Annotated in this window: 58 protein-coding genes and 1 tRNA gene (2 of these 59 cut by a window edge); 38 read left to right on the top strand and 21 right to left on the bottom strand. The window is 51.6% G+C overall.

What is annotated here, in order from left to right:
- On the bottom strand, positions 1-500 hold the 5' portion of the coding sequence (locus tag THEAM_RS05955) for a Rad52/Rad22 family DNA repair protein (RefSeq protein ID WP_013537937.1). Its footprint begins 82 nt before the window's first position; the window shows 500 of its 582 coding nt (coding positions 1-500); its start codon is at positions 498-500; its stop codon lies beyond the left edge, outside the window.
- Positions 501-651: 151 nt separating this feature from the next.
- Here THEAM_RS05955 and THEAM_RS05950 point away from each other — a divergent pair, with 151 nt between their 5' ends.
- On the top strand, positions 652-2430 hold the full coding sequence (locus THEAM_RS05950; protein ID WP_013537936.1) for an ABC transporter substrate-binding protein: 1779 nt from the start codon (positions 652-654) through the stop codon (positions 2428-2430).
- On the opposite strand, the gene THEAM_RS05945 is transcribed toward THEAM_RS05950, so the two are convergent.
- Positions 2408-2998 carry a LolA family protein gene (locus THEAM_RS05945; RefSeq protein ID WP_013537935.1) on the bottom strand — a complete coding sequence of 197 codons (591 nt, stop codon included), beginning with the start codon at positions 2996-2998 and terminating at the stop codon, positions 2408-2410. The genes THEAM_RS05950 and THEAM_RS05945 overlap by 23 nt on opposite strands.
- Positions 2999-3065: 67 nt before the next feature.
- On the opposite strand from THEAM_RS05945, the gene rsmD reads away from it, so the two are divergent.
- Genes rsmD through THEAM_RS05925 form a run of 4 tightly spaced genes read left to right on the top strand, consistent with a single transcriptional unit; the run spans position 3066 to position 7166 of the window.
- The gene (gene rsmD, locus THEAM_RS05940; protein ID WP_013537934.1) at positions 3066-3641 is read left to right on the top strand and encodes a 16S rRNA (guanine(966)-N(2))-methyltransferase RsmD; all 576 of its coding nucleotides are present in this window, start codon (positions 3066-3068) and stop codon (positions 3639-3641) included.
- The gene (locus THEAM_RS05935; RefSeq protein WP_013537933.1) at positions 3641-4291 is read left to right on the top strand and encodes a 6-carboxytetrahydropterin synthase; all 651 of its coding nucleotides are present in this window, start codon (positions 3641-3643) and stop codon (positions 4289-4291) included. Before rsmD ends, THEAM_RS05935 begins: the two co-directional genes overlap by 1 nt.
- Positions 4288-6048: an excinuclease ABC subunit UvrC gene (locus tag THEAM_RS05930; protein WP_013537932.1), complete on the top strand. Its 1761-nt coding sequence runs from the start codon at positions 4288-4290 to the stop codon at positions 6046-6048. Before THEAM_RS05935 ends, THEAM_RS05930 begins: the two co-directional genes overlap by 4 nt.
- A 2-nt stretch (positions 6049-6050) precedes the next feature.
- Positions 6051-7166, top strand: coding sequence for an aminopeptidase (locus THEAM_RS05925; protein ID WP_013537931.1), 1116 nt, complete (start codon positions 6051-6053; stop codon positions 7164-7166).
- 21 nt (positions 7167-7187) lie between these two features.
- On the opposite strand, the gene rplT is transcribed toward THEAM_RS05925, so the two are convergent.
- The 6 genes from rplT to THEAM_RS05895 form a co-directional block, all read right to left on the bottom strand.
- The gene (rplT, locus tag THEAM_RS05920) at positions 7188-7541 is read right to left on the bottom strand and encodes a 50S ribosomal protein L20 (protein WP_013537930.1); all 354 of its coding nucleotides are present in this window, start codon (positions 7539-7541) and stop codon (positions 7188-7190) included.
- 66 nt (positions 7542-7607) lie between these two features.
- The gene (gene rpmI, locus THEAM_RS05915) at positions 7608-7805 is read right to left on the bottom strand and encodes a 50S ribosomal protein L35 (protein ID WP_013537929.1); all 198 of its coding nucleotides are present in this window, start codon (positions 7803-7805) and stop codon (positions 7608-7610) included.
- A 43-nt stretch (positions 7806-7848) separates the two neighbouring features.
- On the bottom strand, positions 7849-8358 hold the full coding sequence (infC, locus tag THEAM_RS05910; RefSeq protein ID WP_041439488.1) for a translation initiation factor IF-3: 510 nt from the start codon (positions 8356-8358) through the stop codon (positions 7849-7851).
- Positions 8359-8394: 36 nt separating this feature from the next.
- Positions 8395-10371, bottom strand: coding sequence for a threonine--tRNA ligase (thrS, locus tag THEAM_RS05905; RefSeq protein WP_013537927.1), 1977 nt, complete (start codon positions 10369-10371; stop codon positions 8395-8397).
- 39 nt (positions 10372-10410) lie between these two features.
- Positions 10411-12435 (bottom strand): peptidoglycan D,D-transpeptidase FtsI family protein, encoded by a 2025-nt coding sequence (locus tag THEAM_RS05900; RefSeq protein ID WP_013537926.1) that lies wholly within the window; start codon positions 12433-12435, stop codon positions 10411-10413.
- Positions 12432-12707 carry a hypothetical protein gene (locus THEAM_RS05895; RefSeq protein WP_013537925.1) on the bottom strand — a complete coding sequence of 92 codons (276 nt, stop codon included), beginning with the start codon at positions 12705-12707 and terminating at the stop codon, positions 12432-12434. The genes THEAM_RS05900 and THEAM_RS05895 overlap by 4 nt, the downstream gene beginning before the upstream one ends.
- Before the next feature lie 31 nt (positions 12708-12738).
- Between THEAM_RS05895 and THEAM_RS05890 the strand changes: the two genes are divergently transcribed.
- Positions 12739-12815 (top strand) — tRNA-Arg (locus THEAM_RS05890).
- Here THEAM_RS05890 and purF read toward each other — a convergent pair.
- On the bottom strand, positions 12816-14204 hold the full coding sequence (gene purF / locus THEAM_RS05885; RefSeq protein WP_013537924.1) for an amidophosphoribosyltransferase: 1389 nt from the start codon (positions 14202-14204) through the stop codon (positions 12816-12818). It lies immediately after the preceding tRNA gene.
- Between the two features lie 92 nt (positions 14205-14296).
- Here purF and purC point away from each other — a divergent pair, with 92 nt between their 5' ends.
- Positions 14297-15022 (top strand): phosphoribosylaminoimidazolesuccinocarboxamide synthase, encoded by a 726-nt coding sequence (gene purC / locus THEAM_RS05880; protein ID WP_013537923.1) that lies wholly within the window; start codon positions 14297-14299, stop codon positions 15020-15022.
- 5 nt (positions 15023-15027) lie between these two features.
- Here purC and THEAM_RS05875 read toward each other — a convergent pair whose 3' ends face one another.
- From THEAM_RS05875 to THEAM_RS05860, 4 genes are read right to left on the bottom strand one after another with little or no spacing between them, the layout of a single operon-like run.
- Positions 15028-16221 (bottom strand): CsgG/HfaB family protein, encoded by a 1194-nt coding sequence (locus THEAM_RS05875; RefSeq protein WP_013537922.1) that lies wholly within the window; start codon positions 16219-16221, stop codon positions 15028-15030.
- A gap of 17 nt (positions 16222-16238) precedes the next feature.
- The gene (locus THEAM_RS05870; protein ID WP_013537921.1) at positions 16239-17579 is read right to left on the bottom strand and encodes a DUF6844 domain-containing protein; all 1341 of its coding nucleotides are present in this window, start codon (positions 17577-17579) and stop codon (positions 16239-16241) included.
- A gap of 13 nt (positions 17580-17592) precedes the next feature.
- Positions 17593-18195: a penicillin-binding protein activator LpoB gene (gene lpoB, locus THEAM_RS05865; RefSeq protein WP_013537920.1), complete on the bottom strand. Its 603-nt coding sequence runs from the start codon at positions 18193-18195 to the stop codon at positions 17593-17595.
- On the bottom strand, positions 18152-19549 hold the full coding sequence (locus tag THEAM_RS05860; protein WP_013537919.1) for a COG3014 family protein: 1398 nt from the start codon (positions 19547-19549) through the stop codon (positions 18152-18154). Before THEAM_RS05860 ends, lpoB begins: the two co-directional genes overlap by 44 nt.
- Positions 19550-19713: 164 nt before the next feature.
- Between THEAM_RS05860 and trpS the strand changes: the two genes are divergently transcribed.
- From trpS to THEAM_RS05735, 25 genes are all read left to right on the top strand, one after another.
- Positions 19714-20742: a tryptophan--tRNA ligase gene (gene trpS, locus THEAM_RS05855; RefSeq protein WP_425478108.1), complete on the top strand. Its 1029-nt coding sequence runs from the start codon at positions 19714-19716 to the stop codon at positions 20740-20742.
- A 90-nt stretch (positions 20743-20832) separates the two neighbouring features.
- On the top strand, positions 20833-21948 hold the full coding sequence (gene ribD, locus THEAM_RS05850; RefSeq protein WP_013537916.1) for a bifunctional diaminohydroxyphosphoribosylaminopyrimidine deaminase/5-amino-6-(5-phosphoribosylamino)uracil reductase RibD: 1116 nt from the start codon (positions 20833-20835) through the stop codon (positions 21946-21948).
- Between the two features lie 48 nt (positions 21949-21996).
- Positions 21997-23244, top strand: coding sequence for a glycosyltransferase family 2 protein (locus THEAM_RS05845; protein ID WP_013537915.1), 1248 nt, complete (start codon positions 21997-21999; stop codon positions 23242-23244).
- A gap of 1 nt (position 23245) precedes the next feature.
- On the top strand, positions 23246-24100 hold the full coding sequence (locus THEAM_RS05840; protein ID WP_013537914.1) for a hypothetical protein: 855 nt from the start codon (positions 23246-23248) through the stop codon (positions 24098-24100).
- Positions 24091-25365, top strand: a complete 1275-nt coding sequence (locus THEAM_RS05835; protein ID WP_013537913.1) for a glycosyltransferase family 2 protein — start codon at positions 24091-24093, stop codon at positions 25363-25365. The genes THEAM_RS05840 and THEAM_RS05835 overlap by 10 nt, the downstream gene beginning before the upstream one ends.
- Positions 25349-26206, top strand: a complete 858-nt coding sequence (locus THEAM_RS05830) for a flagellin (RefSeq protein ID WP_013537912.1) — start codon at positions 25349-25351, stop codon at positions 26204-26206. The genes THEAM_RS05835 and THEAM_RS05830 overlap by 17 nt, the downstream gene beginning before the upstream one ends.
- 52 nt (positions 26207-26258) lie before the next feature.
- Positions 26259-26609, top strand: coding sequence for a flagellar protein FlaG (locus THEAM_RS05825; RefSeq protein WP_013537911.1), 351 nt, complete (start codon positions 26259-26261; stop codon positions 26607-26609).
- A gap of 22 nt (positions 26610-26631) precedes the next feature.
- Positions 26632-27981, top strand: a complete 1350-nt coding sequence (gene fliD, locus THEAM_RS05820; RefSeq protein WP_013537910.1) for a flagellar filament capping protein FliD — start codon at positions 26632-26634, stop codon at positions 27979-27981.
- 9 nt (positions 27982-27990) lie between these two features.
- Positions 27991-28341, top strand: coding sequence for a flagellar export chaperone FliS (fliS, locus tag THEAM_RS05815; RefSeq protein ID WP_013537909.1), 351 nt, complete (start codon positions 27991-27993; stop codon positions 28339-28341).
- The gene (locus THEAM_RS05810) at positions 28323-28577 is read left to right on the top strand and encodes a hypothetical protein (RefSeq protein ID WP_013537908.1); all 255 of its coding nucleotides are present in this window, start codon (positions 28323-28325) and stop codon (positions 28575-28577) included. The genes fliS and THEAM_RS05810 overlap by 19 nt, the downstream gene beginning before the upstream one ends.
- Positions 28565-29182, top strand: coding sequence for a dethiobiotin synthase (bioD, locus tag THEAM_RS05805; RefSeq protein WP_013537907.1), 618 nt, complete (start codon positions 28565-28567; stop codon positions 29180-29182). Before THEAM_RS05810 ends, bioD begins: the two co-directional genes overlap by 13 nt.
- 68 nt (positions 29183-29250) lie before the next feature.
- Positions 29251-30495, top strand: coding sequence for a cytochrome-c peroxidase (locus THEAM_RS05800; protein WP_013537906.1), 1245 nt, complete (start codon positions 29251-29253; stop codon positions 30493-30495).
- A gap of 44 nt (positions 30496-30539) precedes the next feature.
- Complete coding sequence (locus THEAM_RS05795) at positions 30540-31091, top strand: metallophosphoesterase (RefSeq protein WP_013537905.1); 552 nt, start codon at positions 30540-30542, stop codon at positions 31089-31091.
- Positions 31088-31561, top strand: coding sequence for a KdsC family phosphatase (locus THEAM_RS05790; RefSeq protein WP_013537904.1), 474 nt, complete (start codon positions 31088-31090; stop codon positions 31559-31561). Before THEAM_RS05795 ends, THEAM_RS05790 begins: the two co-directional genes overlap by 4 nt.
- The gene (gene lptC / locus THEAM_RS05785; protein ID WP_013537903.1) at positions 31551-32081 is read left to right on the top strand and encodes an LPS export ABC transporter periplasmic protein LptC; all 531 of its coding nucleotides are present in this window, start codon (positions 31551-31553) and stop codon (positions 32079-32081) included. The genes THEAM_RS05790 and lptC overlap by 11 nt, the downstream gene beginning before the upstream one ends.
- Positions 32078-32599: a lipopolysaccharide transport periplasmic protein LptA gene (lptA, locus tag THEAM_RS05780; RefSeq protein WP_013537902.1), complete on the top strand. Its 522-nt coding sequence runs from the start codon at positions 32078-32080 to the stop codon at positions 32597-32599. The genes lptC and lptA overlap by 4 nt, the downstream gene beginning before the upstream one ends.
- Positions 32571-33317 (top strand): LPS export ABC transporter ATP-binding protein, encoded by a 747-nt coding sequence (gene lptB, locus THEAM_RS05775; protein WP_013537901.1) that lies wholly within the window; start codon positions 32571-32573, stop codon positions 33315-33317. Before lptA ends, lptB begins: the two co-directional genes overlap by 29 nt.
- 6 nt (positions 33318-33323) lie before the next feature.
- The gene (locus tag THEAM_RS05770; RefSeq protein WP_013537900.1) at positions 33324-33968 is read left to right on the top strand and encodes a response regulator transcription factor; all 645 of its coding nucleotides are present in this window, start codon (positions 33324-33326) and stop codon (positions 33966-33968) included.
- Positions 33965-34930 (top strand): sensor histidine kinase, encoded by a 966-nt coding sequence (locus tag THEAM_RS05765; protein WP_013537899.1) that lies wholly within the window; start codon positions 33965-33967, stop codon positions 34928-34930. The genes THEAM_RS05770 and THEAM_RS05765 overlap by 4 nt, the downstream gene beginning before the upstream one ends.
- A gap of 177 nt (positions 34931-35107) precedes the next feature.
- Positions 35108-35323: a hypothetical protein gene (locus tag THEAM_RS05760; RefSeq protein WP_041439483.1), complete on the top strand. Its 216-nt coding sequence runs from the start codon at positions 35108-35110 to the stop codon at positions 35321-35323.
- Positions 35320-38997: a pilus assembly protein gene (locus THEAM_RS05755; RefSeq protein WP_013537897.1), complete on the top strand. Its 3678-nt coding sequence runs from the start codon at positions 35320-35322 to the stop codon at positions 38995-38997. The genes THEAM_RS05760 and THEAM_RS05755 overlap by 4 nt, the downstream gene beginning before the upstream one ends.
- Positions 38998-39000: 3 nt before the next feature.
- A complete protein-coding gene (locus THEAM_RS05750) occupies positions 39001-39447 on the top strand; it encodes a pilus assembly FimT family protein (protein WP_013537896.1) in 447 nt (148 codons plus the stop codon).
- Positions 39438-39881, top strand: coding sequence for a PilV family protein (locus THEAM_RS05745; protein WP_013537895.1), 444 nt, complete (start codon positions 39438-39440; stop codon positions 39879-39881). The genes THEAM_RS05750 and THEAM_RS05745 overlap by 10 nt, the downstream gene beginning before the upstream one ends.
- Positions 39878-40837 (top strand): hypothetical protein, encoded by a 960-nt coding sequence (locus tag THEAM_RS05740; RefSeq protein WP_013537894.1) that lies wholly within the window; start codon positions 39878-39880, stop codon positions 40835-40837. The genes THEAM_RS05745 and THEAM_RS05740 overlap by 4 nt, the downstream gene beginning before the upstream one ends.
- An 18-nt stretch (positions 40838-40855) precedes the next feature.
- The gene (locus THEAM_RS05735; protein WP_013537893.1) at positions 40856-41260 is read left to right on the top strand and encodes a hypothetical protein; all 405 of its coding nucleotides are present in this window, start codon (positions 40856-40858) and stop codon (positions 41258-41260) included.
- A gap of 15 nt (positions 41261-41275) precedes the next feature.
- Here THEAM_RS05735 and serS read toward each other — a convergent pair whose 3' ends face one another.
- From serS to THEAM_RS05720, 3 genes are read right to left on the bottom strand one after another with little or no spacing between them, the layout of a single operon-like run.
- Positions 41276-42559 (bottom strand): serine--tRNA ligase, encoded by a 1284-nt coding sequence (gene serS, locus THEAM_RS05730; RefSeq protein WP_013537892.1) that lies wholly within the window; start codon positions 42557-42559, stop codon positions 41276-41278.
- Positions 42552-44981: a DNA gyrase subunit A gene (gene gyrA / locus THEAM_RS05725; RefSeq protein ID WP_013537891.1), complete on the bottom strand. Its 2430-nt coding sequence runs from the start codon at positions 44979-44981 to the stop codon at positions 42552-42554. The genes serS and gyrA overlap by 8 nt, the downstream gene beginning before the upstream one ends.
- 1 nt (position 44982) lies before the next feature.
- Positions 44983-46941 (bottom strand): transglycosylase domain-containing protein, encoded by a 1959-nt coding sequence (locus tag THEAM_RS05720; RefSeq protein WP_013537890.1) that lies wholly within the window; start codon positions 46939-46941, stop codon positions 44983-44985.
- A 68-nt stretch (positions 46942-47009) separates the two neighbouring features.
- On the opposite strand from THEAM_RS05720, the gene THEAM_RS05715 reads away from it, so the two are divergent.
- On the top strand, positions 47010-48068 hold the full coding sequence (locus THEAM_RS05715; protein WP_013537889.1) for an SLC13 family permease: 1059 nt from the start codon (positions 47010-47012) through the stop codon (positions 48066-48068).
- A gap of 21 nt (positions 48069-48089) precedes the next feature.
- The gene (gatB, locus tag THEAM_RS05710; RefSeq protein ID WP_013537888.1) at positions 48090-49547 is read left to right on the top strand and encodes an Asp-tRNA(Asn)/Glu-tRNA(Gln) amidotransferase subunit GatB; all 1458 of its coding nucleotides are present in this window, start codon (positions 48090-48092) and stop codon (positions 49545-49547) included.
- 22 nt (positions 49548-49569) lie between these two features.
- Here gatB and THEAM_RS05705 read toward each other — a convergent pair whose 3' ends face one another.
- Positions 49570-50061 (bottom strand): MotA/TolQ/ExbB proton channel family protein, encoded by a 492-nt coding sequence (locus THEAM_RS05705; protein ID WP_013537887.1) that lies wholly within the window; start codon positions 50059-50061, stop codon positions 49570-49572.
- Between the two features lie 57 nt (positions 50062-50118).
- Between THEAM_RS05705 and THEAM_RS05700 the strand changes: the two genes are divergently transcribed.
- The 4 genes from THEAM_RS05700 to THEAM_RS05690 are packed head-to-tail and all read left to right on the top strand — an operon-like array spanning position 50119 to position 52697.
- Complete coding sequence (locus THEAM_RS05700) at positions 50119-50547, top strand: ExbD/TolR family protein (protein WP_013537886.1); 429 nt, start codon at positions 50119-50121, stop codon at positions 50545-50547.
- Entirely contained in the window at positions 50531-51184 is a 654-nt protein-coding gene (locus THEAM_RS05695; protein WP_041439481.1) for an energy transducer TonB, read from the top strand. The genes THEAM_RS05700 and THEAM_RS05695 overlap by 17 nt, the downstream gene beginning before the upstream one ends.
- Positions 51185-51191: 7 nt before the next feature.
- Positions 51192-51356, top strand: coding sequence for a hypothetical protein (locus tag THEAM_RS09660; protein WP_157629614.1), 165 nt, complete (start codon positions 51192-51194; stop codon positions 51354-51356).
- Between the two features lie 45 nt (positions 51357-51401).
- On the top strand, positions 51402-52697 hold the full coding sequence (locus THEAM_RS05690; RefSeq protein ID WP_083797270.1) for an ion transporter: 1296 nt from the start codon (positions 51402-51404) through the stop codon (positions 52695-52697).
- Here THEAM_RS05690 and THEAM_RS05685 read toward each other — a convergent pair.
- The 4 genes from THEAM_RS05685 to THEAM_RS05670 form a co-directional block, all read right to left on the bottom strand.
- On the bottom strand, positions 52675-53871 hold the full coding sequence (locus THEAM_RS05685; protein ID WP_013537885.1) for an FprA family A-type flavoprotein: 1197 nt from the start codon (positions 53869-53871) through the stop codon (positions 52675-52677). The genes THEAM_RS05690 and THEAM_RS05685 overlap by 23 nt on opposite strands.
- Positions 53871-54035 (bottom strand): rubredoxin, encoded by a 165-nt coding sequence (gene rd / locus THEAM_RS05680; protein ID WP_013537884.1) that lies wholly within the window; start codon positions 54033-54035, stop codon positions 53871-53873. Before rd ends, THEAM_RS05685 begins: the two co-directional genes overlap by 1 nt.
- Positions 54036-54098: 63 nt before the next feature.
- On the bottom strand, positions 54099-55340 hold the full coding sequence (locus THEAM_RS05675; RefSeq protein WP_013537883.1) for an HlyD family secretion protein: 1242 nt from the start codon (positions 55338-55340) through the stop codon (positions 54099-54101).
- A protein-coding gene (locus THEAM_RS05670; protein WP_013537882.1) for a TolC family protein crosses the window boundary here: on the bottom strand, positions 55228-55737 show its final stretch. The gene runs 849 nt beyond the window's last position; the window shows 510 of its 1359 coding nt (coding positions 850-1359); the start codon falls outside the window, past its right edge — the gene reads right to left on this strand; the stop codon is at positions 55228-55230. Before THEAM_RS05670 ends, THEAM_RS05675 begins: the two co-directional genes overlap by 113 nt.

The following is a 55737-nucleotide window of genomic DNA, read 5'->3' as shown; positions in this document are numbered from 1 at the left end:
GAGAGGTCGAATTTTACTTCGTCTGCCAGCTGTTTTATGAGCTTCAGCTGCTTTTCGGAGGCTTTCGGTCCGTTCTGTTGAGGGAGAAGCTCTTTGAGCTCTCCCCTGTAGGCCTTGCGGCCTATGGAGAAGAGCGAAAGCCCCTTTTGAACGGCGTCGGTTGTTGCCCCTTTCAGGGCGTCTCCGGGTGTGTAGTTTTCGCTTCCGCCGAAGGCCACCTTTGCAGATTCGGGTTTACCTACCCACACTTTTACTTTTGCCCAGGCGAGGAATTTCTTTTCGCCCTTTTTGCCTGTAGTTTCCGTTACGCTCTGTTCGAGGACTTCGTAACCCCAGTTGTGGGCTCCGAGCACTCTATTGATGGCATCTATTACAAACTGGGGCCTGTAGCCGTAGAGGGTTCTTCCCCTTCCGGGGACTTCTTGAATGGCCTTTTCTCCTTCGTTTTCAAGGATTTTATCGATTTTCTCAACAACTTGTGTCCAGTAGTTTTTCTCCATGGTTTTACCTCTTAAGAAGGTTTAAAGGGCGGGATGCCGGCGGTGCTGTGATAGAAATTTTCTATCTGTAAATATAGGAATTTACCGTAAATTATCAAACTCCCTCACCGGCGAATCGGCTAAAATTAGGCCACACCGGAAGGAGTCGGCTTTGGACTTTGAAAGGCGTCTCTTCTTGAAGCTTGCCCTCTTTACAGGTGCCGTAACGGTCTCTCCCTTTGCTGCGGCCCTTTTCTGGCCGGAACCGGAAGGCAGGAAGGGGGGCGGTTCTATAGGCGTTAAGGTTGACCTGGACCGTGCCCGTTTTCTGCCGGGCCGCTACGGCGGAACTCTTCTGGACGCAACCTCGTCTGACCCGAAAACTTTTAACCTTGTTCTTGCCAATGAAACCTCTTCTACCGAAGCTGTTGGGGAGCTCTTTGAAGGCCTTACAGACGTTGACGTGAAAACCCTTAAACCTGTAGGGGCTTTGGCTGTTGGATGGGAGTTTAAAGACGGCGGTTTAAGGTGGGTATTTAACCTAAGGAGGGGCGTGCTCTGGTTCGACGGAAAGCCCTTTACCGCAGACGACGTTGTCTTTACCTATCGGGATATCTACTTCAACCCGAAGATTCCCAACTCTACCAGGGACTCTTTCGTTGTTGACGGGAAGCTGCCCGAGGTTAGGAAGCTCTCTTCGTTTCAGGTGGAGTTCATCCTCCCCTCGCCCTTTGCACCGCTTCTGTACTCGCTTGCTGCGCCCGTTTTCCCTAAGCACGTCCTTGAAGAGGCGGTAAAGAGCGGCAAGTTTATGGAGACGTGGACCGTATCTACTCCCCCCGAAAAGCTGATAGGCACCGGCCCTTACAGGCTTGTAAAGTATGAACCCGGCCAGTTTCTCGTTTACGAGAGGAACAGGCGCTACTGGAAGTTTGACCAGTGGGGAAAGAGGCTTCCCTACGTTGAGAAGAAGGTGAAGTTTATCCTGCCGGATAAAAACACCCAGCTCTTGAAGTTTAAGGCCGGTGAGCTCGACTTTTACGGTGTGAGGGGTGAGGATTACCCCGACCTTAGCAGGGGGGAGCGTTCCGGCCACTACACGATTTACAACCTCGGGCCCTCCCTCTCTGCCGACTTTATCTGTTTCAACCAAAAGAGGGATGCTCTGCCCGAGTGGAAGTGGAAACTCTTCTCCGACAGGCGCTTCCGCTGGGCGATGTCTCACGCGGTAGATAGGAAGGGAATCGTTTTAACCGTTTACAATGGCTTGGGCTTCCCCGTTTACGGACCGGTAACTCCGGCCAACAGGCTCTACTGGGACCCGAACTACCCGAAGTTCCCCTACAACCTGCAGAGGGCGGCTCGGCTTTTGAGGGAGCTGGGGTTAAAGGACAGGAACGGAGACGGCTGGCTTGAAACTCCCGACGGTCACAGGGTAGAGATAAACCTGCTTACAAACTCCAACAACCAAGCACGGGTTCAAACGGGGGCGATTTTTAAGTACGACCTTAAGAGGCTGGGTATAAAGGTGAACTTTCAGCCTTTAGACTTTAACAACCTTGTGGATAAGCTGCTCCACACCCACGATTTTGACGCCGTTATCATCGGCCTTACCGCTTCTGTAGACCCCAACAGCGGCAGGAACGTGTGGATGAGCAGCGGTCAGCTTCACATGTGGAACCCGGGGCAAAAAAAGCCGGCAACCAAGTGGGAGGCGGAAGTTGACCGGCTCTTTGAGGAGGCGGCAAAGACCCTCGACTTCAAAAAGAGGGTGGAGCTCTATAAGAGGGCCTTTTGGATAATCTGTTATCAGCAGCCCCTTATCTACATAGCCGCTCCCCTTTCGCTGGTTGCGGCACGGAACAGGGTGAAGAACTACTTTCCCACCGTTTGGGGAACTTACAAGCCCGAGCGGATTTTCGTTGAGCCTACCGGCAGGGAGGGAGTTTAAAGAGGGAGTCGGGGAGCTTGGGGTTTTTCTTCACCGAGTCTATGAGGTAGGTTGACTCGGTTCCGTCGGCCTGAACCGTTTTTACTTCTTTGAGTTTCCCCTTGAAGAAGGTGAAGGTTATTTTGGTAAAGAACGGGTCTTTGAACTTAGGCTCTACTGTAAAGGTTTGGAGGTTTTTTCCTTCTTTCTCCTCTTTTACTGTGTAGTACTTTTTAAACGTTTTGTAGTTTTCGGCAAGGAGGAGCAGGGGAAAGAGGGCGTTTTCGGGGTTCAGTGGCTCTACTTGACACTGGCCGTCTCCGAAGCGGGTTTCTACCTCTTTCCCGTTTGAGATTATTCGGAGGTTACTTCCCCGGGTGTACTCCCAGAGGAACTTTAGTGGCCTTTTGTAGTAAATTACTCCTCGGTAGAGGGTCACTTCGTCGCCGGCTACGGGCAGTTTCGTTTTCTGTCTGAACTCTATTTTCAGGCTTTCTGCCCCCGATAGCTCCTTCAGTGGGGTCTCGGAAGGGTGTGCCGCCGCCGGTATGGTAATCAGTAGAGTTAGGGCTATTGTACTCTTTCTCATGGCGGTTAGAGTATAGCAGTTTCGGCAAGGGTTTATATTAAAACTTAACTTCTTTCGGGAGTGTGTTATGAGGGTTGTTGGAGGTAAGTACAGGGGCAGAAGGATAAAGTCTATGCCCAAGCGGGCCGATACGAAGCTGCTCAGGCCTACAACCGAGAGGGTGAAGGAGTCGGTCTTTTCCATACTGAACAACTATCTTGAGGGTGTGAAGTTCCTTGACCTGTTTGCCGGAACCGGAGCTGTGGGAATTGAGGCCCTCAGCAGGGGAGCTTCTAAGGTTGTTTTCGTTGAGAACGACAGGCGGTTCTGCAACTTGATTAGGGAGAATTTGTGCTCTTTAAGGGTGCCGCCCGAGCGCTACGAGATAATCTGCGGAGACTACACCGAGGCCTTGAAGAGGCTTGCTAAAAGGGGGGAGAAGTTTGACTTCATCTACGCAGACCCCCCCTACGAGAAGGGCTACTACACGAGGATTGTGAATATGGTGAAGAACCTCGGCCTACTTGACGAAGACGGCCTTTTGATACTTGAGGAGCCGAAGAAGAACCCGTTTATACCCGACGACGAACGGTGGCTCGTTGAGAAGCGCCACTACGGAACGACAACCGTGAGCTTTCTGAACTTCAGCGAGGGAGAGGAGTGATGTTTGAGATATCGAAGGTTTTTGAGTTCTCTGCCGCCCACTCTGTCCACTCCCAGAGGTTGAAACCCGAGTGGGCGGGAAGCTCCTACCCGAAGTGCAGGCGCCTGCCCGGTCACGGCCACAACTACAGGCTTGAGGTTTTCCTGAGGGCAGAGTCTCTCGATTCCACCCAGATGGTTACGGATTTCGGCCACTTAAAGTGGCTTAAGGAGTTCATAGATGACTGTTTTGACCACAAGCTCCTTGTGGGCACGGACGACCCCGCTTTTGAGCTTCTCTTTGGGAAGCTCGGTTACCTTGAAAACGGCGAGTTTAAGGTTCCCTACGGGGAGGCAACGGCCGTTGCCGTTAACCGGGACTTTAAGGTGGAGAGCTTTAAGGTCGGCTCTGTTGCCCTCGATTTGGTGAAAGGGAGTTTAAACTTCTTAACTTTTAACGGCTATACTCCCAAGGAGGAGTCTCCTCTCTCCGACTTTTACCAGAGGCTTACAGACGGTATAGCCCTCTTTTGCTGCTCTCCGACCTCTGAGAACCTCGCCTGGTTCTTCTACAACTTCGTTAACGCAAATATTGAGCCCCTCGGGGTTATCTGTTCTAAGGTTGCCGTTTACGAGACTCCCACTTCCTGTGCCGTTTACGGGGAGCTATGAAGGAGAAGTTAAAGGAGGTTCCGGAGCTTCCCGGCGTTTACCTCTTTAAGGATTCTGCGGGAAAGGTTCTCTACGTCGGGAAGTCTAAGAACTTGAGGGAGCGTCTCTCTACACATTTGAACGCTACAGACCCTAACGATAAGAGTTACAGGATAGTCAGGGCCTCTGCCGACTTTGACTACATAGTGGTGAGGAACGAGAGGGAGGCCCTTGCCCTTGAGGCCGAGCTTATAAAGGAGCACCTGCCTCCTTTTAACGTTCTGCTTAAGGACGGTAAGAGCTACCCCTACTTGGTTGTTACCGACGAGGAGTTTCCCACCGTAAAGGTTGTTAGACGCTCCTTTAGCGGCGGAGGGGAGCGCTTTGGGCCCTTCGTTCCCCCGAAGAGCGCTTACAACCTGAGGGAGCTTCTGACCCGCCTTTTCAGGCTGAGGAGCTGCAAGGAGCTTAAAAAGCGGGACAAGCCCTGTTTGCAGTACCACATAGAGAGGTGCACGGCCCCCTGTGCCGGCCTTGTCTCTAAGAAGGAGTACCGAAAGCAGGTAGAGCGGGCCCTGAGGTTTTTGAAGGGAGACGTTAAGGGGCTCATATCCGAGCTTCACTCCGAGATAGAGGAGGCCGCCGAGAAGCTGGAGTTTGAGAGGGCCGCGAGGCTGAGGGACCAGCTCATAGCGGTGAAGGCGGTCTTTGAAAAGAGCGCTCCCCTCTTTGAGGAGTTTAAAGAGTGCGACATCTTCTACCTTGAGGAGAGGGGGGAGCTCTTTACCGGCGTGAAGCTCACCGTGAGGGGCGGGATAATCTACGGCAAGGAGAGCTTCCACCTTGACCCTGTTGACCCTTGGGATGAGGGCCTTTTAAGCTCGGTCTTCTCCTTGGGGGTTGAGAAGCTCGACGTTAACACCGTTGGAACCATGTGGCTTAAGGCCTACTACGGTGAAGAGGGTGTACCTGCGGGGGTGAAGCTCCTTGCGAACTTTAAGCCGCTGGGTGACTACGAAGTTCACCCGATACCCGAAGAGCTTCTCCCCCTGCTCAGGCGCAACAGGCGGGCCGTTTCCTACAGCCTTTCGCTGAAAGAGCTCGAGAGGGAGTTTGAAGAGGTCTTCGGCGAGCCCCTTCCCTTAAGGGTTGAGTGTTTCGACATCTCTACCCTGCAGGGGGAAGCGACGGTTGCCTCTTGCGTTGTGTGGGAGAAGGGGCAGTTTAAGAAAGACGAGTACAGGCGCTTTAAGGTAAAAAGCGTTTCCGGCGTAGACGACTACGCCTCTATGGAGGAGGTTCTCACAAGGCGGTTCAGGCGGATAAAGAGGGGAGAGGTTAAAGAGCCCGACCTTGTTATCGTAGACGGTGGAATCGGTCAGCTCAACGTGGCCCTGAAGGTGAGAGACACCTTCGGCCTTGGCTTTAGAGTCTTTTCGATAGCCAAAAGGGAAGAGGTTGTTTACACAGACTTGGGGGAAGTTGTTGAAACCAAGCGGTTCCCCCACCTCTTTCGCTTCTTCACATCTATAAGGGACGAGGCCCACCGCTTTGCCCTTTCCTACAACAGGAAGCTGCGGACAGACAAGATGCTCCACAGCTTCCTGAGCTCCGTTAAGGGGATAGGACCGAAAAGGAGGGCCCTTATAGAGAAGCTCTACCCCGACCTCTCTGAGCTTGCCGCAGTATCTCCGTCTGAGCTTGCAAAACTCGGAATCCCCCTGAAGGTTGCCCGGGAAGTTGTTGAGCGGGCACGGGAACTCTTTAAGGAGGTGTGAAGATGGTGAACCTGTGGGACTGGCACCAGGAGGGTATCGACAGGGGCGTTTACTCCCTTTTCCGGCACAACCTTTGTGCAGGTAAAGCCGACAAGGTTCTGCTCCTTACAGACACCTACAAAGAGAGGGTGGGAGAGCTTATGTTCCACTACGGCTCTCCGCTGTGCGGTGAGCTCCTCCACCACACCTATCAGCCCACCGGCAGGCACGGCCTTGAGCCTCCCGAGAGCGTGTGGAGGGCCGCTTTCGGTCCGGAGTTCGTTCAAGAGCTTAAAGAGAAGGAGCTTTTAGAGAAGGTTCTTAAAAAGGAGCTCACAGGCGACGAAGAGGCCGAGGTTAAAGAGCTCCTACTTGAAACCACGGCTCCCGAGGAGCTTCCCACCGCAGTTATAGCGGTTAACCGTTACTCAATCTCCCACACCCTCTTCAGGAAGCTCTGCACCGACTTCCTCTCCATCCGCTTTGCCAGTATGCCCCTCTTTGAGCCCTTTATGTTTTCAACCTCTCTCAGGGCCAACTGGAGCGAAGTTGAAAGGCGCTCTAATGCGGTTGCAGACCTTTTAAGCCGTGCCGTTGGGGCGCGCCTTGTTGCTCCGAACGGAACCGACCTCACCTTCTCCCTTGAGGGGCGCTCCGGTATTGCCGATACGGGTAGAATCTGCTCCCCCGGTGATTTCGGCAACCTCCCTGCAGGTGAAGCCTTCGTAGCTCCCGTAGAGGGTAGCGGTTGCGGCCTCCTTGTTGTTGAGTACGCTCCGGATAGGAAGCTCGACTCCCCGGTGAAGCTCCGCTTTGAGGGGGGCAAGGTGGTTGAGGTTGAAGGTGAAGAGCCCTTCGCCGATTACCTCCGGGAGCTCTTTTCAAGGGAAGAGGGAGCCTCCAACCTTGCCGAGTTCGGTGTGGGAACCAACGATAGGGCGAAGGTCAAAACCAACATACTGGAGGCCGAGAAAATCCTCGGAACCTGTCACGTTGCCGTCGGAGACAACAGCTCCTTCGGCGGTAGGGTAAAAGCAAACGTTCACATAGACTTCCTTGTAGAGGAGCCTACGGTTACCCTTACCCTGGAAGGCGGAGAGGAGTTGACGCTCCTTGAGGAGGGGAAGCTGAAAGTTTAAAGGGGGCAAACGCCCCCAAACTTAAGCGGAGAGAGCGGCTTTAGCCTTCTCAACGATAACCTTGAAGGCTTCGGGGTCCCTAACGGCTATGTCGGCAAGGACCTTCCTGTCGAGCTCGATACCGGCCTTCTTAAGGCCGTGGATGAACCTGCTGTAGTTGATGCCGAAGGGCCTTACGGCTGCGTTAATCCTTGTAATCCAGAGCCTCCTGAAATCCCTCTTCCTCTTCCTCCTGTGCTGGTAAGCGTAGAAGAGGGACTTCATTACGGCGATTTTCATAGTCCTGTAGAGCCTTGAGCGGCCGCCGAAGTAACCTTTGGTGAGCTTCTTCAGCTTCTTACGCCTCTTCCTTCTCGGGCTGTACTTAACCCTCATCTTCTACCTCCTTCTCTCCGGCTACAGGCGCCCTCTCGGGTCTTCCTGCCTGCAGTCCGGGTTTTGTTACATGTAGATAATCAGCTGTTTGTAGTTTGCAGCCTGAGCACCTTCAAGGTACTTGGCCTTCCTGAGGTTCCTCTTCCTCTTACGGCTCTTCTTGGTGAGGATGTGGCTCTTCCCCGGGGACCAGTGCTTAATCTTCCCCTTGGCCGTTACCTTTACCCTCTTGGCTGCAGACCTGCGGGTCTTTATCTTGGGCATCTTTCAGCCTCCTGCTGGTTTTAAAACGAGTGTGAATTATAGCCTATTTCTTCTTGGGGGCAAGTATCATAATCATGTCCCTGCCCTCTTTCTTGGGCTTACGCTCCATCTCGGCTATATCCTTAACCGCCTCGTATATCTTCATAAGCTGCGCCTCTCCAATCTCAAGGTGGGCTTGCTCCCTACCCCTGAACATAACAACGGCCTTTACCTTGTCTCCCTTCTCGATAAAGCGGCGCACCTGTTTAATCCTTACCTGCATATCGTGTTCGTCGGTTTTGGGCCTCACCTTAACGGTTTTCACCTCTACCGTTTTCTGCTTCTTCTTGGCCTCGTGCATCTTTTTCTGCATCTGGTACTTGTACTTCCCGAAGTCCATTATCCTGCACACTGGCGGGTTGGCGTTCGGTGAGACCTCAACAAGGTCGAGCCCTTTGTCCCTTGCGAGCTCAAGGGCCTTGTAGGTCGGCATTACGCCGAGTTTTGTGCCGTCTTCGTCTATTACCAGGACCTCCCTTGCCCTGATTCTCTCGTTTACCCTTGTTTTGTCCAGCTTCTTACCGATGGCTACCTCCTCCTCAAATTGGTTTTAGGCTTTCTCTTTTATCTCGGTTAAGATTTTATCCAAGAACTGCTGAAGTTCCATCTCTCCCAGGTCTCCCTCCCTCTTTGAGCGGACGGAAACCGTCTGGTTCTCCTTCTCCCTTTCGCCTACAATCAGCATGTAGGGAATCTTCTGGGTCTCTGCCTTGCGTATTTTATACCCGACCTTGGCGCTCTCGTCGTCGAGCTTCACCCTTATGCCGGCCTCTTTGAGCTTGGCGTAAACCTCGTCTGCGTAGTCCAGGTACTTGTCGCTCACCGGGATTATCACCGCTTGAACGGGCGCCAGCCAGGTGGGAAAGAGCCCTGCGTAGTGCTCTATGAGCAGCCCTATGAACCGCTCTATGCTTCCCATTATCGCCCTGTGAACCATTACCGGGCGCTTCTTCTGGCCGTCCCGGTCTACGTAGGTTAGGTCGAACCTCTCGGGCAGGTTGAAGTCGACCTGAATCGTCGGGCCGTCCCACTTCCTTCCGATTGCGTCGAGGACGGCGATGTCTATCTTGGGGCCGTAGAAGGCGCCGTCGCCCTCTACTATGTTGTATTCAAAGCCCCTCTCCTTAAGGGCTTCTATGAGGGCGTTCGTTGCGTGCTCCCAGGCCTCTTCCGTTCCTATGAACTTCTCGGGCCTTGTTCCCACGTTGATTACGTAATCTAACTTGAAGGTGGAGAGGAGGTCCATTATGTAGTCCATTACCCCTTGAATCTCCTCCTTCAGCTGGTCGGGGCGGCAGAAGATGTGGCCGTCGTCCTGGGTGAAGCCCCTGACCCTCAGCAGGCCGTGGAGGGAGCCGCTCTTTTCGTACCTGTAAACGGTTCCGAACTCGAAGAACCTGATGGGCAGGTCCCGGTAGCTTCTCACCTGGGACTTGTATATGAGAATGTGGCCCGGACAGTTCATCGGCTTTACCGCGTACCAGTGGGCCTTCTCTATTTCGGAGCAGGTGAGGGGCACTTCGTCGTTGCCCAGGCGCTCCTCCTCGTCGTGCTCAACAACGGGAACGAAGAACATGTTCTCCCTGTAGAAGTTGTAGTGGCCCGAGCGCTTCCAGAGGTCTGCCTTCATTATGTGGGGAGTGTAGATTCTCTGGTAGCCCCTCTTCCGGTGCTCCTCTTCTACCCACTGCTCTATTTCCTGCCTTATTATGGCCCCGTTCGGGTGCCAGAAGACGAGGCCTGGGCCGGCCTCTTCGTATATGCCGAAGAGGTCGAGCTGTTTGCCCAGAACCCTGTGGTCCCTCTTTTTGGCCTCTTCGAGCCTGTGGAGGAACTCCTCAAGCTCTTTCTTTTTCCAGAAGGCGGTTCCGTATATCCTCTGGAGCATTTTGTTCCTTGAGTCTCCCCTCCAGTAGGCACCGGCCACCGAAAGGAGTTTGAAGGCCTTTATCTGGCCGGCGTGTTCAACGTGGGGGCCTTTACACAGGTCGAAGAAGTCCTCTCCGAGCCAGTAGATGGAGACCTCTTCCTCTTCGGGTATCGACTCGAGGAGCTTCAGCTTGTATGGGTCGTTTTTGAAGAGCTCCCTTGCCTTCTCCCTTGAGATAACTTCCCTGCGGAAGGGCTCTTTTGCCTTTACTATCTTCTCCATCTCCGCCTCTATTTTGGGCAGGTCCTCTTCGGAGATGGAGACCGGTAGGTCGAAGTCGTAGTAGAAGCCCTCTTGGGTTGCAGGGCCTATGCCCAGTTTTACCTCGTTGTTGCCGTAGAGCTTTTTTACCGCCTTTGCAAGGAGGTGGGCGGCGCTGTGCCTGAGTATCTCGAGGGATTCAGGGTCTTTGGGGGTGATTATCCTTATCCTGCCGCTTTCGGTTATGGGGGTATGGACGTCTATCAGTTCTCCGTTGAAAACAGCCCCTACGGCGTTTTTCTCGAGGCTCTTGGCTATCTTCCCGGCTATCTCTTTAACCGTTGTGGGGCCCTGGAACTCCAGCTTGCTCCCGTCGGGAAGCTCTATTACAACCATTTAACTACCTCTCCTCCTGGGATTATCGGCGCAATTCTACTACTTTTTTCTCTGTTGAATTCCGTTCTTAAAGGGGAAGTCGGTGTTTATCTCGGTTGCCGTTATGTTGCCTCCTGGCTCTACGGTGTACCTCTTTTTGTCGGGCGCTGTCCGCTCGTAGAGCAGAACCCGCTCGGCGATGTCGCGGAATATGGGAACCGCAATTTTTGTGGCCCAGAGCATGTTTTTGGGAACTTTCGGCTCGTTAACGGTTACGGCAAGGACGTACTTCGGGTTTGTTGCCGGGAAGAAGCCGACGAATGTGGCATATATCTTCTTTCGGCTGTAGTGGGGTTTTTTGCCCTTCTCCTTTATGAGCTTCTGGGCCGTTCCCGTTTTGCCCCCTACGTAGAAGTTCTCGAACTTGGTGGGTTTTGCCGTTCCCCCCTCTACAACCATCGTTAGAACCCGCCTCATCAGCTTGGAGGTTCTCTCGGAAATTACTCGCCTTTCGGCCACGGGGGAGAAGCTCTTTATAACGTTGCCTTTTTCGTCGAGTATCGCCTTTATGAGGAAGGGTTTGTAGTAGATTCCGCCGTTTACGAGTGCGCTGTATGCGGCCGCAAGCTGCAGGGTTGTTACCGATATGTGGTACCCGAAAGTAATCGTTGCAAACTCTACGTCCTTCCACTTTTTCCAGTTGGATAGCAGCCCTTTGCTTTCGATGGGAAGCTCTATCCCCGTTTTGTTTCCGAACCCGAACCTTTTCAGGTACTCGTAGAGCTTCTTCTTACCGAGCTTCTGGGCAACCTGGATTATCCCCACGTTATCCGAGTACTCGATTATCTCCCACGCCCTCAGTTTTACGTTCCTGCCGTGAAACTCGTTTGTGAAGGTTCTGTCGTTTATCTTTATCCTGGCGGGGCAGTAGAAAACGTCGTTAACCCCTACTACACCTTCGTTGAGGGCGGCCGCCAGCACAATCGGCTTCATAACCGAGCCGGGCTCGTAAACGTCTGTGACGTACCTCGCAACGAGTTTTGAGGTGTCTCCCTTTTTTAACTTCTCGCCGTATCGGTAGAAGGGCCAGCTTGCGGCGGCAAGGATTTCTCCGGTGTTTGGGTCCATGAGAACAGCGTTTATGAACTTTGGGTGCCACTTCTTGCCGTACTCGGATATGGTCTTTTCCACTATGTACTGGAGGTTGCCGTCTATTGTAAGGAGAACGTTGTTACCCTTTTCTTTCGTAAGGAACTGGGAGGCGTTTTTCCCCAGGTAGACCCGCCCCAGGTAGTCCTTCTCCCCCGAGAGCAAAACCGTTTTGCCGGTGATAATCCCCTTTTTATCTAAGTAGTACTCGAGGTTTGAGAGGCCTTTGTCGAAGTCGCTTGCAAGTCCGACAACGGTAGAGCCCACTCCGTAGGGGTAGCACCTTTTATACTCGGGGACAAAACCGAGGATGTCGGGGTGCCTCTTCTTTATGGGCGACTCCCCCGATAGGGTGTAGTAGATTCTCATGGCCACCTTTACGGCCTTTGCCGCCCTGTAGGGGGTTGTCTGGGCCTTTTTGTGGAGCCATACGAAGGGGACTTTTATCTTTTTTCCTTTATAGGTAACAACGGTGTACTTCTTTTCGTAGGCTTTTTGTAGCTCTTCCGGCGTTACCTCTTTTAGGGGTTTTAGAAGCTCGTAGAGCTTCTCGAGGGAAACGCCCTTCTCTTCTGCGTACTCTTCAAGCGGAGCCTTTTGAAGTGTAACTATTTGGCAGAAGAGTTTCCAGTCCTTAATTTCGGTTGGCCTTACGTAGAAGGAAACGACCCTCTCACTTGCGGCAAGGAGGGAGCCGTTCCTGTCGAGAATCTCCCCCCTTTCGTAGGATATCTTTATCTTCCCGCTGAACTGCCTGTTTACGAACTTTATCCACTCCTCCCTGTCGAAGTGGGTAAGGTAGAGGAGCCTTACGGAGTAAACGGTGAGGAGGGCGAGGGAGAAGAGGAAGAAGAGGTTCAGCCTATCTTCCTTGAAGGGCTTTATGAAGCGGTAAACCCTGAGGATAAGCTCTCTGAGCCAGTAGATGGGCCTCATCTAACGTACTTTACCTCGTTTTCGTGAAGGAGCTTCAACCCCTTGCTGTTTTTATCAACCTCTGCCGGCCGCAGCAGCGTATAGTATCGAATCATAAGCTGGTTGTTCTCGTCTTTCAAACGCTGTATCTGGTGCAGGAGCTTCGATATCTTTGCCTTCTCCTGTGTGCACTTTGAGCGTACCGATATGATTTTACTAACCACCGCAACAACTACGGCCACCGACAGAATATAGCTCAGAATGCAGGTTGCGTTTAGGAGCTTTCTTAACATGCCGCTCTGTCCTATATTATTAGGTGCACGTGCGCCTGTAGCTCAGCTGGATAGAGCCCAGGACTCCGGATCCTGGTGTCGCGGGTTCGAGTCCCGCCAGGCGCACCACTACTCCTTCTTTGCCTGCTCCACTATGGAGTCGGGAACCTCAATCGGGTAGTCCCCGTCGAAGCAGGCGGTACAGAACTCACACTTGCTCCCCTTTGCGGCCTCTATCATCCCCTCGAGCGACAAGTAGCCCAAAGAGTCGGCCTCTATATAGGAGCATATCTCATCTACCGTGTTGCTCGAGGCTATCAGCTGCTCGCGGGTAGGGGTGTCTATGCCGAAGTAACAGGGCCACTTGGTAGGCGGGGAGCTGATTCTCATGTGAACCTCTTTCGCTCCGGCCTCGCGGAGCATCCTCACTATCTTCCTGCTGGTGGTTCCCCTCACAATGGAGTCGTCTATGACAACAACCCTCTTACCCTTTAACAGGCCCGGCACGGGGTTGAGCTTCACCTTAACCCCTATGTCCCGCATCTTCTGCTGGGGTTTTATGAACGTCCTTCCTACGTAGTGATTCCTTATGAGCCCCAGCTCAAAGGGTATTCCGCTCTCCTGTGAGTACCCGAGGGCTGGAACAACTCCCGAATCGGGTACGGGAATGACGATGTCTGCCTCTACCGGGTTTTCCCTTGCGAGCCTCCTACCGAACTCTTTCCTAACTTGGTATACGCTCCTTCCGAATATCTGGCTGTCGGGCCTTGCAAAGTAGACAAACTCGAAAATGCACTGGGACCTCCTGGCAGATTCGGAGCCGGGGATGCGGAAGCTCTTCATCTCGCCCTTCTCAATCATTACAACTTCTCCCGGCTCAACGTCGCGGACGTATTTGGCTCCTATCAGGTCGAAGGCACACGTTTCGGAGGCGAACACGGGAGAACCGTTGAGCTCCCCCATACACAGGGGTCTGAAGCCCCAAGGGTCCCTTATCGCTATGAGCTTCTTGTTGGTCATAACAAGCAGGGAGTAGGCGCCCTTAAGCTGGGAGAGGGCGTCCATTAACTTCTCCAAGAACCGTTTCTTCCGTGACTTCACTATTAAGTGGACTATGACTTCTGAATCGGAAGTTCCCCTGAAGATGGAGCCTTCCTCCTCGAGCTTCTCCCTGAGCTCTAAGGCGTTAACCAGGTTGCCGTTGTGGGCTATTGCCATCTGGCCGTGCTTGTAAGACACAACTATCGGCTGAATATTATCGGGGGAGTCGGAAGCTCCCGAGGTTGAATACCTGTTGTGTCCGATTGCGGTATGACCGGTAAGCCTATCGAGGTGCTCGCTGGAGAAAACGCTTGAGACCAGCCCGAAGTCCCTATGGTAGGTGATGCGCTTGCCGTCTGTAACCGCTATTCCTGCGCTCTCCTGACCTCTATGCTGAAGGGCGTAAAGGCCTAAGTACGTAAAGTAGGCGGCGTTCGGACTGTTGTAGATTCCGAAGACTCCGCAGTACTCCTTCATAGCTGCTCCCGGAGCGTATTGGTGAAGGTAAGATTATACTTCAGACGCCAGTTATTATAATCTGCGTAATACCTATTTACCCAGGAGGGAGTATGGAAAAGAGAGAGAAGCTCTACGAAGGTAAGGCAAAAGTCCTCTACAAAACCGATAGCGATAACCTCCTTGTAGCCTACTTCAAAGACGACACAACCGCTTTCGACGGAGCCAAAAAAGAGGTTCTCGAAGACAAAGGAGTTATAAACTGCGCCATCTCCACAGTTATATTCGAGTACCTTGAAAAGCACGGAATAAAGACCCACTTCGTAGAGAGGCTCTCCCCCAGGGAGATGCTCGTGAAAAAGTGTGAAATCATCCCGGTGGAAGTTGTGGTCAGGAACGTTGCGGCCGGTAGCTTCTCCCGCAGGTACGGAGTCCCCGAGGGAACTCCCCTCAAAGAGCCCCTCGTTGAGTACTTCTACAAGAACGACGAGCTTCACGACCCTATGGTCTGCCCCAACCACGTCTACCTCTTTGGCTGGGCAACCAGGGAGGAGCTCGGGCAGATGACCAAAATCGCCCTTGAGGTCAACGAACTTCTGAAGAAGTTCTTCGACGAAATAGACATCCAGCTTGTTGACTTCAAGCTGGAGTTCGGCCGCTGTAACGGCGAAATAATCCTTGCAGATGAGATAACTCCCGACTCCTGCCGTCTCTGGGATAAATCCTCAGGAGAAGTCCTCGACAAAGACCGCTTCAGGAAGGATATGGGTAAAGTCGTTGAGAGCTACAAAGAGGTTTACCGCAGGATAATGGACAGATACGAAAAGGTAGGGGAGTAACTCCCCTACCTTTTATCAAAGGGTAGTACTACACCTCCTTGGGGTAGTATCCTTACGGTGCTCTTTCCGAATTTCTGCTCCTGCACCCCGCCCTTACAGGGCCTTAAAATGGCGCCCTTAACAACGAAACCTTCCAGAACTTTTGCCACCGAAAACTTGGGTTTTACCTCTGTTATTCCGACCTTACCTATCTTGATTTCGTTGAATCCAAGGAACTCTCCGGTATAAGGGTCCCTTATCGGCTCCCCTTTTAAATAAACGTTGAAGCACTCTCCCGGGTAGGCAAGCTGGTTACCTACGTTAACAACCACCCTGTCTCCTTCTGCGAGAATGGCTACAGGCGGGTAGATATCCAGAATCAGGTCGTTTACAACTCTCCTGGCCAGCCGGTTTAACGCCTTATCCCGAGCCTCGTCTAAACTATTTGCCTCAACGGTAAAGGTGCCGCTTACCGATTTCCCGTACTTTACCTGGTTGTTGGCAAAGAGCAAAACCTTGTAGTCTATCGTGTACCTTACCCTGTATTTGGGAGTTGTCTCAATCTTCAAGAACTTATCTGCCGGAACCTTCTCAATACGGAACTCCTTTAACTCCCCTATGAGCAGGTAGTCTGCCCCGGCAAGCTTTTTAAGCTTTGCCTTCTCCTTTTTGTCTGCATCCTCTGAAGTTATGAGCGCTTTCTCCTTCTTGTAGTACGAAAGGTGTTCTCTGTCGAGAACAGCAAACCTGCGGCTCTGCATGAGCAAGTTCTCCAGCTTCGAGGAGAACTCCTTACCGTATGTGCCGCCGAACGGATATACAGCTATTCTCCTAAGCTTCTCGGAGTGAAAACCGGGAAGCTTGTACCTGATTACGTTAACCTCTACTTTGGCCCTGTAAAAGCCGTCTGCTCCCCTCCACAGTTTCAGAACCTTGTAGCCGTTAATAACGCCCTGGAAGCGCTGCTTAACCTGCTCTTTAAGTTTTGCTTTGTAGGTAAACGACCCGTTTGTTTCGCTGTAAAGAGTTCGGCTCTCCTTATTGCTCTTTATGTAGAAACCGTAGACCCTTTTGACCGCCTCTTCCACACCCTCAAGAATAGCTTGGTTCTGGGTGGCTCCGGTGCCTACGGTCCTTATCTTAACCGTTACAAACTCGGCAAGGGCTAAGGGAGCCGCCGCCAAGAGGGCGGCTATAAAAGCTGCTATGAACCTAAGCACTTTTAACCCTCCGGGACTTAAAAGTCATAAATGTTTGTCATACTCTGGCCTTCAAAGATGTAGTTTCCGGTTTTCTTAGGCGTAGTCGTGCTCTTATGAGTTGTGTGTTTAACCTTGGGCCTGTAAGGTTTCTTAAGTTCTTGAGCTCCCTTCATAGCCTTGTAGGTCCACACCTTAACTACCACTGCAACTTCCTGGCCGGATGGGAGCCTGAGCAGTTTCCTCTCCTTTGTTACAACGCCCACCACCCTCGAGTGGGATTTCCTCTTAATCTCGCTCCACATCTGGTTCACTATGACGTTTGCAGCCTCTTCAAACGTATCTCCGTTTCTGAAAACAACGTTCTCGTTGTAGAGCTCTCCCGTTCTTGAGCGCTCCATAGAGGTGATGTAGCTGTTTAAGAACTCCGAAATATAGCTGTCTGCAAGTAAGGAGGCCTGGTTGTAAGCGTAACTCCTGTAACGCTCCTTCAGGAGGCCGGTTGCTCCGCTCCTGTAGGAGTACTGCCCGAACGATATGAGTGCCGGTAGGTTGTTCTGGTCTATCACAACCCTAACGCCCCAGGTACTCAAGAGCCGGTTGAGGTCTTTGGGAATGTAGTAGTCTATGGGATGACCAACTTTACCTGTGAACGGGGGCTTCTCCCTCCTCGCTATTGCCCTTGCCAGCGCTTTCAGCTTGGGGGAATACATTGCTATTACGGCTACTGCGTAGTTGTCGTTCTTCTTGCCCTCGAACGTTTGAAGTATTACCGTTCCTGTAAGTTCTGCTCGGGTCTGCTTCACCACCTCTTTTATTATGGAATCTTCAAGGAGCTTCCTCTTCTTCTCAATTGTTAGGTGGCCGAACTTATCGGGGTCAACCCCGAGGGCCCTTAGTGCCTTATTTAAGGCGGCATCGGTCAACCCGGCGATTTTGGCCTTGAAAACCTCAAAGTTCGTAAGGTTTACTTTATCTGCATTCGACGACAAGTCGGAGAAAATTTTCCTGTAAGTCTCCGTTGAGATTTTCTCCATAAGGTGCTCGGCTATCTGCTTCTGAGCGTCGAGCCAGGCCCTTTCGTAGGCGGCGATTCTCGCCATTCCAAAGTACGGGTCGTCGACTTCCCTCTGAACGTTCTGAATGCTGTAAACAAATATTTTGCCGCCGACGTTCTCGCCGAACACCACCCCTTGCTTCTTGGCGAACTCCTCTATCTTCTTGTTGAGGTCGCCTGCAACGTCGTCGTTTACTTCTGTAACTTCCGCCTGAACCACCTCTTTCACGGTTTGGGTAAGCTGGGGGTCTCCGTTTTTAGCGGCTGCAGCTCCCGAAGCTGCAACGAGAAAGGCCGTTACCAAGCACAGTCTCTTAAGCATCTTCCTCCTCCGTTTACCAAGTGTAGTGATTCGGACCGGCAACTTTCGTTATCTCCTTTTCTCCTTCCCAGATTGCCAGGCCCGTTTTAAGGTCGGTAAGGGTCAAGATGAAGTAGTACTCAACTTTTTTTCCCTCGTTTGTAAACAGAACCCTTTGCACTATCTTCCCCGAGAGGGAAAGGTCCGGTGCTATAAGCTGATGTTTACCGGGTAGGGTCTTCGGGTTGAACTCGTCGTTGCCCCTCAGTTTCCTAATGGCCCCCGTCATCGGGTCCTCGGGCCCTCCCGCCTTTACGTAGGTTGTTATTACCGCCTTACCGCTTTTCAAGAGGGCCACTCTTATGTCCTTTATGAGTTGGTCGGTGTCTATATCTTGGGTAGTATCGTTAATTATCGTAGAGATTGCCACTACGTACCTTCCCCCTCCCGGCCTGTCGAGTGCCCCCGACTTTATCATGTCGTTGACCAGAGATTGAGCTGCCATTTTAAAGTCTTGGTACTCAAGGGCCAGGGTTGTCGGCTTCAGGTTCGGATTTCCGTTTTCATACCTGACCGCCGTAGTAGTTGCGCAGCTACTTAGAGCTATACACAGCAGGAGAAGGGATGCTCTTCTCATCGTCTCTTCCTCCTATAACCTTTGTAAAGCAGGTGCCCGGGTCTTGGGGTGTTCCGATATTTACAAACACCAGGTAGTTCTCACTACCCTTCGGGGTAACGGTGCACATAACGGTACCGTCGGGCCTTTCCACTTTTAGTTCCCTTTCAGAATCTGTAAGTTCAACCCGGAGTACCTGTATCTCCTTCGGGAGGTTCTTCCACTGCCTGGTGTCTGCCTGGTTTGTTGCGTACTGGGTGAAGGCCTCTACCAGTTTCAGAATCTCGCTTTTCGTTTTTGCCTGGAGAACCGTGTAGAGTGCCGCCTTTACCGTTGCTTTAAGGGCTATTGTGGGTAGCCTCTTCCTGAATTCGGTAAACTGAAGCCTATCTAAGTCTACAAGCCTTTTTGTTCTCATCGAGCGGCTGGGTGTTTCAACAACTACGTAGGGGACGGCAACTTCTCCCGGTTTAATGTCGGGAAGGGCCAGACCGGTGTAGATAACTTTCTTAGACACGAGGAAGAGTGGAAGGTCGATTCTCTTTTCCACCCTCTCACCTATTCTGCCGTTAAAGAGGAAGACCCAGACCGTCCTTTTCGGGGTTGAGGGGAAGGGCTTTGACTGCTCCTCTGCGCTGAAGGTAAGGTCACGACTCACTATTTTATCGGCGGGCTCGTCTCCTTGAACCATGCCGAGGCATTTCTTCAGCTGGTTGGTAGCTTTTTGGAAGTCGCCTACGTTTTCCAGGTAGACTCCGTAAATGTAGTTTATGAAGGGGTTTTGAAAGTCCCTGTAGGCTTTAAAGAGGGTAAGGCTCGTTTTGTACTGGCTTATGATGTAGTTAACTCCCCGCTCCAGCGTGCTCTTTGTTATCTCCTGTTTCGCCTTTTTGTTGTTCTCTATCTGTTTAAGGGCCTCCTCTTGCTGTTTATTAATCTCTTCTTTAAACTCCTGAGCCGACTCCTCTTCGCGGACTTGAGCCCTGTTAAACTCAACCCGCGACTTTTCGAGCTTGTTCTCGAGCAGCAGGTCTACGCCTTTGAAGGTGTTTATAAGGCTTCTTTCGTAGTACCAAGGCTTGTATTCAACAACCTTGTCGTTTATTAACGTTGTTACGATTAGTTTTATGCTCTTTGTCAGGATATTTTCACTCTCTGAACTCCTGTTAAACTCTTCATCCACCCTGTTTAGTAGCCTGTACGACAGGTCAAAGTTCCCTACATAGTAGTTGTTGAGCCCTTCAATCAGGGCATTTTCCGGAGTGTACTGCTCTTTTTGCGGTTTTGTCTTTACTTTTCCGTTGTGAACGCACGAACCAAGTGCAAAGGATAGGAGAAGCACCCATATTATTTTTGAAAGTGAGCCCTCCTGCATTCTTTTTTACCCTCTCCTCCTCGCGCTCTGAATTTTGTTAAAGTTAAATCTTTAACAAATATTATATAATTTCGCGGAAAGTTCCGACAACACTCTACCCATATTTGGGGAGAAAGGAGAGCGGCATGGAGAAGGAGATTATCGTCTCCGGCGTAGATAAAGAGATGAAGATTGCCCTCGAGAAGTACGAGGAGCCTAAAGATATAAAGCGGGTTCTCTCGGGAATGAGGCCCACGGGGAAGATTCACCTCGGTAACTACTTCGGTGCACTAAAGGCCTGGATTGAGCTTCAGGACCGTGCCGAGAGCTTCTTCTTCATAGCCGACTGGCACGCAATAACAACCTCCTACCACGATACCGGGGAGCTTGCCGAAAACACCGTTCAGATGATGGCCGACTGGCTTGCCTGCGGCCTCGACCCGGAAAAGAGCACCCTCTTTGTTCAGAGTTGGATAAAGGAACACGCCGAGCTTCACCTCCTACTCTCTATGATTACCCCTGTAAGGTGGCTTGAGAGAAACCCCACCTACAAGGAGATGATGGAAAACCTTAAAGACAGAGAGCTTGCAACTTACGGCTTTTTGGGCTACCCGGTTCTTCAAACGGCCGATATAGTCCTTTACAACGCAGATACCGTTCCGGTGGGAATAGACCAGATTCCCCACCTTGAGCTCTCTCGCGAGATAGCAAGGCGCTTTAACCGCTTCTTCGGAGAGCTGTTCGTTGAGCCAAGGCCTTACCTCTCTAAGGCTCCCAAGCTGCCGGGACTCGACGGCAGGAAGATGAGTAAGTCCTACGGGAACTGCATCTACCTTTCCGACTCGGAAGAGGAGGTCAACAAAAAGGTTATGTCTATGGTTACAGACCCGGCCCGGGTGCGTAAAACCGACCCGGGCCACCCGGAAGTCTGCTCCGTTTACGCATACCACAAGATATTCACCCCGAAGGAGCGGGTTGCCGAAATAGAGGAGGCCTGCAGGAACGGCGAGATAGGGTGCGTCCAGTGTAAGAGGGAGCTTGCCAAGAACCTTAACGCCTTCCTGGAGCCCATTAGGAGCAAGCGGGCTGAGCTCCTTTCCAACAGAAAGGCCCTTATGGAGGTGTTTAAGGAAGGCTCTGAGCGCGCCCGCAAAGTGGCGGCTGCTACAATGGAGAGGGTAAGGGAGGCTGTGAACTTCCTGAGGCAGCCGTGAAGCGTCCGGTAGGGAAGCAGGTAGGAATACTGCTCTTTCTGCTTTTTCTGCTCCTTTTCTACGTTTACGCCCACTTTAAGGGGATGTGACTTGAACGACTGCTACTTTATGGAGCTCGCCCTTGCGGAGGCCTACAAGGGTAAGGGGAAGACCCTCCCGAACCCGGCCGTGGGGGCGGTTGTTGTAAGGGAGGGGCGGGTTGTTGCCACCGGCTACCACGAAGCCCCGGGGCGGCCCCACGCAGAGGCGGTGGCCCTTGAGCGGGCGGGGGATAAAGCAAAGGGGGCAACCCTTTACGTGACCCTTGAACCCTGTAACCACTACGGCAGAACTCCCCCTTGCACCGAGAAGATAATCGCATCGGGCGTTAAGCGGGTTGTTGTAGGCCTGAGGGACCCCAATCCCGTTGCCTCCGGCGGCATCGAGAGGCTGAGGGGTGCCGGTATAGAGGTTACGGTAGGCGTTTTGAAGGAGCGCTGCTTTGAGCTTGTGGAGGACTTTTTAACCCTTGTAACCTGTGGCAGGAGCTTCCTCCACCTGAAGCTCGCCTCCACCTTAGACGGCGCAACGGCCGACAGGGATGGCAGGTCTAAGTGGATAACCGGAGGCGAAGCAAGGCGCCTTGTTCACCGCCTCAGGAGCTACCACAACGCCGTTATGGTGGGGATAGGCACCGTCCTTGCAGACGACCCCCTACTTACGGTCAGGGAGTTTCCCGTTGAGAAACAGCCCATTGCCGTTGTTGTAGACCCCTCTTTAAAACTTCCCGTGAACTGCCGATTAGTAAAGGAGAGGGCGGCCGAGCTGGTTGTTGTAACCGCTCAGGAGTCGCTGCTTTCCTACAAAGCTTCGCTCCTGCAGGATTTGGGAGTGAGGCTACTGCCGGTTTTCGGCGGAGAGGGACGGCTGGACCTTGAAGAGGCTTTAAACGGCCTGAAGGAGGAGTTCTCAGTTTACTCCCTCCTCTGTGAAGGGGGAGCGAGGCTTGCAGGCTCCCTGCTCGTTCAGGGGCTTGTAGACAGGCTGAGTCTCTTTTACGCACCGAAAGCCCTCGGCGGTAGGGACTTTGTGCCGATTTTCGGGTGTGAGAGCAGGAGCTTGGAGGAGGCCTTCAACTTCTGGCTGTTTGAGTGCGGTAAGGTGGGGAGCGACGCGCTGCTGAAGCTCTACAGCCGTGAGCTTGAGATGCTCTACCGGCGGCTGTAGCTCTTTGGCGCTCCCGGTTTGAATAACGAATCTGCTTTCGGAGGAGCGATGGATAGGGTTTCCGTCATTCTGCTTCCCGAGGGGGAGGCCCCTGCAGGCGAGGAGCTTATCTCCTCACTCGAGGAAAACTGCGAGAGCATAGAGGAGCTTGTAACGGCTGTTCCGGTTACGGGCGAGCTTCCATTCCCCGTTAAGTACGTTCCCCCCGAAGGGAAGAAGCTCGGCGAGCTGAGGAATGAACTGGTTAAGGCGGCCTTGTCCGATTACGTTCTATTTATCTCTCCCGGCTCACAGATGGAAGACGGCTTTATAGAGGAGCTCATCTACGAGCAGGAAGAGAGCGGAGCGGACCTCGTCTTCCCGAACCTCATAAGGGTTTACGGCGGACAGGAGCAGGTTAAGAACTTCCAGGACCCCTTTGAGAGGGAGGGAATACTTGTATCGAGCCTTGCAGTTGAGGACTTCCTTCCCCAGTGGGGTGTTCTGCTCTCCAAAGGTAAAATCGAGGAACTGGGAGGGTTCGACCCGACCCTCGACGACTACGACTTTTACCACTTCGTTTATAAGGGGCTTAAAGGCGGAATATCCATAAAGCTTGCAGAGCTCTCCTACCTGCGCCAGAAGGTTGTTGAGACTTTCGTAGATACCTCCTACAGGAGCTTCGTCCTCCGCAGCTTCGTTTTGAAAAACTTCGACTGGAAGAGGGAACTGTTCCCCTTCCTCTCCTGGGACGAAAACCCCAAAGCCGCTCAGGCTACGGCTTTAACTCTTATTGCCGAGAGGCTCTCGGCCTACCTGGACCTCTTTAACACCTCTGAGTTCCTCCGCCAGGCCCTTGTTGAGTTCCACAACGGCGAGACCTTCAGGAGGCTCATAGAGGTTTACAGGCTCATGGGCCTCTTCGAGGAGGCACGGAGGCTCCTTAAAACTCCCCAGGGCGTAGATGAGGAGCTGGTAAAGAGAGAGCTTGAGATGACAGAGAAGATAGAGAGCCTTGTAAACGAGCTCGAAAAGGGAGTTGAAGAGGGTAAAGTTCAGGAAGTTCTGAAGGCGGCCGTTGACACCGCCTCCGTTTACGACGGTGCGCCCATCTACAACCTGCTGGGCGTTATCAACTGGCTGGCAAAGAGGCCTGCCGAGGCTTACAGGTTTTTCTACAAGGCGGTTACGATGAACCCGATAAACCAGGATTACCTCTACAACCTCTCCGGTGCCGCCAAGGAGCTGGGTAAGGAGGATGAGGTGTTCGGCCTCCTGGAGAGGCTCCTGGGAGACAAGGTGGCCTTTGGAAGGTGAGATGGACCGCTACAGCCGTCTTTTAAAGAGGATTAGAACTTCTTCCGCCTTTGGGGCGGTTAAGGCCTCCCTCGAGGGTAAGAGGCTCATCTTTACCGTTACCACCGGCAGGAGCGGAACCGCCCTGCTTTCGGCGCTGCTCTCCTTGGTTCCCGGCGTTGCCTCCCTCCACGAGCCCGACCCGAACTTCGCCCTCGTTATGCGGAGGGCCCAGACAAACAGGGCCCTTGCCCTGAAGTTCATGGCCTACGAGAAGTTGGTTGCCGTGGCCGGCTTTAAAGAGCCCGTTTACTGCGAGACGAGCCACCTCTTCTGTAAGGGCTTCTTTGAACCAACCTTAGACCTGGGTATCCTTCCCGAACTTATACTCCTGAAAAGGGATAGGCGCAAAGTGGCAAAGAGCCTCTTTGAGCTCAACACTATTCCCGGGAGGACACCCCTTGCCCTCATCTACTACCTGAAGCCCGACGACCCTTCGATTTTCCTCCCGGTAGAGGGTTGGAGCCGTCTCAACGACTACCAGCTCTGCTACTGGTACTGCCTGGAGATAGAGAAGAGGATGGAGGTTTACGAAAGGGCCCTTTTAGAGAGGGGTGGGCGGTGCTACAGGTTGAGGTTTGAGGAGCTTGTAACGCCCGATGGTGCGGCAGGCCTTCTCGAGAGGCTCTTTTCCCTGCCGAGGGAATCGGTTGAGCGGCTTAAGGAGCCCCTGGCAAAGCTCCTTGAAAGGCCGATTAACGCCAAAAAAGAGATAAAGGTCAGGAGGCTCAAGGAGGAGCTTCCCTCCGAAACCCTTGCAGAGCTTGAACGTGAGGTGGAAGAACTGGTGGGATTCAAGGGGGTAGAGTGGGAGTAGGAGTTGCCGCCTGCGTAATTGCCAAGAACGAAGAGAAGAACCTTCCCCGCCTTCTGGAGAGTATAAGGGGAAAGTTCGACCAGATAGTTGTGGTAGATACCGGCTCAACCGATAGAACCGTAGAGATTGCCCGCTCCTACGGCTGTAAAGTTGTTAAGCACCGGTGGCAGGGGTTTGCAGACGCGAGGAACAGGGCTATTTCTGAAGTAGACGCCCCCGTAGACTGGATATGGCACTTCGATGCCGACTTTGAACTTGAAGAGGAGGAGTACAGAAAGGCCCTCAGGGCCTTTAAAGAGATTCCTCCCGAGGTAGACTCCATCTCCATAGGGGTCAGGAACTTCGACCAGTTCGGCAGAATAAAGGCTATATCGTCCCACATCTTCATCCACAGGAACGACCCTTCAATCAGGTGGGAGGGGGCCGTTCACGAAAGCCCGACCGTTAAGTGCACCGTAGGGTTGCCGATTTTCGTCAACCACTACGGCTACGCCGACTTAGAGACCCTTCTGAAAAAGGGTAAGCGCAACTTAGAGCTTCTGAAACAAGAACTTGAGCGTTACAAGGGAAAGGACCCGTTTGAGTACAGCTTGAAGCTCTTCTTCCTGATACAGACCTACACCCTCCTTGCGAGAGAAGAGCCCGCCTTCAGGAAGGAGGCCCTGAAGGCCTGTAGGGAGTTCTTCTCTATCAGCGGAAACAACTTGAAAGACTACGGCTTTTTCCTCGTTTACACCTATAACTACTACCTGTTTCTCCTGCTACAGGAGGAGCTCTACCGGGAGTTTGAGGAGGTTTTAAACAACTTTAAGGAGCTAAAGGTAGAGCACCCCGACATTCTGCTCCTTGAGTTCTCCTACTGGAGACAGCTGGGAAACCGAAAGGAGGCTCAGGAGGCGATACTGAAGTTTGCGCTCCTTGCAGACGAAGTTGAAAAAAACCCCTTTGCCTACCCCTACACTGCAGTTTCTGAGTCTACCCTGGCCTTTGAGAACATGGTAATAAGGGGAGAGCTGGGGTTTGAGCCCGATGAAGAGTTTATAGAGAGGGTGAGGAAGCTCTGGAGAAAGAAAAAAGGGAAGTTTTTAGGTCTACTTCTCTACCTTTTGACTAATGACGAAAAAGTTTTAAAGAAAGTGGCCCTGAGGTATCCGTCGGTTACCTCCCTTATCCTCACTTTAAAGTCTAAACTCGGTGGCCTACCCAACGATAATAGTAACCAGAAAACCACCACGAAGGAGGTAGGCCATGGCACTGAGGATTAACTACAACTATCAGGCCGACTTCACCCACTTCAACCTGATGCAGACCGAGCAGGCCATGAACAAAGCCCTTGAAAGGCTTGCTACCGGTTACAGGATTAACAGGGCGGCCGACGACGCAGCAGGACTCTACATCGCCGACCAGCTCAAGACCTACGCCGTTTCCCTTGAGCAGGCTACCAGGAACTCTCAGGACGGAATCTCTATCGCCCAGATTGCTCAGGCATCCCTGCAGAACGTTTACAACATCCTCAACGACATCAAGACCAAAGCAATTGAAGCTGCAAACGACTCCCAGGACGATGCCACCAGGAAGATTATACAACAGGACATCAACAAGCTCGTAGACGTTATCTCCAAGATCTTCAGCGACACCGAGTTCAACGGTAAGAACATCTTTACAACCACAACCAACACCTTCACAATCCACTACGGCGGTAGGAGCGGTCAGACCCTCGTAATGTCCATCTGGACGGCTACCGCTGCTGCAGCTGCCGACACAAACGCTCCTTCTACCGTTACAATCGGAAAGACAAGCTACACCATCGACGTTACAAGCCAGACCAAGGCAGAAGCGGCTATCCAGAACATCGACAACCTCATTAAGGCCGTAGACCAGCTCAACGCCAAAATCGGTTCCTACCAGATTGAGCTCGAGAAGATAGTTACAAACAACGAGAGCCAGAGGATTAACGTTCAAGAGGCCGAGTCCCGTATTAGGAACGTTGACTTCGCTAAGGAGATGTCTGAGTTCACAAGGGACCAGATTCTCATGCAGTCCGGTATGGCTATGCTCTCCCAGGCCAACCAGCTGCCTCAGCTCGTTCTCCAGCTTCTCAGGTAACGCCTACTCGGGGGCTTCGGCCCCCTTTAACCACTAATGCGGAGATACTCCGATGGATGTAAAGCCCATCGCCTCCACCAAGCCGGCCATAGACGTTAACCTTCAAAACATAAACAGATTAGAACAGCAGCAGCAGCTTCAGCAGACCGTAAATAAAAAGGGTGAAGAGGGGAAAGTAACGCCGGAGCAGCTTCAAGAGGCCCTGAAGGACCTAAAAGATAAGCTGAGTATACTGAACACCCAGCTGGAAATAAAAATAGACAAAGACACCGACATTATCGTAGTGAAAGTTATAGACAAAACCACCCACAAAGTTATAAGGCAGATACCGCCGGAGTACGTTCTGAAAATTGCAAAGTACTTAAACGAAATAGCCGGCCTTCTCTACAACGAGAAGGTTTAACAGTTTTAAAGGAGATGAAAAGATGGCCGGAGAGCTTTACATCAGTAACCTTGTTGGAAGTTTCGACTACCAGCAGATACTCTCGCTGTACTACCAGAGCCAGAGTGCGCCTATTCAGTTCCTCCAGCAGAAGGAGAACACCATAAACCAGAAAATCTCGGCGCTAAAGGAGTTTCAGACCGATATCCAGAACCTCTACGACGCCTTCGATACCTTAACATCTCCTAACCTTTTAGATAGTAAGAGCGTGACCGTTTCCGACCCTTCCGTTTTAACTGCACAGGTTACAGACCCGCTGAGCGCTCAACCCGGAACCGTAGACGTTACCGTTGACGCTCTTGCGAAGAACGACGTTTGGCTCTCTCAGGCGGGAGTTACCGACCTTTCCTCCGCCGTTGCAACAACGAGCGGAACCATTCAGATTAGCTACGCAGGTCAGGTTGTTGCAACGATAGACTACGACACCGACACAACCGACTCCACAGAGCCGAGCACTTTAACTGAGATTGCAGACGCCATAAACAACGCCCAGGATAAGGTTGTTGCCTCTGTAATTTACGACGGCTCCCAGTACAGGCTCCTCTTAAGGGGAGTTGATACTGGTGCCGACAACACAATATCCATAACCGAAGTGGGCGGCGGAGACCTGCTCGACCAGCTTCAGCTGGGCGACAACTACTCCAGCAGCCACGTTCAGACCGCTCAGGATGCACAGATAGACATCTACGGAACCACGATAACTTCGAGCACAAACACCTTCGATAACGCCCTTCCCGGGGTTGAGCTTACCGTTAACTCAACGGGAACAACCGCCGTGACCGTTACCCAGGATTTCCAGCCCTTCAAGGACGCCCTCGATAAGTTCGTTAACGCCTACAACACCATTGTGGACTTCCTCAACGATAAAGCCGGCAAAGACGGAATTCTTGCCGACGACACGAGCCTCTTTATGATTCGCTCCTCGATACTCTCCAAGATGGACCCCCTCTTCCAGCTCGGGATTCTCGACGTCGACAAGGATACTGGCCACGTTTCCGTAGACTCTGCCAAGCTCGACGACCTCTTGAACAGCAACCCATCTGCCGTTGAAGATGCCATAACCGACCTTAAAAACTCCATGCAGGACTACCTGCTCTTCCTGGAAGGGCCCGATAGCCCCGTAGAGAACCAGATTGACAACTACAACAACGAGATAAGCTCCATAGAGGACCAGATAGACTTCCTCAACAAGAACCTTAAAGAGCAGATGGATGTTCTGAAGCAGCAGCTTATTCAGGTTCAACTGCTGCAGGCCCAAATGGAGGAGATAAAGGCCAAGCTCACTTCCGTTTTCGGAACGCCTACGCTGTTCCCCACTAACACCACTCAGTAAGGAGAGAAGATGGTAAATCCGTACTTGAAGATGCAGGTTGAGACCTCCTCTCCCGTTGAGAGGGTTGTGCTGCTCTACGAGAAGGTTATAGTGCTGCTGAAAGAGGCCATTGAGGCCATTGAGAGGGGGGATATCCCGGCTAAGGTGGAGGCTATAACCAAGGCCGACAGGATAATAAGGGTTTTAAACGGTTCCCTCGACATGGAGCAGGGGGGAGATGTAGCCAAAGCCCTTAGGGAGTTCTACGATACCCTGCTGGCAGGGCTCTTCGTTGCGAACAGCAAAAACGATGTTGAAGTTTTGAAGAACATGATTTCCATGCTTGAGACGGTGAAGGAAGGTTGGGAAAAGATAGCCTAAAAAAGGTTTTGGATAACCTCATCGTTGAGGTTGAGAACGGTAACTACCAAAAGGCTTCGGAGCTGCTTTCGGGCCTTCCGGAGCTCCTTCCGTCTCTCTCTCCGGCTCAGGCGAGGGAGCTCTACCTGCTCCTTGACTCCCTCCAGAAAAAGCTCAAGTTAAATGAAGAGGAACTTCTGAAGCAGCTTTCAAACTCCAAGAAGGTTAAGGAGTCTTACGGGAAGTGCTCTTTGTAACCGGCACCGATACGGGAGTAGGGAAGAGCTTCTTCACCGCCTCTTTGGTTCGGGCATTAAGGGGTAGCGGCTTCAACGCGGCCGCCTTTAAGCCGGTTGAAACGGGCTGTGAGCCCGAGTGTGAAGATGCCCTGTTGCTCTCCCGGGCCAGCGGCGTTTACCTTGAGCCGGTTTACTCCTTAAAAAGACCCCTTGCCCCGGCGGTGGCCGCGGAGCTTGAGGGGGTTACCGTCGATTTTAAAGCCGTTGTGAGCAGGATTGAGGAGCTTTCCGCCCTTTACTCGCCCCTCGTTGTTGAAGGGGCAGGCGGAGTAATGGTGCCGATAACGTGGGAGCACACCTACCTTGACCTTGCCGTTTCCCTTTCGGCAAGAACGGTAGTTGTTGCCCTTAACAAGCTCGGGGTTATCAACCACACGCTTCTTACCGTTGGTGCCTTAAAGAGTGCGGGTGTAAAGGTAGCCTGCGTTGTTTTAAACTCCCCCAACCGTTACGACGAGAGCGTAGATACAAACTACGACACCCTGAAAAGGCTTCTCGATGTAGAAGTTTTCCTATTCAGTTCCCCGCCAGACGCTTTAAAGGTTGTCTCCCATCTCTTTTGACCCTTTTATTGCAACTTTCTTGCAAAAGAATAACTTCTAAATCAGAAAACTTTTCACAGGAGGGGAGTATGAAGAGACTCCTTGCCGCTCTCACCATATCGCTTCTTTCTGCAACTGCCTCCTTTGCCGGCGTTTGGGAGACAAACTGTAGCGGTTGTCACAACGGGACTGTAGCGCCTTCAAAGGAGCAGCTTCTCAAGAAGTTCCATACTAAGCAGGAGTTTATGGCCGCAGTTCGTAAGATGGTTCAGGCCGGTAAGATGCCTCCCGGCTTAAGGTACGGCATGGCAGCCCGTGAGCTTTTCGGCGGAGCTCCCTCTTTCGGAGCCAAAAAAGGGGTAAAGTTCCACTCCTTCAGCTCTGCAACAACTAAGGCCTCTTCGGCCGACCCTTACGCCAAGTATAAAAAGTTCTTCACACCCCTTCCCGCCCTTCCGCCCATCCCTGCAGATAACGCCCTTACCCCTGCCAAGGTGAAGCTCGGTAAGATGCTCTACTACGACCCGAGGCTCTCAAGGAGCAAGCTTATCTCCTGTAACACCTGCCACAACCTGGCCATAGGCGGAGACGATAACCTGCCCACTTCCAGGGGAGACCACTGGAGAACCGGAGGAAGGAACGCTCCCACAACCTTGAACTCCGGCTTTTTAAGGGTTCAGTTCTGGGACGGTAGGGCACCAACGCTTGAGGCTCAGGCAAAGGGTCCGATACAGGCCCACGTAGAGATGAACTCTACGCCCGAGATTGTTGTCCGCAGGCTTAAAGCGATACCCGAGTACGTGAAGCTCTTTAAAGAGGCTTTCCCCGGAGAGAAAGACCCTGTGACCTTTGACAACGTTGCAAAGGCCATAGCGGCCTTTGAGAGAACCCTCAATACTCCCAACTCTCCCTTCCAGCGCTACCTCCTCGGAGACGAGAACGCCCTCACCAAGGAGCAGAAGGAGGGAATGGCACTTTTTGTTAAGTTCGGCTGTACGGCTTGCCACAACGGTCCGGTCCTCTCCGACGGTCAGTTCCACAAGTTTAAGTGGAACAACGACTTGGGCCGCTACAGGGTAACTAAGAACCCCGCCGATAAGTACAAGTTCCGCACCGCCCAGCTGCTTAACGTTGGAGTTACCGCTCCCTACTTCCACGACGGTTCTGTAAACAGCCTGGAAGAAGCGGTTAAGATTATGGCCCAGAAGGAGCTCGGTAAGAAGCTTACCGACGAGCAGGCCGAAAAGATTGCCGCATTCCTCCGCTCCCTTACGGGAGAAGTTCCCCTCGAGGCAAGAACGGTTCCTCAGCTGCCCGGGAACAACCCCGAGTAAACTCAGGGCCCGCCTTTAGCGGGCCTTTTGCTATATTTAGCCTCATGTTCTACTTCATTTCCGACACCCACTTTTTTCATAGGAACATACTGAAGCTCTGCCCTCTAAAGAGGAGAGAGGGTTTTGAGGAGCTAATCCTCTCTAACCTTGAAAGAGTTTTAAGGGAAGGGGACACCCTTTTTGTCCTCGGGGACTTCCTCTGGAGAGAGGTGGAGGGCTTTAAGGAACGCTGGCGCTCCCTGCCGGGGAGGAAGGTGCTTATTTGTGGTAATCACGACTGGCCTTTGGGGGAGAAGCTTTCAGACTACTTTGACGAGATTTACGACTTCTCCCTGGCCTTAGAAATTAAGGGAAAGAGGCTTCTGCTGTGCCACTTTCCTTCGAAGGATTTACGGACCTACCGCTACTGTGAGCTTCAGGCCCGTATAACCCGGGAATTCCGCTCCACCGGAGCCTCTCTCCTTATTCACGGCCACGTCCACTTCAACCCCTACGGAGTTTTCTGCGGCTGTCACCTTAATCGTGTAAAATGCGTAAATGTTAATGTAGAGTTCACGAACTACTTACCGGTTTCCCAAGAGGAGCTTCCGCTATGATAAAGGCGCTTATCCTCGACGTAGACGGCGTCCTCACAGACGGGACTATAACCTACGACATCTTTGGCAGAGAGTTAAAGAGCTTCAACGTAAAAGACGGCTACGGCATAGTCCGTGCCCTTAACACCGGAATAGAGGTGATTCTAATCTCCGGCAGATTCAGCTCCATAGTGGAAAAGCGCTTTAGGGAGCTCGGAGTAACCCGTATATACCAGGGAGTATCGGATAAGCTCTCCCTCTACCAGGAGGTAAAACGGGAGCTCTCCCTAAACGACGCTCAAATTGCCGCCATGGGCGACGACCTTCCCGACCTGCCCCTTCTGAAGAGGGTCGGAGTATCGGGTGCTCCGAAGGATGCCGTTCCCGAGGTAAAAGTTGCCGTTAACTTCGTTTCCCGTTACCCCGGAGGGAAGGGTGCTGTAAGGGAGTTTATCGACTACCTTATAAAAGAGCGCGTAGATGAGACGTAAGCTCTACAGGCTTGCCGTTCTCCTCGCCTTTTTGTCGCTCCTTCCCCTTGTTCTCTTCCTATCCCGGAGGGAAGAGCCGCCCCTTAAAGTAAAAGTTAAAGTCCACCAGAGGCAGACCATAGAGAACTTCACCCTTGAATCTACCGGTAAAAGGGTTTGGACCCTCTCGGCCCCCGAAGCTCAAATGGTAGATAAGGACAAAATCTACCTTAAAGAGCCCGTTCTAACCGTTTACCTTAAGGAGCCCGTGAAAATATACGCAGATTCGGCCGTTTACTTCAGGGATAAAGGGATTGTAGACCTTATATCCCCTCGCCTTGTTACTGCAAACTACACGGCTTACACCGGTCGGGGTGTTTACAACCTGAAAACTGCAACCTTTAAAAGCCTTACAACCTGCACCGCTACCGCCCCGGGCAAGGGGAGCACGGTAGGGGCATCCTGTACTGTCAAGGTGGATAAAGGGGTGGTTATAATCAAGGGAAAAGTAAAATCGGTTCTCTACGGAGCGTTGAAATGAGGAAAGTAGTGTTTCTCTTCTTGACGGTTCTCTTGGTCAGCCCTGCCGTTGAGTTTGCTCACGCCGGTACCCCTTTGAAGAAGATAGAGGTCAACAAAAACTTGCCGGTTGTTGTGGAGGCTCAGGAACTTATCTACAACGACAAAAAACGGCAGGCCGTTTACATAGGGAGCGTTGTGGCCCAGCACGGTTCCACCGTAATCACGGGCGACAAACTTATAATCTACTTTGGGCCCGCCAAAACCCGGATTACGAAAATAGTAGTTGAAGGTAACGTCCACGTTAAAGACCCCCGAGGTGAGGGGTGGTGCGACGAGCTCATCTACTACCCGATGCAGGAGAAGGTAGTCCTCTTGGGTAACGCAAAGCTTAAACAGGGTAAAAACGTTCTGATAGGCGACAAAATAATAGCCTACAGAGATGGCAGGGTAGAGGTTGTAGGCCTAAAACAGAAAGTCAAAACGGTTATCTACCCCCAGGAGAGCAGAGTTGGAAACGGTAACTCCACCCGACCTTAACTGCCTTAGGGCAGAGCGTATAACCAAACGCTACGGTAAGAAAACCGTTGTAGACAACGTTACCGTTGAGGTAATGGAGGGAGAAGTTGTCGGCCTGCTCGGGCCAAACGGTGCCGGTAAAACCACCACCTTCTACTGTATCGTCGGCTTGGTCAAGCCCGACGGCGGTAGGGTTCTCATAGGGGAAGAGGACGTAACAGAGCTTCCCACCTACGAAAGGGCCCTAAAAGGTCTTTCCTACCTGCCCCAGGAACCTTCGGTCTTCAGAAAACTCACCGTGGAAGACAACATCAAGGCCGTTCTTGAGATGCACGGTTACTCTAAGGGAGAGATAGAGGAGAAAACCGATTCACTGCTTAACAGGTTCGGTATTGCCCACCTGAGGAAACAGAAAGCCGCCTCTTTATCCGGAGGTGAGAGGCGGCGCTTAGAGATAGCCAGGGCCCTTACAATCAACCCGAAGTTTCTCCTTCTCGACGAGCCCTTTGCAGGAATAGACCCTATAGCCGTTTCCGACATTCAGGGCCTTATAAAGGAACTGAAAGAGATGGACATAGGAATACTCATAACCGACCACAACGTCCGCGAAACTTTAAAAATTATAGATAGAGCCTATATCATAGCTCATGGTAAAGTTATAGCATCGGGAAAGCCCCACGAGGTGGCAAACCAAGAACTCGTTAGAGAGATATACCTCGGGGAGGACTTCTCACTGTAGGGTGCCATGCGGGTTCTCTTCATAGAGGATAACGAACTGCTCGGAGAGTCTGTAGAGGAGTTTCTCGTAACACACGGTATAGAGGTTAAATGGCTTAAAGACGAGAGGGCCTTAGAGTTTGAAGACCTCAACCTTTACGACGTTGTTGTTCTCGACCTTATGCTCCGCTACTATCGGGGGGAAGACCTGCTCCTCGATATAAAGAGGCGCAAGCCCGACCTTCCAGTGCTCATCCTTACCGCAAAACAGCGCATAGAGGATAAAGAGCTCTGCTTTAACAGGGGAGCCGATGACTACCTAACGAAACCTTTTGAGCCGAAGGAGCTTCTGCTTCGCCTGAAAGTCCTTGCAAGAAGACGAACCAGAGGCGAGGTAGAGAGAATCGGCGACCTCGAGATAGACCTTGCCCGGGGAGTAATTAAACGGGGTAACGAGGAGATAAAGGTCTCCAAAACCGCTTGGGAGCTCCTTACCTTCCTCCTCAGGCACAGGGGAGAGATTCTTCCAAAGGAGAGGATTATCTCCTACGTTTGGAAGGGAAAGGACGTCGGTGAAGACGTCCTCAGGGCCTACATAAAGGAGCTCCGAAAGATACTTCCCCCGGGAGCTATAAAAACCTATAAGGGTCGCGGATACCAGCTTGTGGAATGAAAGTAAGGGCAGAGATAAAACTTTTAGTTCTCCTGACGCTTATCCTCTCTTTGGGCCTTTCCGTTGTTAACCTCGTTGCCCTTTCAAACTATAAAAGGCAGATTCTCGAGAAGATAGACTCGGAAGTTGAGCTATACAAGCTCGCCGTAGATTACGGAGTCTCCCTCAAGCTCCCGCCCTATATCGTTATATCCCCTAAGCCCCCCGGGGAGAGGTGGAGCGTTGCGGGCAAGGTGAACGATGAGTTTTTCTTCGTGAACGAAGATTACGTTCAGAGTGAGCTTCGCCGCTTTGCCTTTTACCTGTTTATATGGGAAGTTCCAATAGTGGTTCTTACCATTCTCGTAGCCTACAAAACGGTTACCCTCTTTATAAAGCGGGAAAAGGAGGCCAAGGAGCTGGTCAAAACCTTTTTCCTGCTTTTTACCCATAAACTGGGGAATTTTTTGTCATTAAACAAAATAAACCTTGAGATACTTGAGATGAAGTGCCCTAACGAGAAGGCTCTGTCCAGAATTAAGCAGGCGTATTCGATACTGGAGAGCGATTTTAAAAAAAGTTTGAATTATATCTCAACTTTTGAAGAGGATGCAGAGAAAGAGAACGTAGATATCGGCCCGATTTTAGAGAAACTTGCCCTAAAGTATCACTCGCTTTTTCCGGATAAAAAACTGGAGCTTGTTTTACCCCATTTTACTGTTAAGGCAAAACGGAGAGAAGTGGAGAGTATCTTTCAAATACTGATAGAAAATGCATTTAAATACTCGAGGAGTTTTGTAAAAATTTCTTTAAACTTTGAGGGTTCTAAGCCGATTATAGAGATTGAAAACGACCCAGGGATAACTACACCCGGAAGCGGAATAGGGCTGAAGCTGGCCCATTTCCTTGCAGAAAGGCTAAACTGGAAGCTGGAGGTTATACCGGGGAGGAAGCTCTTTAAGGTAAGGGTTTACGTTAAGTAGTTTGGTTTCACGATTTTTTCACCTATTATTACTAAACTTAAGATTGAGAACCGGATGCGTGGGGTGATTATGAGGAAAATGGCTCTAATAATAACAGCCCTCCTTTTAGGCGGTAGTCTGTTTTCGTCTTCGAATGCCGATGAACCAAAGTTTAAACAGGAGAGACACCTAAAAAAAATGGAGTGGGGAGAACAGGTATTCGGAGAGGTGGTCACCTTTACCGCCCGAGTTGTGGCGAGCTCTCCGCTGACCATTCAAACAAATTTCGTTACCTTTAGGAACTCACTACTTGAAGTTGAAGGTGCACCCTCTTACCCGGAGGGAACGCTCCTTAAGTGTAAAGCTTTCGGAACCACTATAACCTGTAAGCCTCTTAAGGGAGGAGAAAGATGAGGCTGCTTTCCTTGATAATAACCGTTTTAGTGGCTTTGGGCCTGCTTGTAAAACCTGCCGGAGCAACCGCCCCCTCCGACTACTGTGCGGTACCTCCCTTTATTCAGAAGGGGGCCTTTGCCAACGTTATGTTGGCACTCGACTACAGCGGCAGTATGGCTTGGAAGGCATATGAAGGGAAGAAGAAGAGTGTTTATTACGGCTATTTCATTCCCGATAGATATTATTGTAAGTCTACGATTCATGGGAGAAAAGTTTGGACCCTTTGTTCTAAGTACAAGGGAAAAAGTAAACTCGGTAGCAAGCTTAATAGAGAGTATATGACCCGTATAGATATTCTTAGGTGGATACTCACCGGAGGGAAGGTAGTTGAGTTTTATGGAGATAGATATGTGGAACTTGCTGCTACAGATAAAAAAGGAAATACCCTTTATATAAAAGCAACAGATGTCTCTTCTTACAACCCTGAAACGGGGGAAGTAGAAGGAATCCTTCAGAAATTAGAGAGAAGAAGGGAAAAACCCCGAATAGGGCTTGTTATCTATCCCGGCTCTACAGTTTGTTTAGATTACGATAGTGATTGCCCGAAGTGTCTTTCAAGGTGTTACAGCAAATGTAAGAGTGAAGGTCATAGTGATAGTTACTGTAAAAACCACTGCTACTCTAAGTGTAATTGTTCCCGTGGTGGATGGTGCAGCTTAGATTACTTAAACCCCATAAGGGACTGGGTCTATCCCACCTACGACTACTCCAAAATTATAGATCTGATAAACAACGAAGTTCCCAACGGCGGAACTCCTACCGGAGAAGTACTCGATGAGATAAAAAGGTACTTCGCCAGAGAAGACGGTGTTTGGAACTTCGGTTTTAGAAAGAGTGACCCCAACTACCTTGACCCTTACACCTTTGATGTAGACGGTCAGAAGGTGGAAGTTCACTGTGCGAAGAACTTTACGGTTTTAATCTCCGACGGTGCCTGGAACGGCCACATCTTCTCTGCCGAAAGGGCCTGCCCCTCCTGCGATAACAACTCCAAGTGTGTAAAAGACCCCGTTGACACTAACGTAAGGTACTCCTGTGCTATAGACCCTGCCGTTCCCGCTTACGATATGCACGTAAACGACCTTGTAGACACGCTCACCGGCGTTCAGAACGTAGACGTTTACACGGTGGCTGCGTTTATGAGCACTAAAGAGTGTAAAGGCGATAAAGACTCCTGTTACGGCGTTAAATCCCTTGAAAATACGGCCATATTCGGAGGTTTCCTCGACGAAGACGGAGACGGGTACCCCTGCAACTACTCTTCTGTTCCCCCTGCACCTGTGTGCAGCGATACCAAGTCTGCTCCGTGCGGCTCCTTCAACGATGTTGAACCTGCCTGCTCCGAGTGGGATGCCAACGGAGACGGTCTGCCTGATAACTACTTTGAGGGCTCCGACCCCGAGCAGCTGAAGGCAGCCATAGAGAGCGTGTTCTACAAGATACTTCAGAGGGCTTCCGGTACCTCTGTTATGGGTCTTCCGGAGAAGAGCAAGCTCGGCTTTACCCTTCAGCAGTCGGTTTTCTACACTATGAAGAACATCTACGACCCCGATACCGATAGGTATTACCAGGTAACCTGGCCCGGTTACCTCTACACCTGGTGGTTCTATAACACGAGGACAAACCAGAACATTAGGGAGGATACGAACGAGAACCTCGTTCTCGACGTTGATAAGGATAGGATTCTCGAGTGGGCAATAGAGGATAACAACCTTAAGATAAAGATTTACGAGCCGAAAGCCGACGGCAGTAGAGGAGACCTTGTAACTACCGTGGATTCTTTTGACTCTCCCGAGCTTCACCCCCTTTGGGAAGAGGGTGAGATACTTGCAGAAACTCCCGGTAGCGACAGGAACATCTTTACAACCACAACCGGCTCTAACAAGGTGCCGTTTACCGTTGCTAACCTTAATGACTTTAAGCAGCTTCTCGGGACCGACCCGAACCTCTTCCCCGCATGCGTTCTTAACCCCGACGGAACCGTAAACTACGAGAAGCTCGTTAAGTTCGTAAGGGGAGAGCCTGTAGACTTCTCTAACTGTAGGAATCTTGCCTGCGGAAAGGACAGGATTTGGAAGCTCGGCGATATAGACTATTCCACACCTACCATAGTTAACTACGGAAACTACAACGTTGTTTTTGTGGGAGCAAACGACGGAATGCTCCACGCTTTCCTTGCAGGCTACGTTAAGAAGAATGCAGGAGATACAAAACACCCTGTGGCCATCCAGAACAGTTCTACCGACGACACTACCGATAAGCTCGGTGAGGAGTTGTGGGCCTTTATCCCCAAAGATGCACTTCCCTACCTCCGCTTCTTAACGGGGAAAGATTACTGCCATACTTACTTTGTTGACCTTACACCTCAGGTTTACACCGTTAACGGTAGGAAGATACTCATCGGCGGCATGCGCCTTGGAGGGGCAGCTTGTGTCGGTGGTGACAACTGCGTTAAGCCCCCTGCCGATACCTGCTCCTCTGCTTCCTGCACGGGGCTCTCTGCCTACTTTGCCCTCGATGTGACAAACCCGCAGCCCGACGGCGTTAAAGTTCTCTGGGAGTTCACGGCTCCCGGACTGGGCTTTACCTATTCCGGTCCGTCGTTGATACGTAAAGGAGACAAGGCGTATCTGATGTTTGTTTCCGGACCGGAAACCTATAACGGAGACTCCAATCAGCCTTTGAAAGTTTTCGTGGTAGACCTCCTCTCTGGTAAAGAGGTGGCTACCTTCGACACCTTCATCCCTGCCGGCTCTACAACCGGGCGGGTTATAAACGACGCTTTTGGCGGCCGTTTGATGAGTGAAGGACTCGACGTTAACGGAGATGGAAGCACAGATTACGTCTTCTTCGGCTACGCCCGGAAAGATGGGGATATGAAGAACTGGAAGGGCGGCATAGTTATGGCCGATGTTAGGGACCCCAACCCCCTCAACTGGAAGTTCTACACCTATTTAGATGATGCTATACCTCCGGTTACTGCAAGGATAAAGGCCGCCAAGTGCTTCAGCAGGTACTACATCTACTTCGGCACGGGTAGGTGGTTCTACAAGACCGATAACGTCCTTCCCGGTCAGGCAAACAGGCTATACGGACTGTCTCTGAGCTGTAACGGGGATAGCTGTACGGTTGTAACCGATGCTTCGGACAACTCCCAGAACGTCTGCACAGATGCTGCAAACGGCGTTATTAGGGGTTGGTACATAGAGCTTAATACCCAGGACGAGGGTTACTTTAAGGAGCGTGACATTTCCGACCCAACCACCACCGACCAGAACGTTGTTCTCTTTACAACTATTGAACCTACCGACGATATCTGTAGTTCCGGAGGTAGGACGAGGGTTTGGGCTCTGAACTGTGCTACCGGCGGGAGCATCTTGGAGGATTGTTCAACTTACGGTATAAACAAGGTATACGGAACCTTGCTGCTTCAGCTTTCCGGTGCCAACATTCAGCAGATTACCATTAAGTTTGATAAGCAGAACCAGGTTAATAACGTGGCCCAGGTGTTTACCTCCGCAGGTAACAGGGCTACTTCCTGGTATACTGGAATTGCTCCGGAGTCTGCTCCGCCGTTTATAGCTCCGGGCTCCAGGCTCGTTGGAACGTTACTACTGTGGCTTGAAAGGTAAGGAATGAGGAAAGGGCTAACAGTTATAGAAATTCTGGTGGCTCTTGTACTTGCCGGGGCCGTATTGGCCCTGGCCTACCTTAAGTACCACTCTTGGGAGAAGAGAGTAAGTGTAGAAAACGATACCCGTCGTATTTACTCGCTGGTTGAGCTTCAAAGGACCAAGTCTTTTACCGAGAAGATTCCTGCCAAGATTGTTGTTTCGGGTACTCAGGTAACGGTTGAGGAGCAAACCTCCTCGGGTACCTATGCAGTTGTTAAAGTAATTCATTTGAAAAATCCTTTCTCCGGTACTATAGAAATAGATGAGAAGGGGTTACCCAACAACACCTCAATAATTTACCTGGGGGACCTCTCGGTAGACGCCAAGTACAGCTGTATTAAGAGCGACGGTGTAAGGGTGAGAATGGGGAAAACGGTTCTTAGTTCGGGGAAACGGGTATGCGAATAGTTAAAAGAAAAATAAAAAGGGGTGCCTTCTCCATGGTAGAGGTGCTCCTTGCGGTTGCTATAGGTCTTGTGGTTTTCCTTGGTTTGCTCGCTTCTGCGGTTTTTGTTAAAAAATTCGAGATGGTGAAGATGATTCAGTATCAGGCAGTCAGGCTTCTCCATCAGAAGCTCGAGCAGGTGAGGGAGATGGACTACGACAACGTTACCGAGGCAAACCTCGATAACGGAACCACCAGCTGTAAAGATGCCCTGCTAACCGGGAAGAACGTTGTTGTAAGGTATATATGGAGCAGACCTCAAGAGTACGGCCTTTACTACGATATAAATGAGAATACGGCCCTTGAGCTTAAAGAGGTCAACTTAACTGTATGTTGGTTCTACAAGGGTAGGTATCACAGTATTTCCGGAACTACGATTATCAGGAAGGAACTATGAGAAGGGGATTCTCTCTCCTGGAGCTTTTTATAGTTCTGGGCATTACCGTTTTTGTTCTATCGGCTATTTACTTCGGTTATACCTATCTGTTTAAAGGTTTCCTCCAGCGTAGTTCGGAATCTACCGTTCAGATTCAGTCAATGGTGGGGCTTGAGATTCTGAGGCAGGATGTTGAACATGCGGGTTACGGTATCGGCGTTAACGAGCCTTCGCTTCCCATTGAGACCGTTGCTTACGGTGCCAGCGGTTACGACCTTATAATCCGCTCCACCTACGATATTACGAACGACCTGACAAGGGGGTGGGCTCTCGTTAACTGTGCCGCCTCCGGTAGCGCGCCTACGCAGCTTGCTCCTCCCCTTTCGGAGTGGGTTTTCCCTTCTTCGGCCAAGGCCGTTTTCCTGAACCTTCAGGGAGATGTGGTTGCCGGTAACAGCGATTACGTTTGTCCTGATACCGGCTACTACCTCACTTACCCTATTCCCGATATAGGTTCTGCAGCTCCCATTTGCTCTACCGAGGTGTGTGCTCAGATTGAGTACTACCTGTACCGTTCACCTACTTCCCCTAACCCGGTGTGTCCCGACCTTTACACACTCGGCAGGAAGGTCAGCTGGAAGTTGACCTCGACCGGCAAGCCGTCGGGTAGGGTAAGGCCTATGATAGACTGCGTTGCAGATTTCCAGGTTCGCTACGACTGGGGGAACAGCACCTACGTTGACCCCCTTACGGACCCTGCAGTTAAAAGCGCTACCGCTCTTGATGAGCGGAAGAACTTGAAGCTCGTTCACATCTACCTTCTGATCAGGGAAGGAAAGAAGGATCCCAACTATACGTTTACCGGTTCCACCACCATCGACGGAGTGACTTTACGTTTACCTTCAACGCCCGATGCAATACACTACCACTGGAAGGTGGTAAAGCTGACGGTTCAGCCTATGAACCTTGTTCATTAACTGTTTGTGGAGCCTTTTATGAGGAGAAAAGGGTTAGCTCTGAGCACGGTGTTGATTCTCTCGTTGATTGCCCTCGGGTTCACGGCCGTTATGCTCTATATGCTTACAACCGGGACGAAGATAACCGGCAGTACGGCCCGTTATACCTCTTCATTAGAAGTTGCGAAAGGGGTCTCTTCATACCTGATGAGGCTTATGGAAGAGGATGAGCTCTGTAACTATACCAACTGTAACTTACCGGACCAGCCTATAAACCTCGGAAGTTACTCCACTTTCGGGGATTACGTTGCTTCGGCTCGCCTCCTGAGGAGGGTTGTCGATACGGCTACCGGTGCCACTGTTTACGCCGTAGAGGTTAAGGTCTATAACAAGAAGGTTCCAAACGAGAAGGCTGTGGTCGATTTTGTGTATAAGGTTCAGTAGGGCCCCTTAGGAGCCCTACTCCGGAGTGATTACTTTGGTTTTGAGGTAGTCTTGCAGAACTTCTGGAACTTTCACGCTTCCGTCCTTCTGTTGGAACTGTTCCAGAATTGCTATAACCGTTCTCCCAACGGCAAGGCCGGAACCGTTTAATGTATGAACGAGTTGGGTTTTTCCCTCTTTGTCCCTGAACCTTATTTTTGCCCTTCTTGCTTGGAAGTCTTCGCAGTTTGAGCAGGAGGAGATTTCCCTGTACCTCTCCTGAGAGGGTATCCAGACCTCTATGTCGTAAGTTTTCGCAGCGGAGAACCCCAAGTCTCCGGTGCAGAGCTCCACAACCCTGTAGTGGAGTCCGAGGAGCTGTAGGACCTTTTCTGCCTCTTTTACGAGTTTTTCGAGTTCGTCGTAGCTCGTTTCGGGGTGAACGATTTTCACCAGTTCGACTTTGTTGAACTGGTGGAGTCTCATTATTCCCCTTACGTCTCTTCCGTGGGCTCCCGCCTCTTTTCTGAAGCACGGCGTGTAGGCGGTGTAGTAGATGGGAAGGGCTTTTTCGGGCAGTATTTCGTTGGCGTGTAGGTTGGTAAGGGGGACTTCCGCAGTCGGTATCAGCCACAGGTCTTCGCCCTCTATTTTGTAGAGGTCCTCTTCGAACTTGGGAAGCTGGCCAGTTCCGGTCATCGTTTTTGTGTTGACGAGGAAGGGAGGAATTATCTCCTGGTAGCCGTGCTCCGTTGTGTGGAGGTCGAGCATGAAGTTTATCAGGGCCCTTTCCAGTTTCGCTCCCCACTTTTTATAGACCACAAACCTTGAACCTGCCAGCTTTGTTGCCCTTTCGAAGTCGAGTATGTCGAGGGATTTTGCTATGTCCCAGTGGGGAACGGGCGTGAAGTCAAATTTGGGTTTCTCTCCCCACACTCTTACCACTACGTTGTCGTTTTCGTCTTCCCCTACGGGGACGGAAGGGTGAGGAGGGTTCGGTATGGAGAGTATGAGTCTGTTGAACTTTTTCTCGACCTCGGCGAGCTCTCTCTCTACTTTAACGAGTTTTTCCGATATCTCCTCTACCTCTGCTTTGAGTTTGAGGGCCTCTTCTCTTCTGCCCTCTTTAAAGAGCTTTCCTATCTCCTTTGAAAGCTTGTTCCTCCTCGCCTTCAAGTTCTCTGCTTCTGTTATCAGGGCCCTTCTCTCGGCATCTACGGCGAGCAGTTCGTCTACCATTGAGGCGTATAGGGGGTCTCTCCTTGAGAGGAGCTCTTTGAACTTCTCCGGTTCTCTCCTTAGAGCCTTTATGTCAATCATTTTCCTCCTCCGCCTCGGTTACTTTAGATACCGATACTACCGCATCGTCTTCGGCCAGTTTTTGGATTCTTACTCCCCTTGTGTGCCTGCCGTAAACCGGTATGTCGGCGCTTTTTACCCTGATGATTTTGCCCTTCTTTGAAACGAGTATTATGGGTTCGTCGTCTTTCAGTGTTGTGGCGTCGGCCACTTTGCCGGTTTTCTCGGAGAGTTTTGCGGCTATGAGGCCCTTGCCGCCCCTGCGTTGCAGGTGAAACTCCTCTATTTCAACTCGCTTGCCGTAGCCTTTCTCGGTTACTATCAGCAGGAAGCGGTCTTCTGGTTCAACAACTGCGGCGGCAACTACGGAGTCGTCGGGGTCGAGTAGTATTCCCCTTACGCCCCTGGCGTTTCTTCCCATCTGTCTGACGTCTGCTACCGGGAATTTTATTGCCCTGCCGTTTTTGGAGATGAGTATTATGTTGTCTTTGTCGCTTACGAGTCCTACGTAAACGAGTCTGTCTCCGGGTTCAAGGTTGATTGCGTTGATGCCTGTGGAGCGCGGATTTGAAAACTCTTTAAGAGGGGTTCTCTTCACGTACCCCCTTTGGGTCACGAAGAAGACGTCTTTGTTCAGTGAGAACTCTTTTACTGGGATTATTCGGGATACTATTTCGTTGCCCGCCATTCCGGGTAGGAAGTTCCTTATGGAGTGGCCTCTTGAGGGCCTTTCCATTTTGGGTATTTCGTATGCCTTCAGCCAGTAGACTTTACCCTGGTTTGTGAATATCAGCAGGTAGTCCTTAGAGGAGGCGGTTATCATGTCTTTAACGAAGTCGCCTTCTCGGGTTTTTATTCCCCTTACACCGGTTCCGCTCCTGCTTTGGGTTCTGTAGGTGCCGGCAGAGACCCTTGCTACGAACCCTTTATGGGTTAGGAAGATTATCACCTCTTCGTCTTCTATCATCGATTCTATGTCTATTTCGCTCTCTTTGGAGACTATTTTTGTTCTCCTTTGGTCTCCGAACTTCTCTATTATTTGGGCCATTTCCTCTTTTATGAGTCTGCGCTGCTCTTGGTCGCTTTCCATAACGAACCTGTAGTAGTTGGCCTCTTCTGTAAGGGCGGCGTGCTCTTGGTCTATTTTCTCTCGCTCTAAGCCGGTAAGCCGCTGGAGTTTCATATCTAAAATGGCCTTTGCCTGAGCTTCCGATAGTTCGAACTTCTCCCTGAGCCCCTCGAGTGCCTCCTGGGGAGAGGGGGCTTCTTTAACCAGCTTTACAACTGCGTCTATGTTCTCGAGGGCCTTCCTGAGCCCTTCTAATATGTGGAGTCTCGCTTCGGCCTTCCTCAGCAGGTAGGCGGTTCTCCTCAGTATGACCTCCCGCCTGAAGCCGATGAACTCTTCAAGGTAGCGCTTGAGGTTTAAGAGCTTCGGCTCCCCATTAACAAGGGCAATCATGTTGAAGTTGAAGTTGGTCTGCAGCGGGGTGAGCTTGTAGAGCCTGTTGAGGACCACCTGAGGGGTTGCGTCCCTTTTGAGCTCTATAACAACCCGGATGCCCTCTCTGTCCGATTCGTCTCTTATGTCGGCTATGCCGTCTATCTTCTTCTCCTTAACGAGCTCCGCTATTTTCTTTATGAGGTCTGCCTTGTTAACCTGGTAGGGAAGCTCGGTTATAACTATCGCCGAACGTTTACGCACCTCCTCTATGGTGTGTTTCGCCCTTATGGTTACGCTGCCCCTCCCCTTTTTGTAGATTTTGGGGAGCTCCTCGGGGTTAATTACCTCGGCCCCGGTGGGAAAGTCGGGGCCCTTTATAAACTGCATCAGCTCCTCGGTTGTCGCTTCGGGGTGGTCTACAAGGTACTGGACGGCCTTGCATACCTCGCTGATGTTGTGGGGAGGGATGTTTGTTGCCATACCTACGGCTATACCCGAAGCTCCGTTTACGAGGAGGTTCGGGAACTTCGCCGGCAGAACTTCCGGCTCTTCAAGGGAGCCGTCGAAGTTGGGCTTAAAGTCAACGGTGTCTTTCTCTATGTCCTTTAAAAGCTCAAGGGCTATTTTTGATAGCCTCGCTTCGGTGTAACGCATTGCGGCGGCCGAGTCGCCGTCTATCGAACCGAAGTTCCCCTGCCCCTCTATGAGGGGGTACCTCATAGAGAAGTCCTGGGCCATTCTCACTAAGGCGTCGTAAACGGCCGTATCTCCGTGGGGGTGGAACTTACCCAAGGTTTCGCCGACAATCCTCGCGCTCTTTTTGAAGGGCTTGTCGGGCATAAGACCGAGCTGGTACATCGAGTAGAGGATTCTCCTGTGGACCGGCTTCAAACCGTCTCTTACGTCGGGCAGTGCCCTACCTACGATTACGCTCATGGCGTAATCGAGGTAGGAGTGTTTCATCTCCTCTTCTATTGGAACGGGGACAATCCTCTCCACTTTAGCCTCCTAAGCTTTCGCTGAGGGTTTCGTTGTCGCTCTGCGGCTCACCTAGGGAGTTAATCAGCTGGTCGTAGTAAATCTCCTCCATCTCCTTCTCGGGGAAGTGGGTAGGAGGAGGGTAGTTGGCCACTATCTCGCTGTAAGGTGGCACGAACCTACCGCACTTATACTTATCGCATAGCTTCAGCGCTATTTTACCCCACGGAGGGGCGGCAACTCCTCCGCCTGCGGCACCGGGCCACATCTTCTTGTAGCTGTCCCTTCCGAACCAGATGCTCATAACAAAGGAGGTTGTAAAGCCCGAGAAGTAGGCGTCTTTGTAGTCGTTGGTGGTTCCCGTTTTACCGGCAACGTCAAAGTGCTCCGTTAAGTAGGCTATTGAACGGGCTGTTCCCTGCTTCACAACATCTTGCAGGATGGAGCGGAGTATCTGGACCGACTCGGGGTCGGACACCTTCTTCAGCTTCGGGAAGCCTACGTAAACGGTTCTGCCGTGCAGGTTCTTAACTTTCAGCACTACGTAGGGCTCCCTCATTATGCCGTTGTTCTGGAAGGCCGAGTAGGCCCTTACTATCCGGTAGAGGTTGGAGGGGAAGCTTCCCAGTATGTAGGAAAGGTCGAAAGGGGCTTTGGGACTTATCATCTCGAACTTAATCAGGTTTTTCCTTATTTTCCCCGGAAAGTGCATTGCAAGGTGGAGCGTTGCCACGTTTATCGAGTGAATCAGGGCGTCTCTGACGGTTACAAAGGGAGTAAACGTGTGCTCGTAGTTCTGGGGTTTCCACCACATTCTCTTGCCGGTTCTCGGGTCTATCTTGTCCATCGGTTTCTCTATGGGGAGGTTGGATACGAAGTCCAGGGGAGACCAGCCGTTTTGGAAGGCCGTTAAGTAGGTAAACGGTTTGGCGGTTGAACCTATCGGCCTGAGGGTTTGGAATGCCCTGTTGAGTTTGGTCTCGGCGTAGTCACTTCCTCCGACTATAAATATCACCCTCCCCTTTTTGTCTATTGCCATGCCGGCACACTGAAGGTCTTTGAGTTTGTGGCGCTTTGCGTACCAGTCTCTGTACTTCTTTAGAACTTTTTGGGCGTAGTTCTGAATTTCCGAGTCTATTGAGGTGTAAACGGTGTAGCCCCCGGTGTAGAGTCTGTTCGGAGGGATTATGTGTTTTTTCAAGAGCTCGAACTTGATGAAGTCGAGAGCGTATCCGGCGGTTTTTGGTTTGTTTGGCTCTTTAAGCGGTGTTAGTGGCTCTTTTATGGCTCTTTCGTACTGGGCCTTTGTTATGTAGCCGTTTTCCAGCATCCTTTTAAGGACGTAGTTCCTCCTTTTAAGGGCCCTCTGGGGGTGGGTGAAGGGGTTGTAGAACTCCGGTCCCCTGATTATCCCTGCAAGGAGTGCCGCCTGGGCGAGGGTTAAGTCTTTGAGGTTCCTCTTGCCGAATAGTACCCACGAGGCGGCCTTAACCCCGTAGGCTCCGTTTGAGAGGTAAACGTAGTTGAGGTATAGCTCCAGTATCTCCTGTTTCGTCAGCTTCTTCTCCAGTTTCCTCGCAAGCTCAATCTCTTTAAGCTTTCGCTCTATGGTCCTTTTGGGGGAGAGGTATATCATCTTTGCAAGCTGTTGGGTGATTGTGCTTCCGCCTTGAACCACTTTACCCCTGCTGAGGTCGGTTATTGCGGCCCTCAGTATTCCCAAGGGGTCTATTCCGCCGTGTTTGAAGAACCTTTCGTCCTCTGCCGATATGACGGCGTAGATGAGTTTTTTGGGTATTTGGGAGTAGGGAGCGTAGAGGCGGAATTTGTCTTTGTAGAAGAAACCCAAAACCTTGCCGTTTCTGTCTAAGACGGTTGTTGCAAACCGGGGGAGGAGCTTCTCCTTGTAGCTTTCAGAGGCCCTTGCCCACTGGGGTAGTGTGAAGAGAACGGCGGTCAGAAGCGCTATTATTCTTAACATCTTTTCTCTCCGCACGCTTGGTATAGTTTTCCACAGGAAAATTTATTCTTACCGAGGGGAGTTGCTAATTGCGGAAAATAGTAGAGGTTGTAGTTGCCGAGTGGCTCTTCTTCCTTTCCCTCTCTGCCCTTTTGGTCACTTCCCTCGTTTTCCACAGGCTCCCCCGTATAAGTCCCGACGAGCTGAAAGTTGTGTTCACCCTCTTTGTGTTTCTGGTAATTTTACGCTCTTTGGAGCTCTACGGGGTGATTTCCCAGGTGGCCGCCTTTTTTGAGCGGGGGCGCTGGGTGGGAGTGAAGCTGGTTCTGCTCACCGCTTTGCTCTCTATGTTTGTGACAAACGACGTTGCCCTCATTACGGTTGTTCCGGTAACCGCCGCCATGGCCCTTGAGGGCAAAGCTTTCCTTGTTACTCTCGAGGCCGTTGCCGCAAATGCCGGTTCTGCTTTGAGCCCGGTTGGCAACCCCCAGAACTTGTTTATCTACTACCACTACGACCTGCACCTTAAGGAGTTTATCTCTGCCATAGGGCCCTTTTCCCTGCTCCTTGTTCCTCTGTTTTTGCTCTCTCTGAAGGTGAGGAGCGTCTGCCTTGAGCCTCCCGACCCGCCCCTTGACGGGCGCTGGAAGGTTGCGGTAGGGCTTTTTCTGCTTTTCCTTCCCGTGGCGTTGAAGCTCCTGCCCCTGTACTTGGCCTTTGTTCCGCTCCTTTACGCCCTTCTGTTCGACAGGAGGCTCTTTAGGGTTGACTACTTCCTCCTCGGGACCTTTATCGCCTTTTTCGGCTTTACCGACAACCTCTCCCACGGCCTCAGCCTGAGGCTTTCGTCAGGGGCTTCTGTCTTCTGGAGCTCGGTTGGCTTGAGCCAAGTTATGAGTAACGTGCCTGCCGCCCTTTTCGTTTCCGAGTTTACCGGCAGGTGGAAGGAGCTTCTGTGGGGCGTAAACGTAGGGGGCTTCGGCACCCTTGTGGCCTCCCTTGCCAACTTGATAGCCTACAGAATTTACAGGGAGAGGGTGGAAAAGGGTAAGCGGTTCCTGGTTCTGTTTCACGCTGTAAGTTTCCTCTTTCTCCTGTTGGGCGTTTTACTCTTCTGGGCCTTGGAAGGCTATAATAAAGGTGCTTAAATCCCCCGCAGGAGAGGAGAAATGGAGTTTGAAGCCGTTATAGGCCTTGAAGTTCACGCTCAACTCTTGACTAAAACCAAGATATTCTGCAGCTGTAAAAACGAGTTCGGGGCACCCCCTAATACGAATGTCTGTCCGGTTTGTCTGGGTATGCCCGGAGCCCTTCCGGTTCTCAACAAGAGGGCCGTAGAGTTTGCAGTGAAGGCGGCACTCGCTTTGAACTGTAAGATAAACACCTACTCGGTGTTTGCCCGTAAACACTACTTCTACCCCGACCTTCCGAAAGCCTACCAGATAACCCAGTACGAGCTTCCCTTCGCCGAAAACGGCTGGGTAGAGATAGAAAAGAGCGACGGCACGAAGAAGAGAATCAGAATCAGGCGCATCCACATGGAGGAGGACGCCGGAAAGACGATTCACGGGGAGGGCTTCGACAATAACTCTTACGTAGACCTCAACAGGGCCGGAACGCCCCTGATAGAGATAGTCTCTGAGCCGGATATCTCCACGCCTGAAGAGGCCAGGCTTTACATGCAGAAGCTCCGGGACATTTTGGTGTGGATAGGCGTTAACGACGGCAACCTTGAGGAGGGCTCTTTAAGGTGCGACGCAAACGTTTCGATTCGCCCCAAGGGCTCCAAGGAGCTCGGGACGAGAACCGAGATTAAGAACGTAAACTCCTTCCGCTTCATCCAGAAGGCCCTCGAGTACGAGATTGAGAGGCAGATAAAGGTAGTTAAGAGCGGTGGTGAGATTGTTCAGGAGACCCGCCTCTTCGACTCCCAAAAGGGTATAACCAAAACCATGAGGACGAAGGAGGAGGCCGAAGACTACCGCTACTTCCCCGAGCCCGACCTGCCTCCCCTCATAATCGACAAGGAGTGGCTTGACGCCATAAGGGAGAGCCTGCCCGAGCTTCCCGACCAGGTTAAGGAGCGTTTCGTTTCCGACTACGGCCTTACCCCCTACGATGCAAGCGTTCTCGTTAGAGACAGGGCCCTTGCAACCTTCTTTGAAGAGGCGGCCAAGGCCTACTCCGGTGAGCCCAAGAAGGTGGCAAACATCCTCATTTCCGACCTGTTGGGAGCTTTAAACGAGGCAAAGCTCGACATAGCCGACTCCCCGGTTAAACCCGAACACCTTGCTCAGCTGCTGGAGCTTGTAGACAGAGAGGTTATCTCCCTAAGGGTTGCCAAGGAAGAGGTAATCCCCGAAATGGTGAAAAGCGGCAAGGAGCCCAAGCTCATAGTGGAGGAGAAGGGGCTCGTTCAGATATCGGATGAGTCGGCGCTTACAGAGGTTATAAAGAAGGTGTTTGCAAACAACGAGAAGGCGGTTAAGCAGTACAAGGAGGGCAACGAAAAGCAGAAGAAGAAGGCCGTTAAGTTCCTCATAGGTCAGGTGATGAAGGAGACCCGCGGGAAGGCGAACCCGAAGCTCTTGAACGAGCTTATTCCGAAGCTTCTTGAACAGGAGTAATACGGGGCGGGGTTGCCCGCCTCTAACCTCTCACCTTCAGGGTTTTCAGGATTATCTCCCTCACCGTAACCTTGCCCCTTTTAGAGAGGGCGTTCACAACGTGGTAGTAGGCGAGGGCAAAGAGCGATACCACGATTCCGAGGGCGGTTGCTTCAAGGGCGAAGGCGATTCCTTTACTCACTGCAGCTATATCGGAGATTCCCTTTTCGGCCATTGTTGAAAAAGAGTTCATAATTCCGAGGACCGTTCCGAGGAGTCCCAGCAGGGGAGCTCCCGTCACAACGAACATAAGGAAGCCCTTCCCCCGGTCGAACTTGGCTGTGTAGGTGTTGTATATGAGCTCTGCGCTTTTCTCGTCTGCCTCCTCAACCTCCCTTCTTATCAGCTTTTTCTCGGCCGAGAAGGTGAAGAAGAAGTAGAGCAACCTCTCTATGAATACGGCCGTTGCCAGGAAGAAGAGGCCGTAGAGGATGTAGAAGACGAGGTTGTGGGCAACTTCAAGGTTGAAGTTCAACTTTAACCTCCGCTGGGGAAGCTATAATAATTGTATCACTACATCTAAGAGGTGGTCGTGTTCATCTTCAGGGAAGAGGAGTGTGAAGAGTCCCCGAGGCCGATAATAATCCCGATGGTAGATGTTATGCTCTTCCTCCTTGCCTTTTTCGTTCTCATAGCGGGAAGCATAATCCCGGGTATTACCCTTAAAACCAATCCCCCTCAAACGGTTCAGAAGAGCAACATCCACATTAAGCGCCACCCCGTTACGGTTGTGGTAGACCGCTTCGGCCGCTTCTACTACGGGAAGGAGCGTTTAACCTTTGACCAGCTAAAGAGGTTACTGAAGGGCCTAAAGAAGCAGTACCGAGACCTCTACTTGATAATAGACGCCGACAGGAACGCTCCGGTTCAGGCCCTTGTTACCGTTATGGACGCCGCAACTGAAGCGGGAGTCTCCTCTATAGGTCTTCTCGCGAAGGAGAAAAATGGGCACGGCGGTTAGGGTTATCGTTTCCCTCCTTCTGGCTGCTGCCTTTGAGTGGCTCTTCTTTGAAGGGGTGAAGGCGATTTTGAAGCCGCCGAGGAGGGAGGTTAAGCAGGTTATACAGATTTCGCTCATAAAGCCCAAGGTGAGGAGTGAGCGTATAACCGTTGAGCGCCAGAGGCCAAAGAGGGAGGTTAAGGAGGAGAAGAAGAGGGTCTCTCCTGTAAAGGAGAAGCCGAAAATAAAAAGTTCCAAGCCTTTAAAGGAGCTCCCCCGCCCCAAGAAGCAGGAGAGGAGAGAGGAGAAGAAGCAGCAGCCCGTTTCAAGGCCCACTCAGGGACTTAAGCCGATGCAGGGTAACCTTCCCGCCGCCTACGTAGAGGCGGTTAGGGAGGCAATTGCGAGGGAGATTTTCTACCCCCTTGAGGCCTATCAGAGGGGGATAGAGGGACCGGTTATGGTTCAGTTTACGCTGGATAGGTCGGGAAAGGTCCTCCAGTGTAAGCCGCTGTTCGGGGAGCCTATTCTCACAGAGGCAACGTGTATAGCGATAAAAAAGGCCCGCTTTCCGAAAATTCCGGAAAGCGTGAAGAACGATACCCTGACTTTTAGACTCTCCTTAGAGTACAACCTGAAGCGGGCCTTTTCCCAGTAGGTAGTTGATGTTGGTGTTGAAGCTCTCCCGCAGGCTCAGAAGGCTTAAAGTTTGGCTCTACAACCTCCTCGAGAGCGATACGGGGCCTTACAGGCTCCTTTACGACACCTTTGCCCTCTTTGTGGTTGTAACCTCCTCTATTCCTATAATCATAGAAACCGTTGTAAAGTAGCCCCTCCCTCCGGACCTTAAAACCTTCTTCGATGACTACGAGGAGATTACCCTCTGGTTCTTCGTAATTGAGTACTTACTGCGGCTCTGGGTGGTTTCGGACTTTACAGACGACTTCAGGGCGGCCAGGGAGGCCGAAGCTTCTCCCCTTAAAGCTCTGCTCTTGGCCCTTTACCCGAAGCTCAGGTGGGCGGTTAAACCCTACTCCCTCATAGACCTTGTTGCCATACTGCCCGTTTTCAGGCCCTTTGGAACCCTCAGGCTCTTAAGGCTGATGCGCCTTTTAAAGATTTTCCGCTACACCTATGCCGTAAGGAGCCTTCTGCTTGCGGTAAAGGAGGAGGCCCCGATAATAACCTTCATACTCATAACCTTGGTCCTCTGGATAGTGACCATCTCCTCGGTGGTTTACATATACGAGTACAACGCCGGTAACAGGGCCTTCAGCTCAATTTTTGAGGCCCTCTACTGGGGAGTGGTGACCATATCCACCGTGGGCTACGGAGATATTACCCCTCAAACGAAGGTGGGCAAGTTCCTCGCCTCCCTTCTCATAAGCGGCGGCATCGTTTTGGTCTCTGCCCTTACGGCTACTTTTTCGGCAACCCTGATAAACAGGATGAACATCTTGAAGGGGGAGGGGATAAAGATGGACAAACTGAAAGAGCACCTGGTTATCTGCGGCTGGAGCGAAAGCGGTGAAGAGCTTCTTGAGCAGATAATAGCCAGGGGGCTCGATAAAGAAAAGCCGATAGTTCTCGTAACGGAGTACGACAGGAAGGAGCTCGGAGTTGAGCTGAGCCGCTATATCCTCTACAAGAGGGGCGATTTCACAAAGGAGAAGGTTCTGCTCGAGGTTTCCGTTCCCAACGCCTCCGAAGTTGTAATTCTCGGGGAGAGGCATGAAGGGCTTACCGACAGGAACGTAGATGCAAGGACCGCCTTAACGGCCATGCTTGTAAAAACGATGAACCCGTCTGCGAAGGTTTTCGTAGAGGTGCTTCACGATGAAAACGCCGAGGTGTTTGAGAAGAGGCTGAACGTAGACGGCGTTTTCATTTACGGTAAGGTGATAGGGCGGCTGCTCTTTTCCAGCATTACAAACCCGGGGGCGGAGAAGCTCTTAGACGGCCTTCTCACCTCGGAGCTCATAGAGCTCCTTCCCGTAAAGAAGCTGAAAGGGGTTAAAACTTTCGGTGAGCTGGTTGTTTGGCTTAGGAAGAAAGGGGTGCTTCCCGTAGCCGTCCAGGAGGGCAGGCGCGTTATCCTGAACCCTCCGGACGACTACCCCCTTGAAAGGGCCGAGCAGGTTATTGTGGTTAAAGGGTCGAAACCGCTTTGACTTTCTCTGCCAGTTCTTTTGCAAACGCCGATAGCCTGTTGAAGTCCTCTTCCCTGGGAAGCCCCTTTACGAGAACGGGTTCCAACCACTGGGCCTTTATGTTCTTCAGAGTCTCCTGAACGTGTTTAACCATAACTTTGCCGTTCCAGCCGTAAGAGCCTATTACCCCGAGGAACTTTGTTTTGGGCCTGAGGCCGTTTGTCAGGTAGGCAAAGGATATAACCGCCGGGTGGGCGCCTGCGAGAACCGTCGGCGAGGCTATAACTACGGCTGCGGCGTCTACAAGGTCCATGGCCGCGTTGCCCAGGTCTGCCGTTATCAGGTTGTAGGGTCTTACTATGACCCCTTCCTTTGAAAGCTCCGAGGTAAGGTGCTCTACCATGTGGCGGGTGCTCTCGTGCATAGAGACGAAGGGGATTATCACCATCGGTTTAACTTCGTCGCTGACCCACCGCTTGTAGGCTCCGGTCATAAACTCAACGTCCTTTATGACAACTCCGTGGCTCGGTGCTATTATCTCGGGGCCGAGTCTGTCTATGAGGGCCAGGTGTTTCTTTATGAAGTTCCTGAAGGGCATCATGATTTCGGCGTAGTAGCGCTTTGTCTCAAGGTAGACTTTTGCCCTGTTTTCGTCGGTTGTATCAAAGAGCTCGCTGGTTGCTATGTGGGAGCCTAAAAAGTCACAGGTAAAGAGGACCTTCTCCTCGGGGACCCAGGTGAACATGGTTTCCGGCCAGTGGACCCACGGGGCCATGAAGAACTGTAGGCTCCTGTCGCCCAGCGATAGGCTCTCCCCTTCATCTATTACCTTGAACACCTCCTCCGGCAGGTGAAGGAGGTCTTGGAGCATCTGTTTGCACTTTTTGTTGGTTACCACTTTGGCCTTCGGGAACGCCTTTAGAACGTCCGGTATCGCTCCGGAGTGGTCCTGTTCGGCGTGGTTTGAAACGATGTAGTCTATCCTTTCAATGCCGAGCTCTTTAAGGTTTTTGAACAGCTCCTCCTTTTTGTGGGGCTCTACGGTGTCTATAAGGGCGGTTTTCTCGCTCCCTTTAACGATGTAGGCGTTGTAGCTTGTTCCTTCCGGCAGGGTTACGAGCTCGTCGAACAGCACCCTGTCCCAGTCTATCGCTCCTACCCAGTAGGTTCTTTCAGATATCTGTTTTACTGCCATCACTCCTCCAGAGGTTCAAAGTCTTCCTTTCCGGCTCCGCACCAGGGGCAGGTCCAGTCGTCGGGAAGCTCTTCAAACGGCGTTCCCGGAGGTATCCCGTTGTCGGGGTCTCCCAGCTCGGGGTCGTAAACGTATCCGCAGGGAACACAATAGAACTTCTTCACGGCGGCCTCCTTAAATAGTAATGGTTCTCAATTTCAACTTATGGCCACCGGGTTAAAAGTCAACTACCGCCTCCTTACCGATAGGGCCACCTTGTCGCCCTCTTTCAGCCCCTCAACTATCTGGGTGTAGTTTTCGTCGCTCCACCCCACTTTAACGGGAACCTCTACTACTTTTCCGCCTACCACTTTGTAGACTACGTAGTGGCCGTTTTTCCACTTTACGGCCGCGTTCGGAACGACTAAAACCCCTTTGCGGACGCCGGCTATTACGGTGTTGTGGGTTGTCATTTCCGGCCTGAGGAGCTCTACGTTCTTAAAGCCCCTTGCCACAACTATGTAGTAAACCACGTTGTTGAGAATCTTGGGTTTTGGGTATATCTCCACTACTTTGCCTTTGAACACCTTCCCGGGGTAGGCGTCTACGGTGAACTCTACCGGCATACCCTTTTTGACCTTTCCTATTTCTGTTTCGTCTACGTATATCCAGTTCTCGAGCCTCTTAGGGTCGAGTATCGTCACGAACTGGGGAGCGTTGAGGCCGGCAACTACCGTTTCCCCTTTCTGGGTGGAGACGAAGGAGATTATCCCGCTCATGGGGGCGTAGATGTAGGAGTAGGAGTAGCGAATCTGGGCCTGTTTAAGGTCGGCTTCTGCTTTCTTGAGGTTCTCCTGGAATTCGGCCTTTAGCCTTTTTAGCTCTGCCTCTTGAGCCTTTAGGTTGTAAAGGGCCTGTTTAACGCCTTCTTTGGCTGCTTTTAGGTTGCTCTCTGCAAGAGCAAGGGCCTGTTTGGCCTCTTTGAACTTCTCGGGCGTTGTGTAGCCTATCGATAGAAGCTCTTTCTGCCTTTCAAACTTCCACTTTTTAACTCTGTAGTTCTCCTCCTCCGCCTTTAGTTTGGCCTCTGCCTGTTTGAGCTGGGTTTTTGCACTTTCAACGAGGAACTTCTGGCGTGCTATGCGTTCCGGGTAGCTCCTCTTTATCTCTTCCAGATTGGCCCGGGCCCTTTTCAGGGCCTCTTTAAGCTCTCTGTTGTCTATTACCGCTATGAGGTCGCCCTTTTTTACGAAGTCTCCCACTTTAACGTTTTCTTTTACCACCGTTCCGGATATCCTCGCCCCCACTTTTATCTCTGCGCCGACCTGCGGCTTTATTATTCCCGTGGCCTCTATCTCTTTTCTGACTTCTCCCTTTTTAACCGTTACTACCTGAACGGGAACGAGCTCTTGCCCCTTTCTCCCCTTTATCGCTACTACCGCTGCTGCGAGTAGTGCCAAAACTATCAGAGCAGCGAGAAACTTCTTCATAGAAACCTCCGGTTAAGAGCTGGCCGGTTGTTCTGTCGAGGTTGAGTATCGCCTGGTTGTAGCTGAGGAGTGCGTCTATGTACTCCTCTTCGCCGTTTTTCAGGGCGTTAAAGGCCTGAAGTAGTGAGACTATGTCTGTGACGCCGAGCCTGTACTCGTTTAGGCTCCGGCTGTAGGCTTTTCTGTAGAAGTTGAGGGAGCTCTCTGCCGCCTTTAGCCTTTGGTAGCCCGATTCTACGTCGGCTACGGCGTTTAGGACTTCCCGTTTTATTCGGTTTTTCAGCTCTTGGAGCTGAAGTTGGGCCACTTTAACGCCGGACTCAGCAGAGAGTGCCCGGGCCTTTGTGACTCCGCTGTCGAAAACGGGGAAGTTTATGGTGATTCCCGCCGATACCGT

Origin of the sequence: Thermovibrio ammonificans HB-1 (assembly GCF_000185805.1) — a bacterium.
Taxonomy (GTDB): Bacteria; Aquificota; Aquificia; order Desulfurobacteriales; family Desulfurobacteriaceae; genus Thermovibrio; species Thermovibrio ammonificans.
Note: the sequence above shows the minus strand (reverse complement) of the source record. Positions and strands in the feature narration are given on the sequence as shown.

What these genes read in the sequence shown, in the direction of transcription:
- THEAM_RS05745 (WP_013537895.1), top strand. Translation starts at nt 39,438, where the DNA reads ATGCGAATAGTTAAAAGAAAAATAAAAAGGGGTGCCTTCTCCATGGTA.
- THEAM_RS05755 (WP_013537897.1), top strand. Translation starts at nt 35,320, where the DNA reads ATGAGGCTGCTTTCCTTGATAATAACCGTTTTAGTGGCTTTGGGCCTG.
- fliD (WP_013537910.1), top strand. Translation starts at nt 26,632, where the DNA reads ATGGCCGGAGAGCTTTACATCAGTAACCTTGTTGGAAGTTTCGACTAC.
- purF (WP_013537924.1), bottom strand. Translation starts at nt 14,204, where the DNA reads ATGAAGGAGTACTGCGGAGTCTTCGGAATCTACAACAGTCCGAACGCC.
- THEAM_RS05845 (WP_013537915.1), top strand. Translation starts at nt 21,997, where the DNA reads ATGGATAGGGTTTCCGTCATTCTGCTTCCCGAGGGGGAGGCCCCTGCA.
- serS (WP_013537892.1), bottom strand. Translation starts at nt 42,559, where the DNA reads ATGATTGACATAAAGGCTCTAAGGAGAGAACCGGAGAAGTTCAAAGAG.
- fliS (WP_013537909.1), top strand. Translation starts at nt 27,991, where the DNA reads ATGGTAAATCCGTACTTGAAGATGCAGGTTGAGACCTCCTCTCCCGTT.
- THEAM_RS05695 (WP_041439481.1), top strand. Translation starts at nt 50,531, where the DNA reads ATGGGCACGGCGGTTAGGGTTATCGTTTCCCTCCTTCTGGCTGCTGCC.
- THEAM_RS09660 (WP_157629614.1), top strand. Translation starts at nt 51,192, where the DNA reads ATGTTGGTGTTGAAGCTCTCCCGCAGGCTCAGAAGGCTTAAAGTTTGG.
- thrS (WP_013537927.1), bottom strand. Translation starts at nt 10,371, where the DNA reads ATGGTTGTAATAGAGCTTCCCGACGGGAGCAAGCTGGAGTTCCAGGGC.
- THEAM_RS05945 (WP_013537935.1), bottom strand. Translation starts at nt 2,998, where the DNA reads ATGAGAAAGAGTACAATAGCCCTAACTCTACTGATTACCATACCGGCG.
- THEAM_RS05750 (WP_013537896.1), top strand. Translation starts at nt 39,001, where the DNA reads ATGAGGAAAGGGCTAACAGTTATAGAAATTCTGGTGGCTCTTGTACTT.
- THEAM_RS05930 (WP_013537932.1), top strand. Translation starts at nt 4,288, where the DNA reads ATGAAGGAGAAGTTAAAGGAGGTTCCGGAGCTTCCCGGCGTTTACCTC.
- THEAM_RS05870 (WP_013537921.1), bottom strand. Translation starts at nt 17,579, where the DNA reads ATGCTTAAGAGACTGTGCTTGGTAACGGCCTTTCTCGTTGCAGCTTCG.
- THEAM_RS05760 (WP_041439483.1), top strand. Translation starts at nt 35,108, where the DNA reads ATGGAGTGGGGAGAACAGGTATTCGGAGAGGTGGTCACCTTTACCGCC.
- THEAM_RS05925 (WP_013537931.1), top strand. Translation starts at nt 6,051, where the DNA reads ATGGTGAACCTGTGGGACTGGCACCAGGAGGGTATCGACAGGGGCGTT.
- THEAM_RS05735 (WP_013537893.1), top strand. Translation starts at nt 40,856, where the DNA reads ATGAGGAGAAAAGGGTTAGCTCTGAGCACGGTGTTGATTCTCTCGTTG.
- THEAM_RS05935 (WP_013537933.1), top strand. Translation starts at nt 3,641, where the DNA reads ATGTTTGAGATATCGAAGGTTTTTGAGTTCTCTGCCGCCCACTCTGTC.
- THEAM_RS05830 (WP_013537912.1), top strand. Translation starts at nt 25,349, where the DNA reads ATGGCACTGAGGATTAACTACAACTATCAGGCCGACTTCACCCACTTC.
- THEAM_RS05840 (WP_013537914.1), top strand. Translation starts at nt 23,246, where the DNA reads ATGGACCGCTACAGCCGTCTTTTAAAGAGGATTAGAACTTCTTCCGCC.
- lpoB (WP_013537920.1), bottom strand. Translation starts at nt 18,195, where the DNA reads ATGAGAAGAGCATCCCTTCTCCTGCTGTGTATAGCTCTAAGTAGCTGC.
- THEAM_RS05795 (WP_013537905.1), top strand. Translation starts at nt 30,540, where the DNA reads ATGTTCTACTTCATTTCCGACACCCACTTTTTTCATAGGAACATACTG.
- THEAM_RS05720 (WP_013537890.1), bottom strand. Translation starts at nt 46,941, where the DNA reads ATGTTAAGAATAATAGCGCTTCTGACCGCCGTTCTCTTCACACTACCC.
- THEAM_RS05800 (WP_013537906.1), top strand. Translation starts at nt 29,251, where the DNA reads ATGAAGAGACTCCTTGCCGCTCTCACCATATCGCTTCTTTCTGCAACT.
- gatB (WP_013537888.1), top strand. Translation starts at nt 48,090, where the DNA reads ATGGAGTTTGAAGCCGTTATAGGCCTTGAAGTTCACGCTCAACTCTTG.
- THEAM_RS05675 (WP_013537883.1), bottom strand. Translation starts at nt 55,340, where the DNA reads ATGAAGAAGTTTCTCGCTGCTCTGATAGTTTTGGCACTACTCGCAGCA.
- THEAM_RS05790 (WP_013537904.1), top strand. Translation starts at nt 31,088, where the DNA reads ATGATAAAGGCGCTTATCCTCGACGTAGACGGCGTCCTCACAGACGGG.
- rpmI (WP_013537929.1), bottom strand. Translation starts at nt 7,805, where the DNA reads ATGCCCAAGATAAAGACCCGCAGGTCTGCAGCCAAGAGGGTAAAGGTA.
- lptA (WP_013537902.1), top strand. Translation starts at nt 32,078, where the DNA reads ATGAGGAAAGTAGTGTTTCTCTTCTTGACGGTTCTCTTGGTCAGCCCT.
- trpS (WP_425478108.1), top strand. Translation starts at nt 19,714, where the DNA reads ATGAAGATTGCCCTCGAGAAGTACGAGGAGCCTAAAGATATAAAGCGG.
- THEAM_RS05860 (WP_013537919.1), bottom strand. Translation starts at nt 19,549, where the DNA reads ATGCAGGAGGGCTCACTTTCAAAAATAATATGGGTGCTTCTCCTATCC.
- purC (WP_013537923.1), top strand. Translation starts at nt 14,297, where the DNA reads ATGGAAAAGAGAGAGAAGCTCTACGAAGGTAAGGCAAAAGTCCTCTAC.
- THEAM_RS05770 (WP_013537900.1), top strand. Translation starts at nt 33,324, where the DNA reads ATGCGGGTTCTCTTCATAGAGGATAACGAACTGCTCGGAGAGTCTGTA.
- rplT (WP_013537930.1), bottom strand. Translation starts at nt 7,541, where the DNA reads ATGAGGGTTAAGTACAGCCCGAGAAGGAAGAGGCGTAAGAAGCTGAAG.
- THEAM_RS05765 (WP_013537899.1), top strand. Translation starts at nt 33,965, where the DNA reads ATGAAAGTAAGGGCAGAGATAAAACTTTTAGTTCTCCTGACGCTTATC.
- THEAM_RS05900 (WP_013537926.1), bottom strand. Translation starts at nt 12,435, where the DNA reads ATGAGGCCCATCTACTGGCTCAGAGAGCTTATCCTCAGGGTTTACCGC.
- THEAM_RS05895 (WP_013537925.1), bottom strand. Translation starts at nt 12,707, where the DNA reads ATGTTAAGAAAGCTCCTAAACGCAACCTGCATTCTGAGCTATATTCTG.
- lptC (WP_013537903.1), top strand. Translation starts at nt 31,551, where the DNA reads ATGAGACGTAAGCTCTACAGGCTTGCCGTTCTCCTCGCCTTTTTGTCG.
- THEAM_RS05740 (WP_013537894.1), top strand. Translation starts at nt 39,878, where the DNA reads ATGAGAAGGGGATTCTCTCTCCTGGAGCTTTTTATAGTTCTGGGCATT.
- rsmD (WP_013537934.1), top strand. Translation starts at nt 3,066, where the DNA reads ATGAGGGTTGTTGGAGGTAAGTACAGGGGCAGAAGGATAAAGTCTATG.
- THEAM_RS05825 (WP_013537911.1), top strand. Translation starts at nt 26,259, where the DNA reads ATGGATGTAAAGCCCATCGCCTCCACCAAGCCGGCCATAGACGTTAAC.
- THEAM_RS05685 (WP_013537885.1), bottom strand. Translation starts at nt 53,871, where the DNA reads ATGGCAGTAAAACAGATATCTGAAAGAACCTACTGGGTAGGAGCGATA.